The sequence below is a fragment of the bacterium genome (genome assembly GCA_030685015.1).
Classification (GTDB): Bacteria; CAIWAD01; CAIWAD01; order CAIWAD01; family CAIWAD01; genus CAIWAD01.
In genome coordinates this window covers 1-57,671 of record JAUXWS010000028.1, presented here as the reverse complement: position 1 = coordinate 57,671, position 57,671 = coordinate 1, and the positions used below count along the sequence as shown (strand labels likewise).

The 57,671-nt window shown below is 66.7% G+C and carries 40 protein-coding genes (1 of these 40 running past the window's edge); 9 read left to right on the top strand and 31 right to left on the bottom strand.

Annotated features, from left to right (window positions below):
- The 5 genes from Q8O14_03280 to Q8O14_03260 all read right to left on the bottom strand — a co-directional run.
- A protein-coding gene (locus tag Q8O14_03280) for a hypothetical protein (protein MDP2359764.1) crosses the window boundary here: on the bottom strand, window positions 1–734 show its 5' portion. It extends 505 nt beyond the left edge of the window; the window shows 734 of its 1,239 coding nt (coding positions 1–734); the start codon lies at window positions 732–734; its stop codon lies off the left edge, out of view.
- A 31-nt stretch (window positions 735–765) separates the two neighbouring features.
- Entirely contained in the window at window positions 766–1,374 is a 609-nt protein-coding gene (locus Q8O14_03275) for a hypothetical protein (protein ID MDP2359763.1), read from the bottom strand.
- A 25-nt stretch (window positions 1,375–1,399) separates the two neighbouring features.
- Complete coding sequence (locus tag Q8O14_03270) at window positions 1,400–2,521, bottom strand: hypothetical protein (protein ID MDP2359762.1); 1,122 nt, start codon at window positions 2,519–2,521, stop codon at window positions 1,400–1,402.
- 12 nt (window positions 2,522–2,533) lie between these two features.
- Window positions 2,534–3,037, bottom strand: a complete 504-nt coding sequence (locus tag Q8O14_03265; protein MDP2359761.1) for a hypothetical protein — start codon at window positions 3,035–3,037, stop codon at window positions 2,534–2,536.
- A 103-nt stretch (window positions 3,038–3,140) separates the two neighbouring features.
- Entirely contained in the window at window positions 3,141–5,423 is a 2,283-nt protein-coding gene (locus Q8O14_03260; GenBank protein ID MDP2359760.1) for a PEGA domain-containing protein, read from the bottom strand.
- A gap of 63 nt (window positions 5,424–5,486) precedes the next feature.
- On the opposite strand from Q8O14_03260, the gene Q8O14_03255 reads away from it, so the two are divergent.
- The gene (locus Q8O14_03255; protein MDP2359759.1) at window positions 5,487–6,533 is read left to right on the top strand and encodes an IS630 family transposase; all 1,047 of its coding nucleotides are present in this window, start codon (window positions 5,487–5,489) and stop codon (window positions 6,531–6,533) included.
- Window positions 6,534–6,641: 108 nt separating this feature from the next.
- Here Q8O14_03255 and Q8O14_03250 read toward each other — a convergent pair whose 3' ends face one another.
- The 7 genes from Q8O14_03250 to Q8O14_03220 form a co-directional block, all read right to left on the bottom strand.
- Window positions 6,642–8,777, bottom strand: coding sequence for a carboxypeptidase regulatory-like domain-containing protein (locus tag Q8O14_03250; protein MDP2359758.1), 2,136 nt, complete (start codon window positions 8,775–8,777; stop codon window positions 6,642–6,644).
- A gap of 29 nt (window positions 8,778–8,806) precedes the next feature.
- Window positions 8,807–11,131, bottom strand: a complete 2,325-nt coding sequence (locus tag Q8O14_03245) for a PEGA domain-containing protein (GenBank protein ID MDP2359757.1) — start codon at window positions 11,129–11,131, stop codon at window positions 8,807–8,809.
- Window positions 11,128–11,727, bottom strand: coding sequence for a TlpA disulfide reductase family protein (locus Q8O14_03240; GenBank protein ID MDP2359756.1), 600 nt, complete (start codon window positions 11,725–11,727; stop codon window positions 11,128–11,130). The genes Q8O14_03245 and Q8O14_03240 overlap by 4 nt, the downstream gene beginning before the upstream one ends.
- A gap of 156 nt (window positions 11,728–11,883) precedes the next feature.
- Window positions 11,884–13,749 carry an SUMF1/EgtB/PvdO family nonheme iron enzyme gene (locus Q8O14_03235; GenBank protein ID MDP2359755.1) on the bottom strand — a complete coding sequence of 622 codons (1,866 nt, stop codon included), beginning with the start codon at window positions 13,747–13,749 and terminating at the stop codon, window positions 11,884–11,886.
- A 257-nt stretch (window positions 13,750–14,006) separates the two neighbouring features.
- The gene (locus tag Q8O14_03230) at window positions 14,007–16,202 is read right to left on the bottom strand and encodes a TonB-dependent receptor (protein MDP2359754.1); all 2,196 of its coding nucleotides are present in this window, start codon (window positions 16,200–16,202) and stop codon (window positions 14,007–14,009) included.
- A gap of 11 nt (window positions 16,203–16,213) precedes the next feature.
- Entirely contained in the window at window positions 16,214–17,062 is an 849-nt protein-coding gene (locus Q8O14_03225) for a hypothetical protein (GenBank protein MDP2359753.1), read from the bottom strand.
- A 763-nt stretch (window positions 17,063–17,825) separates the two neighbouring features.
- Window positions 17,826–18,851 carry a cold shock domain-containing protein gene (locus Q8O14_03220; GenBank protein MDP2359752.1) on the bottom strand — a complete coding sequence of 342 codons (1,026 nt, stop codon included), beginning with the start codon at window positions 18,849–18,851 and terminating at the stop codon, window positions 17,826–17,828.
- Window positions 18,852–18,997: 146 nt separating this feature from the next.
- Here Q8O14_03220 and Q8O14_03215 point away from each other — a divergent pair, with 146 nt between their 5' ends.
- A complete protein-coding gene (locus tag Q8O14_03215; protein MDP2359751.1) occupies window positions 18,998–19,474 on the top strand; it encodes a DinB family protein in 477 nt (158 codons plus the stop codon).
- Window positions 19,475–19,588: 114 nt separating this feature from the next.
- On the opposite strand, the gene Q8O14_03210 is transcribed toward Q8O14_03215, so the two are convergent.
- The 7 genes from Q8O14_03210 to Q8O14_03180 all read right to left on the bottom strand — a co-directional run bounded on the left by Q8O14_03210 (window position 19,589) and on the right by Q8O14_03180 (window position 27,586).
- Window positions 19,589–22,540 (bottom strand): CapA family protein, encoded by a 2,952-nt coding sequence (locus tag Q8O14_03210; GenBank protein ID MDP2359750.1) that lies wholly within the window; start codon window positions 22,538–22,540, stop codon window positions 19,589–19,591.
- 2 nt (window positions 22,541–22,542) lie between these two features.
- Window positions 22,543–24,324 (bottom strand): phosphoenolpyruvate--protein phosphotransferase, encoded by a 1,782-nt coding sequence (ptsP, locus tag Q8O14_03205; protein MDP2359749.1) that lies wholly within the window; start codon window positions 24,322–24,324, stop codon window positions 22,543–22,545.
- Window positions 24,325–24,472: 148 nt separating this feature from the next.
- Window positions 24,473–24,739 (bottom strand): HPr family phosphocarrier protein, encoded by a 267-nt coding sequence (locus Q8O14_03200; protein ID MDP2359748.1) that lies wholly within the window; start codon window positions 24,737–24,739, stop codon window positions 24,473–24,475.
- A gap of 33 nt (window positions 24,740–24,772) precedes the next feature.
- Window positions 24,773–25,513 carry a PTS system mannose/fructose/sorbose family transporter subunit IID gene (locus Q8O14_03195; GenBank protein ID MDP2359747.1) on the bottom strand — a complete coding sequence of 247 codons (741 nt, stop codon included), beginning with the start codon at window positions 25,511–25,513 and terminating at the stop codon, window positions 24,773–24,775.
- On the bottom strand, window positions 25,510–26,223 hold the full coding sequence (locus tag Q8O14_03190) for a PTS sugar transporter subunit IIC (protein MDP2359746.1): 714 nt from the start codon (window positions 26,221–26,223) through the stop codon (window positions 25,510–25,512). Before Q8O14_03190 ends, Q8O14_03195 begins: the two co-directional genes overlap by 4 nt.
- Before the next feature lie 10 nt (window positions 26,224–26,233).
- Entirely contained in the window at window positions 26,234–27,199 is a 966-nt protein-coding gene (locus tag Q8O14_03185; GenBank protein ID MDP2359745.1) for a polyprenyl synthetase family protein, read from the bottom strand.
- Window positions 27,200–27,205: 6 nt separating this feature from the next.
- On the bottom strand, window positions 27,206–27,586 hold the full coding sequence (locus tag Q8O14_03180) for a response regulator (protein MDP2359744.1): 381 nt from the start codon (window positions 27,584–27,586) through the stop codon (window positions 27,206–27,208).
- A gap of 53 nt (window positions 27,587–27,639) precedes the next feature.
- Here Q8O14_03180 and Q8O14_03175 point away from each other — a divergent pair, with 53 nt between their 5' ends.
- Window positions 27,640–29,355 carry a Mur ligase family protein gene (locus Q8O14_03175; GenBank protein ID MDP2359743.1) on the top strand — a complete coding sequence of 572 codons (1,716 nt, stop codon included), beginning with the start codon at window positions 27,640–27,642 and terminating at the stop codon, window positions 29,353–29,355.
- 14 nt (window positions 29,356–29,369) lie between these two features.
- Here Q8O14_03175 and Q8O14_03170 read toward each other — a convergent pair whose 3' ends face one another.
- From Q8O14_03170 to Q8O14_03145, 6 genes are all read right to left on the bottom strand, one after another.
- Window positions 29,370–32,444 carry a DEAD/DEAH box helicase family protein gene (locus Q8O14_03170; GenBank protein ID MDP2359742.1) on the bottom strand — a complete coding sequence of 1,025 codons (3,075 nt, stop codon included), beginning with the start codon at window positions 32,442–32,444 and terminating at the stop codon, window positions 29,370–29,372.
- Window positions 32,431–33,042: a DUF4276 family protein gene (locus Q8O14_03165; protein ID MDP2359741.1), complete on the bottom strand. Its 612-nt coding sequence runs from the start codon at window positions 33,040–33,042 to the stop codon at window positions 32,431–32,433. The genes Q8O14_03170 and Q8O14_03165 overlap by 14 nt, the downstream gene beginning before the upstream one ends.
- On the bottom strand, window positions 33,039–34,271 hold the full coding sequence (locus Q8O14_03160) for an AAA family ATPase (GenBank protein MDP2359740.1): 1,233 nt from the start codon (window positions 34,269–34,271) through the stop codon (window positions 33,039–33,041). The genes Q8O14_03165 and Q8O14_03160 overlap by 4 nt, the downstream gene beginning before the upstream one ends.
- Complete coding sequence (locus tag Q8O14_03155) at window positions 34,268–37,357, bottom strand: site-specific DNA-methyltransferase (protein ID MDP2359739.1); 3,090 nt, start codon at window positions 37,355–37,357, stop codon at window positions 34,268–34,270. The genes Q8O14_03160 and Q8O14_03155 overlap by 4 nt, the downstream gene beginning before the upstream one ends.
- A gap of 212 nt (window positions 37,358–37,569) precedes the next feature.
- Complete coding sequence (locus Q8O14_03150; protein ID MDP2359738.1) at window positions 37,570–39,441, bottom strand: alpha-amylase family glycosyl hydrolase; 1,872 nt, start codon at window positions 39,439–39,441, stop codon at window positions 37,570–37,572.
- A 137-nt stretch (window positions 39,442–39,578) separates the two neighbouring features.
- Complete coding sequence (locus Q8O14_03145) at window positions 39,579–40,115, bottom strand: hypothetical protein (GenBank protein ID MDP2359737.1); 537 nt, start codon at window positions 40,113–40,115, stop codon at window positions 39,579–39,581.
- A 160-nt stretch (window positions 40,116–40,275) separates the two neighbouring features.
- Here Q8O14_03145 and Q8O14_03140 point away from each other — a divergent pair, with 160 nt between their 5' ends.
- The 3 genes from Q8O14_03140 to Q8O14_03130 all read left to right on the top strand — a co-directional run bounded on the left by Q8O14_03140 (window position 40,276) and on the right by Q8O14_03130 (window position 42,847).
- A complete protein-coding gene (locus Q8O14_03140; protein ID MDP2359736.1) occupies window positions 40,276–40,830 on the top strand; it encodes a sigma-70 family RNA polymerase sigma factor in 555 nt (184 codons plus the stop codon).
- The gene (locus tag Q8O14_03135) at window positions 40,827–41,243 is read left to right on the top strand and encodes a hypothetical protein (protein MDP2359735.1); all 417 of its coding nucleotides are present in this window, start codon (window positions 40,827–40,829) and stop codon (window positions 41,241–41,243) included. Before Q8O14_03140 ends, Q8O14_03135 begins: the two co-directional genes overlap by 4 nt.
- A gap of 221 nt (window positions 41,244–41,464) precedes the next feature.
- Window positions 41,465–42,847 carry an IS1380 family transposase gene (locus Q8O14_03130; protein MDP2359734.1) on the top strand — a complete coding sequence of 461 codons (1,383 nt, stop codon included), beginning with the start codon at window positions 41,465–41,467 and terminating at the stop codon, window positions 42,845–42,847.
- A gap of 121 nt (window positions 42,848–42,968) precedes the next feature.
- Here the strand turns inward: Q8O14_03130 and Q8O14_03125 are convergent, their stop codons facing one another.
- The 3 genes from Q8O14_03125 to Q8O14_03115 all read right to left on the bottom strand — a co-directional run bounded on the left by Q8O14_03125 (window position 42,969) and on the right by Q8O14_03115 (window position 46,206).
- Window positions 42,969–45,242, bottom strand: coding sequence for a TonB-dependent receptor (locus Q8O14_03125; protein ID MDP2359733.1), 2,274 nt, complete (start codon window positions 45,240–45,242; stop codon window positions 42,969–42,971).
- The gene (locus Q8O14_03120; protein MDP2359732.1) at window positions 45,239–45,769 is read right to left on the bottom strand and encodes a hypothetical protein; all 531 of its coding nucleotides are present in this window, start codon (window positions 45,767–45,769) and stop codon (window positions 45,239–45,241) included. The genes Q8O14_03125 and Q8O14_03120 overlap by 4 nt, the downstream gene beginning before the upstream one ends.
- Window positions 45,770–45,849: 80 nt before the next feature.
- On the bottom strand, window positions 45,850–46,206 hold the full coding sequence (locus tag Q8O14_03115) for a hypothetical protein (GenBank protein MDP2359731.1): 357 nt from the start codon (window positions 46,204–46,206) through the stop codon (window positions 45,850–45,852).
- 184 nt (window positions 46,207–46,390) lie between these two features.
- On the opposite strand from Q8O14_03115, the gene Q8O14_03110 reads away from it, so the two are divergent.
- Entirely contained in the window at window positions 46,391–49,024 is a 2,634-nt protein-coding gene (locus Q8O14_03110) for a DUF5916 domain-containing protein (GenBank protein ID MDP2359730.1), read from the top strand.
- Window positions 49,025–49,280: 256 nt separating this feature from the next.
- Here the strand turns inward: Q8O14_03110 and Q8O14_03105 are convergent, their stop codons facing one another.
- Window positions 49,281–53,588: a translocation/assembly module TamB domain-containing protein gene (locus tag Q8O14_03105; GenBank protein ID MDP2359729.1), complete on the bottom strand. Its 4,308-nt coding sequence runs from the start codon at window positions 53,586–53,588 to the stop codon at window positions 49,281–49,283.
- 8 nt (window positions 53,589–53,596) lie between these two features.
- Window positions 53,597–55,384, bottom strand: a complete 1,788-nt coding sequence (locus Q8O14_03100) for a BamA/TamA family outer membrane protein (protein ID MDP2359728.1) — start codon at window positions 55,382–55,384, stop codon at window positions 53,597–53,599.
- 175 nt (window positions 55,385–55,559) lie between these two features.
- Between Q8O14_03100 and Q8O14_03095 the strand changes: the two genes are divergently transcribed.
- The gene (locus tag Q8O14_03095; protein ID MDP2359727.1) at window positions 55,560–56,168 is read left to right on the top strand and encodes a DUF2238 domain-containing protein; all 609 of its coding nucleotides are present in this window, start codon (window positions 55,560–55,562) and stop codon (window positions 56,166–56,168) included.
- Window positions 56,168–56,446, top strand: a complete 279-nt coding sequence (locus Q8O14_03090) for a tyrosine-type recombinase/integrase (GenBank protein MDP2359726.1) — start codon at window positions 56,168–56,170, stop codon at window positions 56,444–56,446. The genes Q8O14_03095 and Q8O14_03090 overlap by 1 nt, the downstream gene beginning before the upstream one ends.
- Window positions 56,447–56,669: 223 nt before the next feature.
- On the opposite strand, the gene Q8O14_03085 is transcribed toward Q8O14_03090, so the two are convergent.
- A complete protein-coding gene (locus Q8O14_03085; protein MDP2359725.1) occupies window positions 56,670–57,344 on the bottom strand; it encodes a hypothetical protein in 675 nt (224 codons plus the stop codon).
- Between the last annotated feature and the right edge of the window lie 327 nt (window positions 57,345–57,671).

Sequence of the window (57,671 nt, the reverse complement as noted above, 5' to 3'; positions counted from 1 at the left end):
AAGAAGCAGGGACCCCAGCCGCCTTCCAGACAGAAGCGGTTGCGGATGCCCGAGCGGCGCTCTTCCCAGCCGGTGGCCGGCGGGACCGGTTTTGGCTCCCGGTCCCGAAGCACGACCCCTTCCGCCTCCCGCGGCGGGCTGGTCGCGGGAGGCTCCGCCGCGACCCCGACCCTGTCCCCCCCTGCTTCGGGGAACTGGCTGTGGCAGAGGTCCCGGATGAGGTGCTGCAGCGCGGGTCGCAGCTCCCGTTCGCTGCCGCACTCCCGGGTCTCGCCGCCCACCATGGCTCCGCTGGAGGTGCGGAAGAGGTTGGCCTGGACGGTCCACTCGCCGCCCAGCCGCACAAGGCGGATGGAGACCAGCCAGTCCGCTTGCAGGGTGCGGGCCACTTGCAGCTCGCATTCGCCCTCGCAGGTGGCCAGGTCGACGCCCATGTCCCGCAGAATGGCGATGGTGTTCTCTTCGGACAGGACGACACATCCACGGTGGGCCAGGGATCTGACCAGCTGGCCGCGCGCCGCCTGGGAGAGGATGGAGCGCTGGTCCTCGTTCAAGCCGCTGCCCGCCTCGCTTGAACGGTCGATGACCGCCACCAGGGTGGCGCCGACAACAGGCGCCTCCATCGCCCAGGCGCCGCCCAGGGCGGAGAACAGGCCCGGCCAGGCGAGGACGGCCATGATCCAGGCGGCGGCCCACGCCTTGGGCGCAGCCCTGGAAGCAACGTGCGCTTTCACCAGGATGACATGTGGAGTCGATGGATGGCGGCTACCAATCCTCACTCTGCATTTCCTGCATCTTTTCCAGGGCGCGGTTGATGTTCTGGCGCACCTGTTCGTCGGCCTCGGCGGCGGCCTTGGCCTTGAGCAGGTTCTCCATGAACTGCTTGGGGGCATCCTTCGGCATCATGAAGAGGGCCTGGACCACGAAGTAGCGGCGCAGGGCGCCGTTCTCAAGCAGCTCCCACTGTTCCACGTGCCACTGTTTGACATCGCCCATGGCCACGCCCTGGCCCTTGAGACGGGTCATCTCGTCCTGCACCACGCCCGGGGTGAGAATGTCCGAGGAGGCGCCGATGAGGCTGGCCACCTGGTCGAACATGCGCTTGCCCTGCAGTCCGGCGGCGTCGATGGCCTGGATGTAGGCGTTCATGCGGGCATCGGTGCGGGCATCGGACTCCATGGCGAACTGGCGGGAGAGGCCGGCGAAGGCCTTCATCTCCTTGGTGCTCTCCTTCTGGGGATTGTCCACCCAACTGGGGCGGTCCCCGCCGCTGATCTGCCGGCGGCTTCCCTCCATCATCTTGCGGCCTCCGGCACATCCCGCCAGCACCAGGGCGGCCAGCAGCAGGGGCAGAATCCGTCGCAGCTGTCTCATGGTCTCCTCCTGTGGAAATGGTGTGTCACATCTGCTCCAAGAGGCGCTGGCGCAAGCCCGTGGCCAGGGATTCGGGCAGGCTCTCCAGCAGCATCTTGCTCTCAAGCAACCGGCGCACGGCCCACTCGGCGTTGCCTCCCGCCTCGCGCAGGTCGGTCAGGCCGCCGCCCGGTTCCACCGCCCGCCAAAGGACCTCCCCGCCCGCCAGCGTTTGCAGCGTGGTCTCCAGCCGGCCCGTGCAGCTCACCAGCCCGCCGGCCACGGTGCGCGTCGTCAGGTCGAGGGTTCCCGTCAACAGGGCTCCGGAGGCCTGCGCCACAGCGGCGCCCTCCAGGATGGTCACGGGCAGCTGGCGGCGCAGGGCGCGGGCCAGGGCCGGTCCGAACCCGCTCACGACCGGCTGCTTGTCCAAGCGGGTCTCCAGGGCCACGTGGATGGTGAATCGGCCCAGCGCCTCTTCCACCCCCTGGCGCAGGTCCTCCCGTCGCTTCAGCTGGGCGGGGGTCCAGCCTTCGTAGCGGTCCAGGGCTTTCAGTTGGCGCCAGGCCCGGCCGGCCAGGCGGAGTCCTTCTCCCACGCGCGAACCGGCCAGGGCCAGGCCGGCGCTGCGGCCGCCCTCCTCGATGGCGGGACCCAGTTCATCCAGCAGCTCCTGCAGCAGGCGCTGGTGATCCGCCCGGTCATAGCGCATGCGGCACCAGGCCTGCACCTCCACCTGCAGACCCCTGTCCGTGGCGCGCTCCCGGGTCTCGATGTACCAGGCCTCGGCCTGCACGCTGACCAGGTTGCGGCTGAGGGCGCGCACCTGGGCCTCCTGTTCCACGGAGGCCTCAAGGATCTGGGCGGGACGCCCATCCAGCGTCACCCGCTGCAGCACGCTGCTCTCAACCTGGCTGTGGAGGGAGGAAATGATGGCCTGGCGGGCCTGCAGCTCGGCGTCCCGGCGCGCCTCGGACTCGTCGGCGCAGGCGTGGGAGACGCCGATGAACAGCCCCGGTCCGGCCTGGGAGCGCAGGCCGGCATCTCCCAGCGCCCGGACCACGCGGCTCTCCCCGGGTTTGAGCGAGCGGGACGCGCCGCAGGCGACCAGGAGCAGGACCAGGCCGAGGAGCGCCCAGCGGGTTCCAGGCGAGAACGATGAGGGCAAGGAAACCTCCCGCTACCAGTCCTCGGCCTTCAGCTCCTTCATCCGATCCAGGGCGCGCTCGACATTGGCCTGGACCTGCGCATCGGGTCCCGCCGCCGCGCGCACCGCCTGGCGGACCGCCTCCGCGGCGTCCGCATGGCTCCAATGAACCAGCACATAGGCCTTGTGATAGTACTCCAGCCCGGACTCGCCCAGCCGCTGCCATCTCTCGATGTGGAACTGGCGGGCCCGGGTCCGCACCTGGCCCTCGGAGACCAGCTTGGTCGTGTTGTCCAGCGCGACGGCGGGATCTAGGATGCCGCCCGCGGGTCCCAGGGAGCTGCTCACCTGCACCAGCACGTGCTCGCCCTGGACGCCGATGGCGTCGATGATCTGTTCCCGGGCGCTGCGCAGGGCGTCGTCCCGGGCCGCCCCTTCGCTGCCCAGGTTGCGGGACACGCCACAGAAGGCCTTGGCCTCCCGCGTGTCCTCCTTGACGGGGGCCAGGACCCAGGCTGGCGGGTCGCCCCCCGACATCTGCCGCTCCTGGCCGGGAAGAAGCCGTGTACTTGCGGTGCATCCCGCCATTAGCAGAGCAAGTACAAGACAGCAATGGTACAGTCGCATCAATTGCTCCATATCAATGCCAGGACCACAGAATCGCCACTCCTGGGACATTTGAGGTGAGTACCAGTCGTGGGTGCCAAAACGTCCCTCGTCGATTTTCGACCTTATGTATATCTGTTTCGCGCGCGGTACCGCCGAACAGCCTAGCGTCTACCACGCCCACTAACCAACTGGTACCAGCTGTCGCCATACCTGCCCAGTATAGGCGGCGAGATTGTCTCTGTTCATCCCTGGCATCCAGCATTTCCTGATAGTGCCGGGCGTGCTCCAGCGGATCAATCGAGTTGCGGTATTGCAGCTCCGCACGATGAAGGTCTTTCAGGGCAGTCTCGTACTTCTGTGAAGACAGAACTGACAGCCAAGCGCCTGCCCCCGCGGCCAGCGAATAGATGGCTCCTCGCTTCTGGCCACTGATGAGTTGTCCTCCGCCTGGAAACAGGACCGCCGCGTAGGTTGCCTTGCGACGCCGTGCAGCGTATTCGAGCCAAGCCTCGTGTGACAGGGTGATTTCCAATCGCGTTTGAGATCCGACGGTCAAATCGATAATTTCCGCATGATCCGCGTAAGACGCCAAGCTAGCCCGAACCTGATAGCGGCCTGTGGGCAGCTCCTTGAGGATCTGCGGACTTTCTCCTAGGCGTCGACCGTCGAGGTAGATTCTGGCTTCAGGCGGACTCACCATGATAAACAAGGCACCAGTCTGGCGGACAAGATTGATCTGTCTTTCCCGCCGGTCTCCCACAGCCAGAACGATAGTCTCATCGAAGGGATTGTATTGATCCCGCTCTACCCTCAACCGATGGCTGCCCGGTCGAAGGCGGAGTTCTATGGGAAGCGTGCCTGAACTCGTTCCGTCCACGAGAACACGCGCGCCCACTGGCGATCCCGATAGCGACAGGGTGCCATAGTTCGCGCTGAGATCCGCCGTCACGATGTGACGGCCCTCGTCCGCAACGTCCACCCAGCTCTCGTAATCGTTGAATAGCTCAAGGCGAACACGGACGGCGTGACGACCACTCCGGACCTTGTCACGCTGCGCAGGCGCGCGTCCCCACGACACTTCGTCCACAAAGACCTCGGCACCATCGGGATGGGATTCGACCATGAGGGAACCGAAGGCCGGTCTCAGGCGCGCATCTATCTGCAGTGGAACACCGGGCTCAACACGGAGGACGCGCTCCTCCTGGTGATACAGGTCTGCCCGCAAGCGCAAACTGTACTGACCAGTGGGAAAGCGTTCAACGCTCCAGGGCGTACGACCGCGCTCCTGGCCGTCCAGCAGCACGACGGCGTCTGGCGGATCAGAGCGCACAGTCAATGGAGCGAAGTCTGGTGCCAAGCTCTCGCTGACCTCCGTGACGGCATCTTCGCTGATCAGCACATTCCTTTCGATGGTCTGGTACAAAGGCTTGCTGAGACGCAAGCGGTGCATGCCGATAGTGATGTCGGCAAGTTGCAGCGTGGTTGTGCCGATTTCCACGTCATCCAGATGGATGGTCGCCCCACCGGGTTGGCTGGCCACGCGGAGGACGCCACTGCCCGAGCCAGACGGTATGGCGGCCGGGTTGCCTTGAAGGAAGCTCACGGAGATTTCTTGCGGGGCACCGGTCATGGCATCAAGCTTCCTGCTCCAATCCAGCTTACCCTCCCGGCTGAAGACAAAGTCGTGGCTGCCCGGTGATGTGTCCAAGCGCAGGCGACCGCTGGCAGGTACCGTTAGTGTGCCGATTGCCTGGTTGTCGCGTTGCACAAACACGGGTCCAGGTTCAAGTATGAAGGTCAGCTGGGCGGTTTCAACGTGGCGCACTCCGCCCAGTTTGTCTATCAATCGCGTGAAGATCTTTTCCGCTGCCGCGTTGGCTTGGTCAGCCAGATCGATCACCGTCAGGGCGCGTGCTTCTTGCGACCCGAGGAAAACGCTGGTGGCCGTCTGGTAGAGCCTCAGCTCAAAGATGAACGGAGCCTTGTCATCAAAACGATAGAGCTTTGTAACGATCAGCCAGTCCGCGCCGATCTTGCGTCCGATGGCCACTTCGCAGTCCTGCTGCACACAATCGGCGGGATTGATGCCCATGTCCTGAAGAAGGGTGAAGGTGTTCTCCTCGGTCATGACTGTCACGCGGCTGCCTAAGCGCTGCTCGGCCCACGGGTAAAGGCGCCCGACGAGATAGTGCAGCTCGTCCGCCTTTAGTCCCGGCAGCGGCAAGGCAGTGCGGTCAACCACAGCGAGTAGGGCCTGAGAATCTTCCTGCGGCGATTGTGCCTGTGATACGAACGCCATCGTAAACAACAACATGAGGGAAAGGATGAGCCTATTAACCCGGCCCAAAAATACGAAGGAATTTCTTAACTTGGGGGCATGGAAAAGATCGATGCCCGCAAACTGACGGCTGAGGGACGAAACCTGCTTCGCACCATGGTGATGCGGCTGCGTGCCCAGACCGACATGACGATTCCGGAGCTGGCTGCTGTAGCTGGTGTGCACACCAATACGGTGGAAGTCTGGATTACCCGTAGCCGCAGGGATGGGGAAGCCGGACTGATTGAGAAGCCGCGTGGTCGTCCGGTTGGCTCGGGTCGAAAGCTGACCTTCGTAGAAGAGGTGTGGATCCGGGAACGCATCATCAGCAAGACTCCGGATCAGCTGCAGTTGCCTTTTGCCCTGTGGACCCGTCCTGCGATCAAGGCGCTGATTCTGGATCGCTTCGGCATCGAGATGCAGGATCGTCTGATTGGGAAGTATTTGAAACGCTGGGGTTTCACACCGCAGCGACCCATGAAGCGAGCGCTGGAACAGGACCCCAAGAAGATCGAGACCTGGCTGAAGGAGACTTTTCCTGCCGTGGCGGCACGGGCCAAGGCAGAGGGTGCCACGATCCTGTGGGGCGATGAGACGGCGGTGAAAGAAGACGCCCACTGGGTGCGTGGGTTTGCCCCGCGCGGCCAAACCCCGGTGCTCAAGGTGCCGGCACGCTGGAAGAAGCTGTCCATGATTTCGGCGATTTCCGCCCGTGGGGAAGTGAGTTTCCGCATCGTGGAGGACACGATCAACGCCGAGCGCTTCATCTCGTTTCTGGCGGGATTGATCCACCATGCTGATCGCAAGATCTACTTGGTGGTGGACAACTTGCGGGTACATCATGCCAAGAAGGTCCAAGCCTGGATGGTGGGTCGCGAGCACCAGATCGAATTGGTGTTCCTGCCGCCCTACGCGCCCGAATCCAATCCGGACGAGTATCTGAATCGGGACTTCAAGACCGCGCTGCGAACGGGCCCTGCCAGCAGAACGACCGAGGCCCTCCTGCACAAGGCAACGGCCTTCATGGATCGGATCTCAGCCCTGCCCGAGCACGTCATGTCCTACTTCAGGCACCCAAGTGCTCAGTATGCGGCCCTGGGAATTTAAGGGCCGGGTTAATAATCGCGTTCATTCTAGCCACCCCGGACCCGATTGTCCTTCCAAGTCCTCCTCGCTATAACGACTAGTTTGTTCCTCTTTCATTACGACACGTCCTCACTCGCTATATCTCAGCACGTTGCCATCGGTATCCACAGCCCACCCCACATTCCCAAAGAACTGGATCTTGACGATCTCTTTATTGGATGGACTCTCAACCCCACGAAAACTAGTTCCATCGTAAAAAGCAAACTCGAATCTATCGAGAATATTATCATCTGTAAAATCAATCATATAACCACCTAACCAGATATTTGATTCAGATCGAATATACACGTCTCGTATTTTCGAAGATGTATTTCTTGATTGCAAGACTAAATTCCACGAAAATCCGTCATATCTATATAATGATTTTTTTGTGTCAATATATATATCATTAACAGATGATGCATAAATTGATTCGCAGTTATCTACACCTATAGGCGGATTTGTTATCAATGCCCATCCAAATCCATCATAATGAAAGATTTTTCCATCAATATCGCAGCAAAATATGTTATCATCAGACAATGCGTGAATATCCATTATTGAAGTAGCGTCGACATTATATGTCGTAATTTGACTGCCTATTTTTCTCTTCAAAAAACCATTAGATCCTACCCATAGGTTACCAGATGGTGTAATCTCTAAAGAGTATATTGACATGTTATCAAGAGCTTGATATTTACTCCATGTTGACCCATTGAACATATATAAACCAGAATTCTGAGATGGGTTTGAATACGGATATTGATAAGATGCGTATACCTCGTTGCTATTTATAAACTCTATATCTGAAATATAGGAGTACGACTCATTTTGATCAACAGCAGGCAGTGTTTCCTCAGTCATTATTGATCCGTCCCAATATAAAATTGTTGGCCTACTGCCTGTATTAAATCCAAAATATCCTACATTTGAACCAATCATACATATAGCACTACCATACCAATTATTGTTAGGCGGACTATAAATTGTACTCCAAGTGCCAACTTGTGACATCGTAGTTCCGCTGATCTCATTGCTCCCCGACTCTGATTGATCCGTCGCAAGTAGATAGACCCTATAGTAGTAGGTTGTTCCCGAACTAAGCCCTGTGTCGGAAAATAGGTTGGATGTTCGGGAACTGGTCTCATAAACAAGGGTGGATAGGTTAGACACGCCCGGCGTGGTGGATCGATAAAGCCTGTACAAGGCGAAGTTTGTGATCTCCGTCCGGGTCCAGGCCAGGGTCATGCCGTGCGTAGTGACGTTAGTTGGCTCATTCAGTGTAACTGGCGGAATTGCGCTGGGAGTTACCTCCATGGACAAGGAGACGGCTGCGTTGCCACCCTGCAGAGCCGTAATGGCCACCTGCCCTTGGTGGATGCCTACGGCCACCACCGTGCGGTCGATAGTAAAGACCAACTGGTCAGTTTCCGTACTGGTTGTGCCAGAGCTTGGGTTTACCGACACCCAGGGATAGGCTTCCACTACCGACCAGGATAGGGTCCCAATACCCGTGTTGGTGACCGAGACGATGGCGGTGCTCTGGTTGCTGCCGAAATCGAGTTCCAATGGGCTCACTGTCAGTTGCGGACCGCTGGTGTCCGGCACGGTCACGAGCACTCCGACCGGCTGAGAGCCGCCCGTGGACACCACCTGCAACTGCCCCTGGTAGTTGCCCGCGCTGAGGCCCGAGCGATCGACACTGACCGTGACCAGATCCGTCTCTAGTGTCGTTGTCCCCGTTAACGGTGAGACCGACAACCAAGGCGAGTCTTCTTCAATTGTCCACTGCAGCTCCCCGTACCCTGTCGAGTTTTGAATTGACAATGTGATGGTGGTGGTGGTGGTGCCGAAGGAGAGATTCGTCGTCGAGACATGCAGTGTTGGTCGCAGGACTTCAAGGCTCATGTACACGGTGGCGGTCTGGTTGGCCAGCACGGAGGTGCTAACCGTGCGTGTGGAGTAACCCGTCTTGGCAGCGGATGTCAGATAGGACCCCACTGCGACATCTGAAACGTTGAACTGCCCATTGGCATCGCTGATGGCGGTGGTCGTGATGGGAACCGTCGACACTACAGCACCAGCCAGTCCGCTGCCCGTGACGGAGTCTGTAATGACACCAGCGATGTTTCCGGTCGGATGCTGTTGTTCTTCGTCCTCAGTCAAACAGGAACAAAACAGCGTCGAGACAACCATCAGTCCAACATGGAAGGACATCTTCTTCATAACTTACCTCCCTTGTCCACATTAATTACTCACCAGCGAACACACAACTCTATGGCAGGTGCGTTCGCAAATCTCGCCAAGCCGAAATGCAAGGTGCAGCCATGTTCTTTTTGGCTTGCCTTTTCCTTGCCCGTGTCCCGGGAACCCCCGCCCAGCAGCCAGCCGTCCGCCACTCCCGCCAGCCAGGCGACACCGGCCAGCCCCACGCCGGCCCAGTGCAGGTCCCGTTGGCGTTTCATCCCGTCCCAGGCCGCTTCCATGTCCGCGTAGTGCCGGTTCAGCTCCGCCTCATCCAGCGAGCTGGCATAGTGGTGGCGCGCCTCCTCGTAGTCCCGCTCCAGCCGGTCATGACGCTGCCAGGAATCCACTGCCAGGGCGATGCCACCCGCGGCGCCCAGCAGGTAGACGAGTCCCCGCGGCTGCCTGGCGGCGAGCTGGCCTCCGCCCGGAACGACCAGGGAACCCAAGGTCGCCTTGAGCCGCCGTTGGCGGTACTCCAGCCAGGCCGCGCGGGAAAGGGTGATGTCCACCTGCTCCTGCACCCCGCGCCGGATGGTCACACTGCGGCTGTGGTCGGCGTGCTCCGCCAGGCTGGCCCGCACCTGGTGGCGACCGGTGGGGAGCTCCTTCACCACCTGGGGGCTGGGACCCAGGCGCAGGCCGTCCAGGTGGATGATGGCATCGGGGGGTTCCACCAGGATGCGCAGCCCACCCGTCTGGCGGACCAGGTCCAGGCGGCGGTCCCGCTCCTCGCCCACGGCCACGGTGATGTCCTCCTCCACGACGTCGTGGTCGACTTCCTCCACGCGCAGGCGGTGCTGGCCGGGAGGCAGGCGCAGATCAATAGGGAGGACTCCCCGGTACGCGCCATCAACCAGGACGCGGGCCCCGGCCGGCGAGCCGGCCAGCCGCAGCGTGCCGTAGTCGGCGCTGAGGTCCGCCCGCACCGTGTGGCGCCCGCCGTCCTGCACCTCCACCCAGCTTTCGTAATCGTTGTAGAGGTCCGCGCGGACCCGCACGGTGTGGCGACCGCTGCGCACCCGGTCCCGCGCGACGGGGGCGGCGCCCCACTCCTCCTCGTCCACGAAGACCTGGGCGCCCGGCGGCTGGGTTTCCACCCGCAGGCTGCCAAAGGCCGGCTGGAGCGACAGGCTGAGGCGCAGGGGCTGGCCCGCCTCCACCGTCAGGACATCCTCGAGGTCATGGTGCAGGTCCAACCGCAGGCGCAGAGCGCTGCGGCCCGCGGGAAAGCGCTCCTCGCGCCACGGCGTCCGACCCCTTTCCTGTCCATCCACCCAGACCGAGGCGCCGGCCGGCTCCGAGAGGATCTCCAGGGGGGCGAAATCCGGCGCCAGAGTCTCGCTCACTTCCGCCACGGCGTCCTCGGCCACCGCCACATCCACTTCCCGTGTCTTGTAGAGCGGCTTGCTGAGGCGCACGCGGTGGGAGCCGGCCGCCACATCGACCAGCTGCAGCGTGGTCGTGCCCACTTCCACGTCATCCAAGTGCACGGTGGCGCCGCGTGGTTCGCTGGCCACGCGCAGCAGCCCCTTGCCCGACCCCTCCACCCGGACCTCCGGCCGTCCCGGCTGGAACTGCACCTCGATCTCGCGGGGTCGGGCCGGATCCGCCTCGAGGGAGCTGCGCACATCCTCCTTGCCCTCGCGGCTGAAGACGAAGTCGTGGCTGCCCGGGGCCGTGTCCAGGCGCAGGCGGCCGCTGGCAGGCACCGTCAGGGTGCCGATCGCCAGCCCGTCGCGCAGCATGAAGACCGGTCCCGGCTCCATCAGGAAGGTCAGCTGGGCCGTCTCGGCACGGGCCACGCCCCCCAGCTTCTCGAGCAGCTTGTCGAAGAGCTTGTCCGCGGCCTCCCGGGCGCGGTCGCTCAACTCGATCGTGCTTTGCCCCCGCGCCTCCTGGGCGCCGTGGAAGGCGCCGGAGCCGGTCTGGTAAAGGCCCAGCTCGAAGATGAAGGGACTGCGCTCGTCGAAGCGGTAGATCTTGGTGACGATCAGCCAGTCCGCGCCGATCTTGCGTCCGATGGCCACCTCGCAGTCCTGCTGCACACAATCGGCGGGATTGATGCCCATGTCCTGGAGCAGGGTGAAGGTGTTCTGCTCCGTCATCACCCGTACGCGGTTGCCCAGGCGCTGTTCGGCCCCGGAATAGATGCGGCCGACCAGGTAGCGGTGCTCGTCCGCCTTCAGGCCCGGAAGCGGCAGGGTGGTGCGATCGATCACAGCCAGGAGGGCGGCGCCTTGCGGGGAGGCGCCCTGTCCACGGCAGGGACCGGGCCAGGCCAGGAGCAGGGTGAAGAGGACCATCACGGCACAGGCGGCGCGGGATCGCTTCATGGGCGCCGCCCGGCATCGGGAGAGGCGCCAGGGGCCGGCGGGTGTTGCCGTTCCTCCTCCTCGGCCATGAGGCGGTCCAGCAGGAGGGGCAGGTCGGGGCCCTCGGACACGATGAGGGCCCGCAGCAGGCCGTCCTGGCCGATGAAGACGGTCAGAGGGAGGCTGGCGCCGTCCTCCTTCAGTCCGTAGCGCTCGCCCACCGCGCCGTAGCGATCCCAGGCCACGGGCAGGCTGAGGCCCAGTTCCCGCCAGAGGGCCAAGCCTCGTTCCCGGTCATCGGCGTAGTTGAGACAGAGGATGCGCGGCAGGGACCGCGCCTGTCCGACGCGGGCGGCCGTCCAGCTCTCGACGCGGCGCAGCCCTGCCTTGCAGGGCTGGCACCAACTGGCCCAGAAACAGAGGAGGAGGGGACCCTGGCGCAGTTCCTCGCGCAGGCTGATGACGCCGCTCTCCGGCCCCGGCAGGGCGAAAGGCGGGGCGGCGGCGCCCACCTGCAAAGGTCCGCGGGCGTCCACCTGCTTCGTCGGCGCCTCGAGGGCGACGGCGGAATGCAGGGCGACCAAGATCGCCACCAGCAGGCCTGGGATGCTCAGCAAAGCTTCCTCCTCACGCCTCCAAACGCCGGCCGCTCCGTGGACCATCTCCTTGCGCACGGTGGGTCTTGGCCCCTTGCCGGGACAATTCTTTCAGGTTTGCCCGCGAGTCCCCCACCCGGAAAACCAGCCAAGAACCAATGGCCTAGCGCCCAAGGATCAGGGAGTCCTGGCACAGCGGAAGCCGATGTCGGTGTAGCGATTCGCGGGGGCGCTGCCGCTCCGGTAGGCACAACGGGCGCGCGAACTGTTGCTGTACCAGCCGCCGCCACGTACCACCCGGTCGGTGCCGCTGACAGCACCAACCGGGTCCACCTGATCGTCGCCCACATAGTTCGAGCTGAAATCATTCGTCCACTCCCATACGTTGCCAGCCATGTCCTGGAAGCCAAGTGCGCTGTCCCCGTCCGGTTTGCTGCCCACGGGGCCTGTTCCGTTTACACAACCTAGGGTGTTGGCAAGGTTGCAGGTCGGCTCCCCGTTGCCCCACGGATAGGTGCGGCCGTCGTTGAAACGTGCCGCGTGTTCCCACTCCGCCTCCGTGGGCAGGCGACAGCCCAGGGCGGCATAGGGACTGCGTGAGCCGGGTATCTGATTCCACAGCCCTTGATAGTAGGGTTCCAATCCAGCCATCATGCTGCGCCAATCGCAGTAAGAGGCGGCCCCAAACCAGGTGACCCCATTAACGGGGTGCTGGTCACCAAGGGATCCCGCATGACTACCCCGTGTGACCGGCTCGATGGAGAAGCGGCCGCCACTGATTCTGAGCAGGCAATCGGCGTCGTTCATGTAGAGCAGGTTGACGCCATAGGCCTGGACAGTCCCGCCACTCAAAGTCACCAGCCCTTGGTTGTAGGCCCATTGCAGGGCGACCCGATACTGTTCATTGGTCACTTCGGTGCGGTCAAGGAGAAAGGATCGGGTCAGGGTCACCTCGTGAGTGGGAACGGCCACCCCCGTCTGCCCCATGGTGAAGGTGCCGGCGGGGACCAGGATCATCCGGCTTGTGACCAAGGGATTCGCAAGCGTGAGAGGGGTGGGGCGATTGCCCGCCCGATCCCACACATGGATCTCGATGGGCTGGCCAGTTTGCCAGAAGTCTTCGTTAATTGAATAGTCTGTCTGGTAGTGGCCATCGCCCCTGTCCGCCAACAACAGGCTGTCGGCCTGGCCGGGCCAGTAGGCCACGACGCGCGCACCGATCTCGGCACCCAGGAAGTCATGCTCCAACTGCACGTGCAGACGAAGAGCGTCGCCCGGCCGCAAGGGCGCTGACGCCCCGGACAAGGGCTCCCACGAAGCCGCGGCAATGGCGCAGGCGGTGTCCAAGGCGAGGGAATCCAGGATGGACTCCACGGCATCATCGGGCAGCCGAAACCAGGCCGAGACCGCATGCCAGCCGTTGAAGGCAGGCAGATCGAGGTCGACGGTGGGGGCATAGGTCTGCCACAGCGCGGTGGCGCTGTCGTTTCCAACGGCCACCTTCATCGTGACGGCATCCGCGCATCGCACCAGGGCGGTCACCCGGGATTGGTTGCAGTAGCGGCTCCCTGTGCTTGCCGCCACCAGCAGAGGCGGTGTCCGCCGGGTTCGAACCTCATCGTTGTCGAGGGACGATTCGGCCCCGCCGGCCAGCGCCGTCAGGGCCAGCGACAGCCAGCGCCCCCGGCGTTCCGCATCCAGTGGGATGCGTAGCGTTGAAACAGGCGGGGGCATATCCTGCACGGCCGTCCAGACCTGGCCGTCAAAGGACTGATAGAGCCGTGCCCCATCCAGGTTGACGCCCGGCGGCCATGCCCAGTTCAGAAACAGGGAATCTCCCGCGAGATGGATATCAAACTGGAAGGGATCCCCTTCCCTGCCCATCAGTGGATCAAAAGGATTGTCCCGCCGCGGCTGCTGGGGCATGTCCCCCGTGCACGAGAGCAACAACGCTGAGGCAATGAGAAGCAACAAGCGCCAACGACATGGTGCAACAGGCATGGCAACTCTCGCATAGCCGGTGGAAGGGTGCCGGCGGCGCATGGGGAGGCCCTGCGACCCGGGTCGCAAATGTGCCATACCATCTCCCTTGTGACAAGGCTAACAATCCCCCTGCCTGAGAAGCCCTGCCCATGCAAGCCCATCCGCCTCGGCTGATCCAGTGCTGGTCAGGTGGTGATTCCACGCCATGTTTGATTGAGCAGCCAGCGGGGCCGGTGCCCAGGGGCACGCTTCACGTCTTCGTGGTCCATCTGGAGAACGCTTTTCTGGTGGGGTGAGGTCCGGCGACGGGAGCCCGCTCAGCCGCCCAGGTGGAAGAGAAGATCCATCCGCCAGGTGCGGCCCGGCATGCGGTAGCGCTCCATCTCCTCGTAAGCCACGCCGCCCAGGTTCTCCACGGCGCCCGCCACCTCCACATCCCCCAGCGTGTAGGCCGCCTTGAGTCCCAGCAGGGTGTAGGCGCCCGGCGCGTCCGATGCGTAGAAGCGCACCTTTTCCGTCTCCGAGACGTGGCGCGCGGTGGCCGACAGGCGCCACTTGCCGGGCATCCAGGCGGCACTGCCCGCCACCGTGTGGCGCGGCTGGTAGGGAAGGGGCTCGCCCGTGTCCTGGTTCAGCGCGTCGACGAGCGTGTAGCCCAGGTTGCCGGCCAGGCGCCGCGAGCGGTAATCGGCGGAGATCTCCATGCCCTGGATGCGCGAGCGGTTGAGGTTGACGATCTCGAACACGCTGGGCTGGCCCGAGTCGCGGTAATGGATCATGTCGCGGTACTGGTAGCGGAAGTGGGTGAAATCGAGCGAGACGCGCCGTCCCCGCCAGAGCAGGCCCGCCTCCCAGCTGCGGCTCTCCTCCGCCTTTAGCTCCGGGTTGGCGATGAAGGAATAGTCGTTCCCCGGGACACTCTTGAGAAACAGGTCGGCGATGGAGGGGTTGCGGAAGGCCGTGCCGGCGGAGGCGCGCAGCGTCCAGTCGGCGAGCGGCCCGTCCCCGGAGAGGCTGACCCCGGCCTTGGGCGAGAGCTGCAGCTCGTCGCGGCCGCCGTGGATGAGATGGTGGTCGGCGCGGGCGCCCAGGGTGAACAGCGGCTCCGCCAGCCAACCGGGCGCCGACCACGGCAGGCGCACCTGGTCCTGGAAGAAAACGGCGCGGGTGGAGGTCTGGTGGCGGCCGTAGAACACATCGGCCGGACGCCCGTCCACCCGGTCGGTGATGAGGTCGGCGCCCAGGATCCACTCCTGGCGGCGCCAGCCCAGCCAGTCCCAGCTGAGGCGCAGCCCCAGCTTGTCGGCGTCGCTGCGCGTGTCGGTGATGCCAGCGTCATGGTAGGCTGTGCGCGAGACCCCCGCCGTGGCCCAGGATCGCGCTTTGAGGATCGAGCGCGGCCCCGCCTGCTCGAAGGAGAGGTCGGCGCTGACCGCCGCCTTCTCCTGGCGGTCATCCAGCCACTCCGGATGGTGGTGGCTGATGTGGAGGGGGCGGCGGCGGCTGTCCCAGCTGTGGGGAAAGCCACGGTTGAGCGTGGCGTAGCCCAGGGTCAGCTCCCAGTGGCGGGGCGCCTGCCGCTCGCCAAGCCGGAAGCGCGTGCTGAGGGCGTGGTGCAGGTAGTCGCTGTTCTGGCGGTGGCCGTTGGACTCGCGCTTGGCGTAGCTGAGGTAGTAGCCCAACCTGTCCAGCTGGTTGGTGTGGGTGATGGAGAGGTGGTTCTCCGTGGCCGGCGTATCGCGGAACCGGGCATCCCCCGCCGGCAACTCGCCCAGGCCGTAGCCCGCCTGCACGGTGGTGCGGTGGCGGGGGAATTCGCGCATGGTGACCAGGTTGATCACGCCGCCCATGGCCGTGGAGCCGTAAAGGGAGCTGTAGGAGCCCTTGGCCACCTCCACACGGTCGACGACGGCCAGCGGCACCATGGACCAGTCGGCGCCGCCCGTGTCCGCCGTGATGGCCGGCTTGCCGTCCACCAGGAGCAGCACGCGATTGCCCACGCCGCCGCCCAGCAGATTGGAGCTGCCGCGGATGCTGAGTGAATTGGTGGTGCTGCCGTCGGAGCGCTTGACCGAGACGCCGGGCACGGTCTCCAGGACACGGGAGAGTTCCTGGGAAGGCGCCCGCTCCAGCTCTTCGCGGGTGAGGATCTCGACGCGGGAGGTGGCGTTGCGCGTGGTCTGCTCCCGGGCGTCGGCGCTGTAGACGAGATCCCCGGCGCGCAGCCACGACGGCTCCAGACGCACCAGCAGCGATTCGGGGCGGGCTGTCGCCGCCAGCTCGCGATCGCGGTAACCCAGGTGGCTGACCAGCACGCGTCCGGCGGCGCGCTCGTCCAGGTCCAGGCGGAAGCGTCCAGCCAGATCCGTGGCGCAGCCGCTGCGGCTCTCCAACAGGCGCAGGTTGGCGCCGGCCAGCGGGGCGCCGGACTCGGCATCCACCACGCGGCCGACCAGGGCCGCGGCGCCGGCCTGGCCCGCCGCCAGCAATAGGATGAGCAGTGCCGGTCGCATGCCCGACGCTCTCACTCCCCGCTGCGACAGGTGAGAATCAGGTTGCCCACGCCGCTCTGGTCCTCCTCCAGCACAATGGGCGTGAGCGCCGGCGTGGCGGCGCTCCAGTCCCAGCCGTGGCCACCGAAGAAGGCGGAGGCAGGGTCGGAGCCGTAGGGATAGCCATAGACGGCCAGATGTGCGTTGAGGGTGCCGGCGAACTGGACGGTGAGCAGGAAGCCCGGATCAGAGGCGCTGATCATCTCCATGGCCAGGGGCATGGAGGGCACCCCGGGATTGGCGCTGGCCATGAGGATGACGAAGACGCTGTTAAAGGCCGTGGGCCAGGCGTCGGTGAATTGCACGGCGCCTTCGATCTGGCCCGGCTGCAGGATCACGGGAGCCGGGATGCGGTCCAGGTATCCGACAAAGTCCAGCTCCAGCTCCTGGCCGGCCGTGAGGACGACCACCTCGGGGAGGGAGTCGCCCACCGCGAAGTCGCCGCCATAGAGCCCGAGCACCGGCTCATCCAGGCCCATTTGTCCGCCGTTGCGCCAGCCCACCACCAGACTGGGGTAGGAGCCCGGATTGATGTCGGGGATCTCGAACGCGACCTGATGCACGGTGGCGGCCGGGTTGGGACTGCCTAGCGCCGCGGTGTGGAAGTCGGGCGGCCCCTGGGGGGCGATGTTGACGGGCAGATTGCTGTGCCAGGTCGAGAAGAGGGAGACCTGGATGTTGCCCTCCGTCGGCCAGTTGCCGTGCAGCGTGACCGTCCCACGCAAGGTGGCCAGGCTGGAGCCGTTCCCTGTGTCGTCCGAATCCGAACAGCCGGCCAACAGGCCGGCGCCCGCCAACACCAAGAGCAAATGCCAGCGCATCAGTCCCTCCTTGTCATGACGGAGACAAGGTTGGGCGCGAGGGTCCGGCGAGTGTCAAACAAGTGTCGATTCCCGTCAAGCGACGCAGACGACGCCCTCTCCCCCATTGCCGGAATGGACTCCTTCCCGCTGCCAGGACAGGCTCTTGCACCCTCTCAGTGAAATGGCCGGAATGGGGCTTCACCACTGCTCTTCGGGCTCCTTCCCCCTGCCAGGGGGAAGGCCGGGATGGGGGTTCACCGCCCGGGCACTTCTGATGCGTCGCCAGCGCCGCGCTCTTGCACCTTTCTTTCACGGGCGAAAGAAAGGTGCCCAAAGAAAGCCCTCTCCAAGGCACTCAGGGCCCTAACTGGGCGGCCTCACGGCCGCCGTCGGACAGAGGGCCCTATCACCTGATGCGGACACCATGGCAGTTGGTTCAGCCTTCGGCTTCTCCATAAAGCAACCCAACCGTCCTGGACGAAGCGACGCTGCGTTGTCTTGTGCCTTGTTTTCGGCCTCGTTGCGCGCGCCACGCCGGGACGTCGCGCGCAGCGCGGCGTCTGAGCGTATGCGCGCGCAGAGGCCGAAGAGATGGTGACCAAGAAGTCCTGACACGCGCGACCCCGCGCGTGTCACACACACCGCCGGTCAGGGTCTGCGAGCCTTTTCTTTGCCCCACTTTCTTTTGGCGAAAAGAAAGTGGGAACCACCGCGCGTCAGCGCGGAAAAGCCCTGCGCCAGCAGTGCTGGCATGGTGGGTGGATGGAGAACACAAGTCGGCTCAGGAGACGACGCGCACCTCGGTGGCTGCGCCCGCCTTCTCATCGGTGGGATCGCGCACGATGTAGAAACTCACGGCCTGGCCGAGCAGCTCATCGCTGAAGTCCACCCCCTGTCCGAGATCCGAGAAGTGGAAAAAGTAGTCGTAGCCGGCGTCGGAGGTGACAAAGCCAAAGCCTTTGTCCAGCTTCAGCGTTTTCACGTGGCCGAAGGTCAGTTCCCCCGCCTCCACGGCGCGATCCCGCTCGTCCACGTAACTGGAGGCCTGGGCTTCGCGCTGTTCCTCGAAGCGGGAGCGGCAGTCGTCGCAGAAGAAGCGCTGGCCTGGACGCGGATAGTAGGTGGTCCAGGTCATGCGATCGCCGGCGTGGTCCGGACCCTGGCACTCCAGCATGTGGGGCTGGCGGACCAGTTGGATGGCGGCCACCATCTCGTCCATCCAGATCGTGTCGAAATCGGCGACCTGGGTGCGGTCCTCCGGGGTGGCGAACTCCGGCGTGCAGGCGTTCTGGATGCTGACGATGGCGGTGCGGCGGCCCATGCGGCGGATGGCGCGGATGGCCGGCTTGTAATCACGGTCCCCGATGAGGAAGATGAAGACGTCGCAGGCGTCCATGTAGCAGTGGTGCAGGGCCGAGGCGGCCAGGCTGATGGCGCCCTGGGACTCCCGCGGATGGAAGGGATCGCCCGGATCACGGTCGCTGCGGCGGATGCGCCTTCCCTTGAAGTTGACCGGGTAGGTCTCCACGTGATAGTAGGACTCCTCCCGCAGGCGCAGGTAGAAATCCCGCTGGCGCAGGGACAGGGTCTCGTCCAGCGGGTCCACCTTGACGGGGTAGGCGCCGAACACGAAGCCGCGCACGAACTCGTAGGAGACGCCGGGGGTCTGCTCCCTCAGCTCCGAGATGATGACGTGGGGCAGCTTGAGGAAATCGACCTGGTAGTTGCGGTCCTCGGTGTAGTTGAGCAGCCGGGACATGTTCTGGTAGAGCCAGGTTCCATCCACAAAAAGCATGACGCGCGCCATAAGATCCTCCTTACCATGCCGTGATGTCGAATGCCCCGGGGGGCCATGTAGTCGCGTGATCGGGTGGTCGTATCGATACCTGACACCGATGCCATGACGGTGGGCGAAGGTACTAAGTTGTCCCGGCCATCACCAGGAGGAGCCTCATGAGTGAACCTGCCACCACCCTGCTGTTCGGCCTGGACAAGCTGGACATGCTGCTGAAGATGTACACGCGGGACTTCAACGAGGCGCACTGGAAGGCGCGTCCGGGCGGGGAATTGCACAGCGGACACTGGATCCTGGCCCACCTGGCGCTCAGCCTGAACCAGGAGACGGGCCGGGAGATCGTCTTTGGGACGGAACTGGACAAGGCCCTGGACTACGGCGCCCCTGTCGAAGAGCGGCCCGAGGACTGGCCCGACCCCGACACCCTGCTCCTGCGCCATGAGGAGGGCTTGGCCGCCCTGCGCGCCCTGTGGATGGGCCGCGGCCAGGAGGAATGGCAGGCTCCCGTGGGGGAGAACCGGCTGGGCATCGCCAACCAGGCCCAGTCCGCCATGTTCGTGCTCGTCCACGCCCTGTATCACGTGGGCCAGCTGGGGGCGATCCGCCGTCTGCTGGGGCTCAAGGGCGTGGTCTGACGGCTCTGTGCAGGGAAGGACCCCCTTCCCGGCCTTCCCCCTGGCAGGGGGAAGGGGACTGCGCCGGTCAGCATGAACCCCCATCCCGGCCTTCCCCCTGGGAGGGGGAAGGGGTCACAGTCCGGCCGGCGGATTGCCGCAGGTCTGGCGCGTCCACTCCAACAGCAACGAGGCGGCGGCGGCGGGCACCCGCAACTGGACCCACTGCAGATCGTTGGGCACACGCAGGGGCAAGTTCACCTGGCTGGCCATCCCCTGCCAGGCATCCCACTCCACCAGCGAGACATCGTCGAACCAGGCGGTGGAGGCCGCGGCGGACGCCGTCAGGCCCAGCCGCAACTGGTAGAAGTTCGCCCCCGTGGGCGGGCTGAGATCCTGCCAGACGCGGGTCCACTCCGCCGTGCCGCTGACGGTGGGCAGGGTGGCCGAGCTCAACAGGTTGGAGCTGCGCGTGTTGTAGTAGCGGATCTGCAGGTCGGCGCTGGAGGCGTTCTGCGTGCGCAGCCAGCCGAGCAGGCTCCACGAGGCGACCAGATCCAGCGGGGCGCGCACCGTGTAGTAGACGTAGTTGCTGGCCCCGCCGCTCTCGGTGATGCGCAGGGAGCGGGCCCCGCGCCGCGCCATGTCCGTGACGAAGCCCTCCTGCGCCGAATTGATGTCCCACAGCCCGGCGCCCTCGTCCTCCATGTTGCCCCACCAGCACTGGTCGCGCCCCAGACGGATCTGGGCGCCCGTGGCCGCGCTGAGCAGGCGCAGCTGGGCCAGCTCGCCCTCGCCGGAGAGGCGCAGGGGCGGACTGGTGTACCAGCCGGAGCGCAGTTCCAGGGGCAGCGTCTCCTCGCCGGTGGCGGTCGTGAACTGCAGGGCCAGGGTGTCGAGGGCGATCCAGGCCTTGCCCGCGCCAGGCTGTTCCAGCACCCAGGTATGGAAGGGCCGCGAGATGCGGGCCACGTGGTCCAGCAGGAGCGTGGCCGTCTCGCCGCGGCAGACGCGCGGCTTGTAGTTCTCGATGAAGACGGGCGTCACCCAGGCCGATTGCAGGGCCTGGCCGTCGTCCGCCACTCCCAGCAGCACGCTGGGCATCGTCTCCTGGTAGCTCAGGTCCATCACGAGGTTGCCCAGGCTGTGGGCGATCAATCCGTCGTGATAGACCTCGAAGCCCTGCACGATGTGGGGATGGTGGGTGATGACGAGGCGGGCCCCCAGATCCACCGCCTCGCGGCGCAGGGCGCGCTCCGTCTGGTCGGGCAGAAGTTCGCGGGCGAAGAGGCCGCGCTCCTCGGGATTGTGGGGCAGGCCCTCCTCGGCCTGGAGGGCGGCCCCGTCCACGGGAGGCAGCGCCGGGCGGTCCTCACCCGTGGCTTCCAGCACCTGCGTCATGCTGCCGCTGGGTTGGGTCGAGTACTCGTTGCCGGAATGGACCTGGAGGACGACGAGATCGAAGGCGTCGGTCAGGGCGGGCAGCACGGCCTGCATGTCGCCGCGGCTCCACAGGGAGAAGCCGGGTCGCGAGAGGCCGGCGTCCAGGTAGGGCTGGGCGTTGTTGTAGTTGCCCGTGCGGTCGCAGAAGGCGGCCACGCCGATGCCCAGTCCGTCGGCGGAGAGCAAGGAAGGCCGCCGGGCGCGGATGGAGTTCAGGCCGGATCCGGTCCAGGGCAGGCCATGGCCGTCAAGGAGGGCCATCGTCTCCAGCATGCCGCCCTCCATGTAGTCGAAGACATGGTTGTTGGCCAGGCTGACCTGGTCCACCCCGGCGTTGATCACGCCGATCAGGTTCTGGGGCTGGCTCTTGAAGGCGATGCTCTTGGTGGGATGGCGGGTTGTGGCCGTGGTATAGGGGCATTCCAGATTGACCAGGGCAAGGTCCACGGCCTGCAGCTCGGCGCGGATGGAGTCGAAGATGGCGTCCACGCCCTGGGTGGGAATGATGCCTCCCGCCGCCTCGTAGGCGCGGGCCGTCATCACGTCGCCACCGAAGGCCAGCGTCACCCGCCGCGGCGACCCGCCCCCCTCCACCACCGCCGAGGCGGCGTCCCAGCGCCCATCGGCGGATTCCACCAGCAGGGAGATGCGATGGTCGCGGGCGGCCAGCAGGTTGACCGTCAGGTCGTCGCCGGCGAGGCGGCGGCCGTCCCCCAGGCTCCAGGTCTGGCTTTGCCCCTCCAGCGCCTGGGCATTCCTCAACCGCACCTGCAGCGAGTCCCCGGTCTGGCCCAGCACATCGGCCAGCGGGGCGGACACGGGCGCGGCGGCGGCGGGGTCCACGCGGCGCAGATTGTCGAACCAGACCTGGCCGGCGGCCGTGTCGCTCTCGTTGGCCCACAGCACGCGGCAAAGGCGCGGCAGGTAGCCGAACTTGCCCTGCCAGTCCTGGCCCAGCGGCAGCAGGGCCTCCACCCACTGGTCCTGCGGGAACCAGCCCTGGTAGCAGCTCACCTCGATCTGCCCGGACTGGCCGGGGGTGTCGCCGTAGCCGCCGCGCTGTCCCCACAGCACGTACCACATCACGTTGACGCTGTCGGCGAAGCCGATCATCTGCCGGTCGGCCACGCCGGAGACGCGCGTCGCCACGCTCCAGGTCTCGCCGAAGTCCAGCCGCGGTCCGCCCAGCCACTGCGCCTTGACCGTGTTGCCGAAGAGGCGCAGGCTGGCCTGCCCTTCCGCCGCTTGCTGGAAATCCTGTTCCCAGTCCTCGGGGGCCAGATCCTCACCCGGCCAGGAGTGAAGGGGTGGCATCCACTCGAAGGTCTCGATGGGCGTCTCCACGGGCAAGGGCGGGCCGTCCACCGCCTGCACCCGGAAGAAGCGGCTCGGCTCGCCGGCCAGCAACTGCCAGTTCCAGGCGGGGGCCAGGGCGGTGCCCAGGTTCGTGGAATCGGTGAAGTCGGCCTGCGTGGCGCTTTGCACGCGCCAGGCCGTCTGGTCCCAGGCCGGCTTCCAGCGAAGCAGGGCCTGGTTCTGGTTGGTGGTGGCCTGCAGGATGATGGGGGCCTGGCAGGCTTCCTGGGCGTGCAGCCCGATGGCAGTCAGCAACCCGACAAGGAGGAGGATGAGCAGGTGCGGCATGATCAGCGATTGTCGCCCTTGGGCGCGGCGGGCCGCCAGAGCGGCAAGTCTCCAAATTGGGCGCGCAAGGCCTCGTCGCAGGCGGCCTGGATCTCGTCGGCGTCGCCCAGGCCCATCACGCGGTCGGTGAAGGTCCGGCAGTCCTCCAGGCGAAGGGAGCGGACCAGCAGCTTGATCTCCGGCAGGATGACCGGGCTGACCGACAACTCGTCCAGCCCCAGTCCCAACAGCAGCATGAGCGCGGCCGGATCCCCGGCCAGCTCGCCGCAGCAGCCCACCCAGATTCCCGCCCGCCGGGCCGCTTCCACGGTCATGCGGATGCCGCGCAGGACGGCCGGGTGCATGCTGCGGTAGAGGTGGGCCACGTTGTGGTTGTTGCGGTCGACCGCCAGAGTATACTGGGTGAGGTCGTTGGTTCCAATGGAAAAGAAGTCGACGAGCGAGGCCAGCTGATCCGCCACCAGCACGGCGGATGGCACCTCGATCATGATTCCCGTCTTCATCTCGCGGTTCCAGGGCAGGCCCTCGGCGTCCAGCTCCGCCTTCACCTGCGCCAGGACGGCCAGGGCCCGGCGCAGCTCCTCCCGGCCGCTGATCATGGGGAACATGAGTTGGACGTTCCCCTCCACCGAGGCCCGCAGGATGGCCCGCAGCTGGGTGCGGAACATGCGCGGGCGGTCCAGGCTGACGCGGATGGCCCGCCACCCCAGGAAGGGGTTGGCCTCGCGGGGGAACTGCATGCCGCCCGGCTGCTTGTCGCCGCCCAGATCGAAGGTGCGGATGATGACGCGCTGGGGGTGGACGGCGCGGGCCGCCTTGCGGTACTCGCGGAACTGGGTCTCCTCGCCGGGCATGGTCTCCGCCGCCAGGAAGAGGTACTCGCTGCGGAACAGGCCGATCCCGTCCCCGCCCACCGCGGCCAGCCCGCCCAGCTCGGTGGGCAGCTCGATGTTGGCCGACAGCTCGATCTCATGGCCGTCGAGGGTGCGGGCCCGCTCCCCGCGCAGCTGGTCCAGGTCGCGCTGGAAGGTGGCGAAAGTGCGGCGGCGCACGGAATAGTCCAGCATGGCGGCCTGCCCGGGCTCCACCAGGACATGGCCGGCATGGCCGTCCAGGATGCAGACGTCGCCGTCTTTCACCTGCTCCAGGGCGCCGCTCACCCCCACGATGGCGGGCACGCCCACGCTGCGGCAGAGGATGGCCGTGTGGCTGGTCTGGCTGCCCTTCTCCGTGATGAGGCCGATCACGCGTTTGGTGTCCAGGCAGGCCGCTTCCGAGGGGCTGAGGTCGTCGGCCACCAGGATGTGCGGTCCCAGCGGCTCCGCGCGGCGGCCGACGCGGGCGTTCTGGATCGTCTCGATCAGGCGCCGTCCCACGTCCTCAAGGTCGCTCAGACGCTGGCGGAAGAACTCGTCCTTGACGTCGCGGAAGGCGGTCTGGATCTCGCTCATGGCGGTGAGGAGGGCGAAGTCCGCGTTGACGCGCTCCTGGGTGATCAACTCGCGGGCCCGCCCCGTGAGCATGGGATCCTCGAGGATGAGCAGGTGGGCCTCGAAGATGTTGGCGGAGTCGGCGCCCAGGCGGTGGCGCACTTGCTTGGAAACCTTCTGGATGCTCTTCCGCGACTTCTCGATGGCCTTCTCAAAGGAGCGCAGCTCCGCCTCGACCTGGTTCTCGGCCAGGGGCCGCGGCCGGACCATCATGCGCCGGCGGGCGTGCAGGCGGGCCTCGCCGATGACGATGCCGGGGCTGACGCCGATCCCCTCGATGCGGTGCTCGCGCATGATGTCCCCTGCTGTTGTGGGCCGGCGGCGCCAGCAGCCTGTCGGACTTGGCCACTTGGCGGTCGTCGCATGGCTTAGGCCATGCTTCCTGCCGAAGCTTCGCTTCGGCCAAGCCCAATCCGCTTGCGGATTGGGCCCAATCAGTCCACTAATCTTCGTGGAAGCGGTCGGCGAAGAGCTGCTCGATCTCGCGCAGAAGATCCTCGGCCCCCTCGCCCTCGGCCTCGAGGCGCACGGTGGAGCCCTGCTCGGCGGCCAGCATGAGCACGCCCATGATCGATTTGGCGTTGATGCGGTGGCCGTCCTTCACCAGGAAGAGCTCGGCCCGGTAGCGCGAGGCGATTTTGACGATGTGCTGGGCCGGCCGGGCATGGATGCCCAGCTCGTTGATGACTTGCAGGTCGCGGGTCAGCATGTCCTCCCCATTCCCATCCCTTCAGGCAACATGTCACAGGGTCCAGGCGGCCAGGAGTGCCACCAGAAGCAGGGGAAGCGTCCAGGACCTGGCCGGCAGCTGCCAGCTGGCCAGGGCAACCACGAAAAAGAGGCCGGTGCCCGCCTGGTCGCCGGCGCCGGCGGCCCAGGGCAAGGCCATGGGCAGGGCCAGACCGGCCGCCAGGGCCAGGGCGGTGGAGCTGCCCGCCACCAGCGGGTGGGAGGCCAGGGCGCGAATGGCGGCCGACACGCCCAGTCCCAGGCGGTGGCCCTCCCGCAGGGCGCGCCAGCGCCAGGCGAGGTGGGCCCAGTTGTAGGCCGCGGTGGCCAGCAGCGCGGCTCCCACCCCCAGCGCGAGCAGGAGGCTTCCACCCGGATGGCGGGCGGCCGGCAGCAGGGCCAGCACGGCCAGCACACCGCTCAACGGCTTCAACCCCGCCCAGAACAAGCGGTCACCCACGGCCCCCAGGGGCGGAATGGCCGCCCGCTTGAGCCGGGCCAGGGCCTCGCCCTGTCCCTCTTCCTCCAGGCGGGCGGCGGCGCCCAGCAAGTAGCCGCAAAGGTAAGGATGGGCATTGTAGAACTCGAAGGCGCGCCCCAAGGCCTGGCGCCGGGCGGCCTCCGCCCGGGGCAGGGCGGGCAACTGGGCCCAAAGGAAGCCCAGGTGCTGCATGCCGCGGTAGTTCCAGGCGCCCTGGATGAGCATGCTGCGCAGGAAGATGCGCAGGATCGGGAAGGGGCCGGGGGCGTTCATGGCAGGATCCCGCCCAGCCAGGCCAAGGCCAGACCGATGGCAGCGCCCGACCAAAGAAATCGGCTGCCCCGGCGTCCGCCGACATGGCGCCAGAGACCTCCCAGGGCCACGGCCAGGAGGGCCCAGGGCAAGGGCAGGAGGCCGGCCAGGCGACCGGCGGCGAGGCGGCCCGCCAGCGGCTCCAGCCAGGCGCCAAGGACGGGAAGCGCCAGCAGCATCAGGGTCGAGGCAAGTCCGGCGAGCAGTACGGTCTGTCCCATCACCGCCCCCATCAAGCGGCCGCAGCGGGGAGCATTCCCGGCGAGCACCGCCCCTTGGAAAAGCGGACGCCAGAGTCTCCCGTTGAGGCGGCGCTGCGCCTCCGTCAACCAGGGTGCGATCCAGCACAGGGGGAGGGCGAGGAGGAGGGCGAGGAGCATCCCCTCCTCCGCCGGCAGGCGGGCGAGGAAGGGCTGCGGTCCCAGACCCAGGGACAAGAGGCTCCAGGCTCCGGCCAGCCCCGGTTCGGGCGGCAGGGAGCTGCCCATGGGCAGGCTGCGCACGGCCAGCAGCTCCAGCACGAGACCGAGCCAGAGGCCGGCAAGGGGGAAGCCGCAGGCCAGCCCGAGGAGGGGCAGCAGCAGGACAGGCCGGCCGAGCAGGAATTGCCCCACAGGCCAGGAATCCAAATAGAGCAGGATGCAGATGAGGAGGGCGAGGGAGAGGGTCATGAGGCTCCCCTCAATGGGTCCGGTGCAGGATCCATTGGGCGTAGCGCTCCAGCTCGATCCGGTGCTCGGGGGGGAGGACTTCGGCCAGGGCCGCGCGGGCCTGGGCGGCCAGCTGCTCCACATCCCGGCGTCCCGCCTCCGGCACGCCGCCGGCCAGCAGCAGGGGGCGGATCTCGCCCACCCCCGCGGCGCCGCCTTGCAGCACTTCCTCCAGGCGCCGGGCGGCCGGCCCGGTCAGCAGTTCGCGGCCCTTGAGGGTGGAATAGGTCACCTTGCGCATGGCCAGATCCGAGCCCACGGCTTTGCCCAGCTCCTCCGTCGACGAGAAGTAGTCGAGCAGGTCGTCCTGGATCTGGAAGGCCTTGCCCAGGCAGGCGCCGAAGTGTTCGAGCGCCGCCACCTGCCCCTCGTCGCCATCACCGGCCAGCGCCCCGATGCGGGCGGACATGCTGATGAGGCGGCCCGTCTTGCGGGCGATCATGTCCTCGTAGTCGCCCAGCGTCACGTCCAGGCGACCCTCGAACTCCTTGTCCAGGGCCTGTCCCTCGCAGACCTCCACCACGGCGTCGGTGAAGGTGCGGATCATCTCGCCCATGCGCTGGCCATCCTGGCGGCTGAGGCAGCGGTAGGCGAGGCCGATGAGGGCGTCGCCGGCGAGGATGGCCGTCCCTTCGTCCCAGCGGGCATGGATGGTGGGGTGCCCGCGCCGCATGTCGTCCCGGTCCATGATGTCGTCATGCACCAGGGTGAAGGTGTGGAGCAGCTCCACCGCCGCGGCCAGGTCCAGGATGGACCCTTCGGCCGCGCCCAGGCTGCGCGCCGAGAGCAGCACGAGCAGGGGCCGCACGCGTTTGCCGCCGACCCGCATGACATAGCGGATGGGATCGTAGAGGGAGGCCGGGTAGGGACAGGAATCGACCACCGCCTCGATGTGCCGGTCGATGGCTTCGCGCAGGTCTTGGAAAGGCGCGCTCACACGGGCTCAGCCTTCGATGGGGTCGCTGAACGCCTTCTCGATGAGCGTGGCCATGGACTTGAGCTTGACGGGCTTGACCAGGTAGGTGTAGCCGTCGTTCTCGATGGTGCGCAGGATGGTCTCGGACGAGGGGAAACCGGTGATGACGATGACGCGGACGGCCGGATCCAGCTGGCGGATGCGCTCCAGCAGGGTCATGCCGTCCATCCGGGGCATCTTGATGTCGGTGATCACCAAGTCGATGGATCGCTCCTGAAACACCTGGAGGGCCATCTGACCATCGGTCGCCGTATAGGCCTTGTGGCCGATCTCCGCCACCAGGTTGGCCAGGATGTCGCACTGGTCCGCGTTGTCATCGACGATCAGGATATTCCGGCTGTCGCTCACGATCACCTCCACTGGCCACATGCCGTGCTGAATAAGCTGAAGAGGACGCGATTATGCAACAACAGGATGGCGCCCGCAAGGCCGGGCCGAAGGCCCGGCAGAACGGGCCAAGGGCCCGGAACAGCGGGGGCGCGACCTGGATCATCGGCGTGGGCGGCGTGGCGATGGGGGCGCTGGCCATCTGCCTCCGGCGGATGGGCCAGACCGTGGGCGGCTCGGACCAGGGAATCTATCCGCCCATGTCCGACATGCTGCGCGAGGCGGGCGTGACGTGGGAGGAGGGCTATGCCCGGGGTCGCGTCCGGGCTTGGCGGGAGCGGCATCCGGAGCTGCGCGTGGTGGTGGGCAACGCCATACCGCGGGGCAATCCGGAGTTGGAGGAGGCCCTGGCCCTGGGCTGTCCCCTCACCTCGCTGCCGGAGGTGCTTCGCCACGAGTTCCTGCCCGGCGCCAGATCCGTCGTGATCAGCGGCACCCACGGCAAGACGACCACGGCCAACCTGGCGGCCTGGCTGCTGGAGCAGCTGGGGCTGCAGCCCGGCTGGTTCATCGGGGGACGGCCGGGGGGGCTGGGGGAGAGCCTGCGCCCCATCGGGGCGGAAGGAGCACCCTTTGTCAGCGAGGGCGACGAGTACGACAGCGTCTTCTACGACAAGCGCAGCAAGTTTTTCCACTATTGGCCGCGCGTGCTGGTGATCAATCATGTGGAATTCGACCACGCCGACATCTTCAGCGACCTGGAAGCCATCCGCACCGCCTTCCGCCGCCTGGTCAACCAAGTGCCGGAGAACGGGCTGGTCTTGCTGAACGCGGAGAGCGACGAGGCCGTCGCGGCGGCGGCCCGCGGTCTGGCCCCTTTGGTGGGTTTCGGCGCGTCAGCGGACAGCGCCTACCGCCTTCTCGGCGAGGAAGCGCTGCCCACCGGCAGTCTCTTCCGCTTCGCCCTGCCCGAAGATCCCGCCTGGGTGCGAGATCTGGCCAAGTCAAATGCGGCCACAAGCGAGCCGATGGACAACTTGGCCACTCGCTGCGCAACACTGTTTCCGGGGAGTGACGCGGCGCGTCTGTCCCGGGGACAGGCGGCGGCGCTTGGCCGGGCGAGCCTGCGACAGCCCGATCGCATGATGGAGGTGTCGGTCAGATCCCCACTGGGCGGCGCCTACAATGGCCGCAACATTCTGGCGGCCCTGGCCGTGGTGGACAGCTGCGGCGGCGACCGGCGGCGGGCGCTGGAGCTGCTGCAGGACTTCAAAGGCCCGGCCCGACGGATGGACGGCTACACCTGCAAGGATGGCTTGTTGCTCTATGACGATTTCGGGCACCATCCCACGGCGGTGCGGGAGGCGCTCGCCGCCTTGCGGCACAAGCACCCGGACCGGATGATCACGGCGCTGGTCGAGCCCCGCTCCAACACCAGCGTGCGCAATGTGATGCAGGAGGCCTGGATGGATAGCCTTTCGGGAGCCGACGCCGTGGTGATGGGCGGCCTGCATCGACCCTGGAAGTATGAGCGGACCGAACTTTTCGATTTCGCCGCCACGCGGCGAAACCTGGGTGAGCGGGGCGTTGCCTTCCTCCAGGAGGACGACCCGGCCCGCATCGCCGACATGCTGCGAACCCTGCTTTCGGGTCAATGCCCCGAGAGCGGCTGGGAGCGCCTGGCCGCCCTCCCGCCGGAGCGCCATTTATGGGTCATTTTCAGCAACGGATCCTTCGGCGGGCTGCGGCAGCGGCTGCTGGAGGATTGGAAAGGCATGCCTGCGGCCTGATCTGGCGACCGGCCCTACCAGGATGAGATCAGCTGCTGAAGTTCCGCCCGAAGCTGTTGTGGATCCCAGCAGACATGGAACTGCCACATCCCCAACTGGCCGAAGTGGTTGACTGCTGACACCCATCTTTGGGCTGCTTGGTGCTTCGCCTCCGTCTCTTCATGTGGCAGGCCCTTGATCTCTAAGATGAACATCCTGCCATCAGGCAGTCGAACCAGAAAATCCGGTTCGTAACTGCGTGGATGTCCATACCAGTCGTAGGGGATCTGGAACTCCAAGTGGTCATTCCGCGCATAGCACTGGATCCACCCGCCAATTGCCAAGGCCTCCAACTGGGCCGTTGCCGCCTGCTCCCAGGTCCTGGTGTCACAGGCGACGAAATTGATGTGGCTGGCGACCGTTGCCACCACGGGCTTGACGGTCTTGAAATGGACCTGCGCGGTGCTGCCCAATGGCCGGTACCGGTTCAAACGGGGAAGAAGAGGTGTCTCGCCAGCGGATTCATCAGGTTCGATGGCAGCCACCAGCAAGGAGGTGATCCCCAAGACATACTCTTCCAGGCCGACTTCGCAAGGATGCATGCCGTTGTATCGAACCCGGCGGGCCAGATACTGTTCGACAATGTTCAGCACTTGTGGAAAGAGGGCAGCACGCCCAATGCGGCTGCAGGCCTTTGATCCATCGGAGGACGAGGTCGTCAGTTGATACACGATCCCCCTGGCAATCTCGAATGCGATGGTCTGGGGATGCATGGAGCCATAGTAGGCGTGACGATCCCGGCCTTCGAACCCGAAGCCGCCGTACTGCCCAGGATAGCCAACCTGATATCCCACTTGCGGCCGTACGAAAGCCTCCTTGACCATGCGATTGGGATCCAATGTTGTGGTCTCGACCCGATCCACGTCGCAGCGAATGACGTGTCGCCGCAAGTCGACGACGTATCCCTCCACATTCGGGAAGCGGATCTCAAAGGTTGCCCGCTCCGGTAGGGCCAATACTTCGTGCCGTGGCCGGTCCTCCTGGGGCGCCCCCGTTCCTGGCTGGCGGCCCTTGAAGGGGATCAGGGAAAAGGGCACGCCAAAGATGTCCACGTACTCGGGTGTCAGAAGACCCGTGGCAGGATCCGGCTCATAGTCCATCCGCCGCAGGCCACGCCCCACCACCTGCTCGCACAGAAGCTGGCTGCGGAAGGCACGCAAGCCCAGGATGTGCGTCACATTGTTGGCGTCCCAACCTTCGCTGAGCATGTTCACGCTGATCACGCAGCGGACCTTCTCCCCCGGTTCGCCGAGGCGACCCACGGTGGAGACGACACGCCGCAGCGCTTCGGCCGCTTCTTTGCGCGTGGCATCCACCTTGTCGCTCTCGGCCTGGGACAACAGCTCCGTGTCAATCCGGATCGTCACATCCACGCCTGGACGGTTCCAGAACTCCGCGAAGCCTTTCAGTCCCGCACTGTACGCCTTGATGTGCTTTGACCGCTTCTTCCGGCGGGCCTTACCATGATCCTCCTCATCTTCCAGATCATCTTCATCCGCCTCATTCTTCCGCTTCACCAGACTCTCCCCGGAAATGACGCGGAAGAACTCCTGTGCGATCTGGGTGTTGTCGCAGACGATGATCAGCACGGGTGGCGTGCGATCCTGGCCGGGAGCGGCTCCCAGGATCTGCTCGTGCCGCTCCCGCCACTCGCCCGCCAAGGTCAGCAAGGCGTCCTCCGCCTTGCGATAGACCACCTCGGGTTTGGGTTTGCCGCCCGTGAAGCGCTCGCCGGCCTTCAGGTCGCGGGTGATGTGGTCCCACAGATGGAAGTACTTGGGATCGGGCCGACCGGTGTTGTCCATCGCCGGCAAGCGGGGGATCTTGGTGATGCCGCTCTCGATGGCATCCACCAGGCTGAAATCGCTGACGATCCAGGGGAAGGGTGAACCCTCCGGATAACCACTGCCTTTGATGTAGAAGGGTGTGGCGGAGAGATCCACACAGAAGGCGATGCCGCAGGCGGCCTGGATGCGATCCAACCCCGCCACCCAGACCGTGGCCTCCTCGCGGTCGGCCCGCTCGTCCGCAGTCAGATCCGCATCATCCGGAACAGGCGCCGGGCGGTAGGCATGATGGCCTTCGTCGTTGAGCACCAGCAAGGGCTCGTCGTCCCACAGGTCGCCCAAGCGGTTGCGGGCGAAGGCCTCGGGAGTCTCCTGGCCCAGGCGCTTGATCGCCACACCGCCGACTTTCTGCTCCTCCGGTGTTTCGTTGAACAGGTGCCAGTTGGTCACCAGCACCTGCCCCTTGGCGAGATCCTCGCGTAGGTTGGCCGGCACCAGATCGAACTTCTCGTAGTAGTTGCCCGGGTCCGACCAGGACAGCACGGCCAGACGCTCGCGGATGGTCAGGTTGGGGCAGACCACCAGCACGCGACGGGGATAGCGAGGATCACCGGGTTTCGCTCCCCGATTGCAGAAGGCCCAGGCGATCACCATGGCCATCACGACGGTCTTGCCGCTGCCCGTGGCCATCTTGCAAGCGTGGCGGACCAGGTCCTTGGCGCTGGCTTCGTGGGGGCGGTCGATCAATTTGGGGTGCTGGGCCACACGGGCACGCCAATTGTCAGGGCGCGGATTCACTCCTCGGCACAGTTTCTCGTAGTCGGCCTGGGTGATCCGCGTGTTCCAACGGGGCTTGCGCCCTTGATCGAGGATCTCCCGCAGGTAGATGACCGTCTCCACCGCCTCCACCTGGCAGAAGAAGAGCCGACGGCCGCGGTCCTCGCGCCACCAGTGCCGCAGCAGTTTCTTGGTGGTCTCGGAGGCGCCCTCCCAGCCCGACTGCCTCCAACGGCGCACGTCGTCACGCAAGGCGTTCACCAAAGGAAGATCGTCCCGCTCCTCCTCGGCCAGCAGATCCATCTGGGCGGAGCCCGTGCGCTCCGTCTTGAACCAATAGCTCGCCGGTCGGCGTCCCGGACGCTGGGAGGGAATGCCCGTGGCCGTGTCGTAGAACCAGTGCTGGTCCGGCTCCCGGTAGGGCGAGCAGAGGATGGGCTGGGCGACGGGCTGGATGGGCAGGGGCAGTTCGTCAGCCTTGGCCATGGGATACCTCGCCGAGGAAAGAGATGGGCTGGCGGCCGCATCGGCGGAGCAGCCGCTCCACCTCCATCACCAGCTTGCGGAAGGAGCGGGAGCGTTGCGCCGCCACTCGCAAATCGATGAGGTTGGTAAGTCTCACCTGGTCGAATGGCTCGTGGTAGCGGATGCCCAAGCCACGCGCAACCCGACCCTTGGCATCACGTGGAACATCCGGATCATTCATCAGGCGAGCCCGGTCGCCCGTTTCGGTCATGGTCTCCCAGGATGCCAGAAACCAGGCTTCGTACTCACGATTGGCCATCACCAGGCCGCTTCTGACATCCGGCGCCACATCCCGCAGCCATTCGGTGATGCGGGGTCCTTCTACCGCAGGGCAGTCATCATCGGCATCCAGCAGCAACAAGACGCCCTCGACATCCTTGATCCTGCGCGCCAGATCCATCGTCGCCCGCAAGCCATCCCTGCCGGCCAATCGATCCCTCGTGCGACGCACGGCGGTGCCGATCTGGACATCGAAAACCTGCATCTCCCACACCAGGCGACGCAGTAACAGCGGCACGGCTAGTGCCTCGCCTTCCCCTTCGACAAAGGCCAGGATCATGGCCTGACCTCCGTGAAGAGGTCGAAGGGCGGCGGCGGCCCTTCATGGACCGCTGCCGGCCGTACTTCCGGGCGCAGCGCATAGGACCGGAAAAGCTCACCAGCGCCCATGATGTGGTCGCGCATCACGCTTCGTGCGGCCTCGCCCACTTCCAGCACTACGGACCTGCCACCTTCGGACACCACCAGGCGCAGGTTTTCGGGTTCCAGCCACTTGATGTCCAGCAGGTCGGGACTGTGGGTGGTCACCACCACCTGGGTGTCCGTGGTGAAGGAGCGCGCCAAATCAAGGATCGAGTGCAGCGCGCTTGGATGCAGCGTGGTCTCCGGCTCCTCGAGCGCCAGCAGGGTTGGCCGAGGTTTCTGCAGGAAGGCCACCAGGATGCCCAGGGCGCGCAGGGTGCCGTCGGACATGGCCGAAGCCGGATGTGTCACGGAGCGGTCGCCCGATGCCGCGTCCGCGCCGCTTGTCGACTTCTGCCGGAACTCCAGGCTGATTCGGTCGCCCCACCGTCTCGCGTCCACCCGGGTCACTTCCGGGATCACGGTGCGGAGCAGATCGAGCAGGCGTCCTTTACCGCCCTCCTTCGAGGAAAGATGGCCCAGCATCGTCGCCACGTTTCCGCCATCCGGCCTCAGAACCTGTCCGGAGTCCACCTGTTGTGACTTCTGGATCTCCGCCGGAAGAATGGAATAGACACGGAGGCCTTTGAGCAGGGCCGCCACGGGAGCCAACTGCGGCGTGCCGGAAAGCAACGGCATCAGCAGGTCGCGCGGCTCCACGGTCGGGGCGATGCCCGGCAGGTTGGTGCTGAACCGGGCCTTTCCGCGGTCAAAGTGGACGGAGGCCGAAGGATGGACAAGGCGACAGCTCTCCCGCGTCACTTCGAAATCACGTCCCTTCAAGGCCCGCAACTCGAACGCATACCAGCCCCTGGTCAACGGATCCTGGCCGATCTGGAAATCCAGACGCAACCCCGTGGAGGCAGGTCGAAGGCTTGTGTTCGAGCGGAAGCACACCACATTCAAGCCGCCCTGGTTCTCGATGACGCTTTCCAGGGGCTGCGACATGCAGTCGCTGATAAAACGCAGGGCCTTGAGGATGTTGCTCTTGCCCGCGCCGTTCTTGCCAACGAGAAAAAGCGGATTGTGGAAGTCGATCTCCGCCTGCTCCAGGCTGCGGAAGCGCAGCAGGGAGAGGCGGCGGATGGGCAGATAGTCCGAGATCATGGCCGCGCTCCTTCGTCCGGCATCTCCACCACGCGCAGGCCCTCGTTGCCGCGCGGATCGATGACCTTCACCGCCACGCGCCAACGTTCGCCGGGCTTGTGGCGCGCCGGGCGCGGTACGGGCAGGCTTCGGAAGCCGCGCAAGGCCGCAAAGGCGCTTTGCTCCACGGCGCCCACGTCGCCCAGGGCTTTGGCCAGCCGGTCCCACTTGGTGTGGTCGGGAAAAAAGGCCTGGCTGATGCAGAAGGTGCGGCCGTCGTAGTCGCCGTCCAGGAACCAGGCGGCGATGCGCTCCCGGCTGGTGGGATGGAGCGTGTTCCCCACCGGGTCGTAGACATCCATGCCTTCCACCTCAAGCACGAACTGACCGTCGCCCTGTCGTTCGGGCGCCTTCACCCGCGGCGCGCTGAAGACGGTGAAGATCTGGCTGCCGGGTTGGGTCTTAAGCAGGTCGTCCATGGCCACGTCGGGTCGGATGAGCGCCATGTGCAGACGCAGGTGGGGATGCTGGGCCTGCTCGATGGCGTCCTGGGCGGCGGCATCGAAGCCGAAGGCGGCGAAGACCAGCTCGTCGTGGCCGCGCCGGCTGGCCTGGCGCACCACCTCCTCCACCTGCCAGGCGCTGAGGTTGCCCATCGCGGGGCCGATGCTGACAGCCACTCGACGGGTGCCGCCGTCCGTGCTCCACTCGCCCTCGGCGTGCAGCAGGCCGGCCTCGCTGAGCGGCTCCAGGCCCAGGAAGCGCTGGTTGTGGTTGCCGGGGAAGTCCACGCCGCTGGCCTTGAGCAGGCGCAGCATCTTGTGCAGGTGGGCCTCCGCGTTGACGGCCGCGCCCAGGCCGGCTGCGCCGGCGAAAGTCTCCAGCTCCCCGTCCGGCGCGCCGCCGATGGGGCTGTCCGGTCCTTCCTCGCGGGCGATGACGCCCTCCACCGTGAAGGGGCCGGCCACCCGCACCACGCCGCCGACGGGATCCGGCTTGTCCACCAGTTCCTCCAGCGGGGCATTGGCCTCGATGCAGCGGTTCACCTCGTCCATCTTGGCGCGCCAGGCGGCGCGGTAGGCGGCCAGCGCCCGGGCCAGCGGCGCGGGCCAGTCCGGGTCGGTGTCATAGGGGACCTCCCACTCCCGCCAGGCGCTGTCCGGTAGTTGCCAGCGGCGGCGGTCAGCCTCGCTGATGGCGCGCTTGCCCTCCTTCTTCTGCTTCTCCAGCAGCTTGGTGGCCAGGGTGCGGCGCAGCTCGGGCGTCACCTTCGCCAAGGCGGCGTTCAACTCCGCAAGATGCGCCGCCAGGATGGGCTCGTGGCGGGCGAAGATGGGGTCCAGGGAGCTGTTGCGGGCGATGCTCTTCAGGGTGATGTGGGAGACGGTCTTGCACTGGAAGGTGAAGCGTGAAGTCGGTGGTGAACCCCCATCCCGGCCTTCCCCCTGGGAGGGGGAAGGAGCCGGAAGCCAGGCACCCTTGGGGTTGCGCTCCAGGTCCTCCGCGCTGAGGGGGCGTAGCTTGTACATGGCGTACTTGGCGGTGAGCAGGCGCTGGCGGGCCAGGGCCAGGGCCACGCGGCTGGTGTCGCAGGTGATCCAGCGCCGCCCCCACTGCTCCGCCACGAAGGCCGTGGTGCCGCTGCCGCAGGTGGGATCCAACACCAGATCACCAGGGTCGGTGGTCATGAGCAGGCAACGCTCGATGACTCGATTGTTGGTCTGCACGATGTAGACTCGATCTGGCGCGCCACCCACATCCGTCCAAAGCGAATGTTGAGCATAGGCCGAGAAATCTGAGAGTCGCCTCAAGTAGCGATGCGTGTTTTCCTGAGCCATGACACGCTCCGCTCCGATCAGACGGCGCATGCCCTCCTCGTTGGTCTTCCAGCGGTTCTTCTCATTCGGCGTGAACTCCTTTCCGTCAACCGAGACAGGAAACCAACACGCCGCCCCTTCTCCTTTATCACGACCAATGCTGGCTGAAGTAAGATTGTCTGCTGTGAAGAGATCTGCGCCCTTGGGCAGTCGCTCTCCGTTCTCGTACTGTCGTCTTTCTCCGGAAGGCAGGAACACGTTGCGGTAGTGATCCGCACCTTCACCACTTGGCTGCTTCTCGTTGTATACAGGGCGGTACTTGGTCTTCGTCGCATCCTTCGCGTACCACAGCAACGTGTCCGAGACGATCGGTATGTAGGTGTTGGTCGCCGATGTGGTTTTCTGGAATTGGATCGAGGCGACATAGTTCTCAGTGCGGAACACCTCATCCATCACCAGCCGCACCCGGTGCAGGTTCTCGTCGCTGATTTGGACAAAGATGCTGCCCGTCTCCGCCAGCAGCTCCCGCGCCAGGATCAGGCGGTCGCGCAGGTAGGCCAGGTAGCTGTGGATGCCCAGGGTCCAGGTGTCGCGGTAGGCCTTGACCATCTCCGGCTCGCGGGTCAGGTCCTGCACGCGGTCCTTCACGTCGCGCTGGCCCAGGCTGGGCTGGAAGTTGCTCTTGAAGGAGATGCCGTAGGGCGGGTCCAGGTAGATCATCTGCACCTTGCCGGCCAGGTTCTCCCGCCTGGCCAAGCTGGCCATCACCTGCAGGCTGTCCCCCAGGATCAGGCGGTTGGCCCAGTCCACCTCGTGCTGGTAGAACTGCACGGCCTGGGCGTAGCTCTGCTGCGGGTCGGCGAAGAGGTCGCGCTGCACGTCCTCCCGCGCCAGCACCTTGAGGATGGCCTGGGTGGAGACCCGTTCGTGGATGTGCAGGGCCACGGGGTCGGTCACGAACCAGGGCGCCTCGCGCTTGCCGCTCCACTCCAGCCAGGGCTCGTGACGGCGCAGGGCCTCCGCCAGCAGCCGCGCCTCCTCTTCCGTCAGGGCGCGCTGGCAGGCAGTCTCCAGCAGCTCGGGCAGGCGGTCGGTCTTCAGCGGATCATCGCTGGTGCGCAGTGCGGGTGACAAGTGCGGATTGTACTCATGGCGCAGCGGCGGCAGCGGCGCGATGGAGCCCGCCCCTTCCAGCCCGGCCGGCGGATTGTTGGCCCGGGTGGCCGTGTGCCGCAGGGCGTCGACGCGCCCCTTCGCTTCGCTCCCTGGAGAGGCTTTCTTGCGGGGCATGGGTGGTTCTCGCGCCTAGTGTGAGTGGCGCCTTGAAGGTAGAAATGGACAGCGATTGGGCGAAGGTCCTGGCGGACTGAAGGACGTGCAATTCGCCATCGCCAGCGAAGCGGGATCCCGCCACGCCGCCCACAGCAGCCGCCAGCAGGAGGGCCGCGGCCTTGATCAACAGCCGGCGCAGCTTGCGCCAGCGCACGCGCAAGAGGACTTGCTCAGGGGCGCTCCGGCTGCCGCAGCCACACCTGCGCCGTCAGCGCCTCCAAGCGGAACTCCGCCGGCCCCTCCAGCTCCCGGCTCCAGACCGCCCCTTCCAGCGCGTTGCGCCAACTGCCCGGCGCCAGGTCAAGCGTGACGACCGCCTCCCCCGCTCCCCGGTTGAACAACACGACGGCTCGTCGCCCGTCCAGCGTCCGCTCATAGCCCAGCAGGCCCCGCGGGTCATCGAGCAGGATCCAGCGCCGCTCCCCCGCGGAGAACAGGTCCGGATCCGACGCGCGGAGGGCGGCGAGGCGGGCCAGGAAATCACGATGCGCCGTGTCCGCCACCACGGGCGTGGGCGTCACCAGACCTTGGGAAAGACCGTCCCCGAAGGGTCGGACGGACTCCGCCTCGTAGGCGTAGTCCGGCCACACAATGGGCTTGCGGTTGTCCGGGTCGTCGGCCCCCCACATGAGGAACTCGTCGCCATTCCAGATGTGCGGCGCTCCATGCCACGTGTATTGCAGCACGCGGATGAGGCGGATGACCGCCACATCCTCCCCGCTGGGTGGCCCCAGCCGGGTGGCGCTGTTCTCGCGCGGATTGACCTGGTGCTTGTAGCGGCCGCGGTTGGCCACGCAGCTGGCCAGGCGGGGCGTGTCGTGGCTGGCGCAGAGGTTCATCATGGCCCGTCGGCGGTCGTCGGCCATGCCCGCGTAGAGCGAGTCCAGGTGGGCGGCCAGTCCCGTCGCCGTCAGCCAGGGGGGCGTCTGGGCGAAGAAGCTGCGCACGGGCATGTACCAGTGGTAATGCATGACGGCGTCGAAGGCCTCGAGCCAGGGTTTGGGGTCCATCATGTCGAGGGGCCAGCGCTCCCACCAGATCTCCCCCACCAGCAGGGCCTGTGGATTGATGCGCTTCACCTCGTCGCGATAGCGCAACCAGAAGCCCAAGGGCACCTGCTCGGCCACGTCCAGGCGGATGCCGTCCACGCCATCGGCGGGGTCGCCATCCCCGTCGGGATCCAGCCAGCGGCGGGTGACGGCCAGCACGTGCGCCGCCACCCCCTCGTCGAGGGTGCAGTCCCGGCACAGGCCGCCGCGCCTTCCCCCGGGCTGCTCCGTTTGCCGCACGACGGGCAGCTCGCGGATGCCCGCCCAGCCCTCCCAGTCGAACTCGTCGGCCGCGGTGGCGGGGTCGTCCCAGCTCCGCACCTGGTACCACGAGGCGAAGGGTGAGGCCGCGCCGCGCGTCCGCAGATCCTGGAAGGCCCAGAACTCCGTCCCGGTGTGGTTCCAGGAGAAGTCCAGGATGAGGCGCATGCCCCGGCCATGCAGCTCCCGGATGAGCTTGAGCAGGAGTTTGTCGGCGGCCGTCCACTTCCAGGTGGCAGGGTCGGCCGGATCCTCCAGGACAGCGAGGATCTCGTCCCCGCCGGGATCGGGTCCGAAACAGCGGTCCACGTGATGCCAGGCGCGGGCGTCATACTTGTGCAGGCTGGGGGCGTCGTTGACGGGATTCAGGTAGAGGGCGGTCACCCCCAGGGCCTGCAGGTCGTCCAGGCGGTCCAGCACGCCCTGGAGGTCACCCCCATAGCGCCGGTGATGGACCCAGGTGTAGAAATCGCCATCCTCGGGCCTCACCCAGGGATCGGGCCGGTACCAGTCCCAGCCCCAGGGCGTGGTGCTCCAGGCGGGCGGCTTGCCGTGCGGCCAGGCTCCCTGGGCGTCACGGATGACGGGATCGTTGCCCGGATCGCCGTTCCAGAAGCGTTCGACAAAGACCTGGTACCAGACGGCATCGTGGGACCAGGCGGGAGCGGGCGGATCGGCCGCCGACAGGATGGCGGGAAAACAGATCAGGCAAAGGCACAGGGAGCGCGTCATGGGAATCTCCTGCTGCTGCAGGCGGTCTTCCGCGCACCGCCCGGACCCAGCATGGCAAAGACCGGCCGCAGGCTCAAACAGAAAAGCGGGCGGTTCCGCCAGACCGCCCGCAAAATGCAGCTCGACGGCGCGTCGACTCAAAGAACCGGCGGCACGGGCGGCTGGGGCGGCGCTGGCGGATGGACGGCACGCTCCATGGCGGCCACGTAAGCCTGGGTTTCCAATTCCGCCAGGCGCTCCTGCCGCTCCCGCGCCCCGCTGTTGAACCAGATCGCGGCCAGCCAGGCCAGGCCCGCGAACAGGCCGATGGTGCTGAAGCCCAGCGCCACCACGCGGTCGTCGCCCTGGAGGTTGGCCCAGAGGACCAGCAAGCCCAGCCCGCATCCGATGAGCAGCATGGGCATGATGTAGGGATTGCCCCTGGCCCGCTGGGGCTCCGGCGGAATGGGGATGTGCAGCTCCATGGCCCGCAGGCGCTCCTCCTGGTTCAGGCGGCGGGTGCGGAACCTGAAGTACATGGAGAGCACCGCGGCGCCGAAGACCACCAGGAAGAATGTGACGGGCACGAGGATCTCCGCCGGTGGCGCGCTGTCCTTGATGTAGACGGGTTCGACGCGGGCGGACGGCTGGATGGTGGTGACGGCCGTGTCGGCATGGGCGATCTGGCTGCTCATGGTGTGGTCCTCTCTTGAAAGCTCTGTTGTCCGCTACATGGGAGGAGTCCGCGCCGCGGAATGTTACATCCCTGCCGAAAAAGTTCCGCTGTAACATCCGGTCCCTCCGCCTCCTCTTATCCCATGCACGGCGGAACAGGGAAGGAAGGGCGCGTCAGGCGTGGATGAACTTCATACTCAGGACTTCGCAAGCCTGCTGGCCGCCCACGAGGACATGGTCTGGACCCTCTGCCTGCGCATGACCGGGAGCCGGGAGCTGGCCCAGGACGCCCACCAGGAGTGTTTCATTCGTGTCTGGCGGGCCTTGCCCTCCTTTCGCGGCGAAGCCAAGCCCTCCACCTGGATCTGGCGCATCGCCGTGCGCTGCTGCCGGGAGATCCTGGCGCGGGAGCGTCGCCTGCCGGCGGACGAGAGCGAGGCCCTCGACACGCTGGCCGCCCCCGACCGCGGCGCGGGGGCCGACCTGGAGCGGCGCGACGCCGTGGCCTACTTGCTGGGGCTGCTCAAGCCGCGCGAGCGGACCATCGTCCACCTCTTCTACACGCAGGAACTGTCCTGCGAGGAGGTGGCCGAGGCGATGGGCATGCGGCCAGGCGCCGTGCGGGTGGCCCTGCATCGGGCCCGCGAGACGATGAGGGCCGGCTGGGAGGCATCGCACCACGAGTCCGGACAAAGGGTGGCCGACCTGGCGCCGGCCCGGGAGTATCGATCATGAACACGACGAAGCAGCGCTCTGGCGCTGATCCCTTCGAGGACTTCCTCCGGCGGCGCCTCGGTCCCGCTTCCAGGGAGACACCGCCATCCCACCTGCGCCAAGCCATTCTGGCCCAGGTGGCGGCCCTGCCCGTCCCCGAGCCGCGTTTCCGTCTTCGTCCGGCCGTGGTGGCCAGCGCCTTGGCCGTCGCTTTCCTGGCGCTGGCCATGGGGTGGCTGCTCACGGGGCCGGTGGACCTGCTGGCGCAGGTGGGCGGGCACCTTCACCCGGCCCTGCCGGAGGTCTCGTGGCGCAGCGGCCTGGGTCTGCTCGCCGGGGGAGGCTGGCTGGGTCTGTTGCGCAGCCCTGTGGCCCTGGCGGTCTTGCCTTTCCTGCTCCTGCCCCTGCTCTACTTCCTCCAGGACGAGCACTAGCAGCCTGTCGGGTTTGGGCCTTGGATGGGATTCGCGCCCAAATCGAGGCCGGTTTTTCGGAAGTTTCGCAGGGCATACTGGTGGTCTGTTCAACCCGGATTCTGCAATTGCCCAGCCAGTGAAGAGGAAAGCACCGTCTGATCTTGTTGATTACCTGGGTGTTCGAAGCCAACAGGTAACATCAACGGAGGGACCAGACGGTGCAGACGAAACTTAGGGCAATGGGTGGTCAAGAGCTCGTGCTTGGACTGAGTTCGAAGCCTCTAACCGCCTGGGGAGGGCTAGCAGTGTTCGCGTCGTTTTGCGAAGCGATCGGGTTTCGGCGGGTGGTCGAGCACGCCCTGGGCGGGTTCCAGCGGACCAGCCCCAATGCCCTGCCCGTCGCGGATCACCTAGTCGGCTTCCTGGCCGGGGTATTGACGGGGGCCAGCCGCTTTCTTCACCTGGAGCGGCTGCGGACGGACCAGCCCCTGCGGGCGATGTTCGGGGTCAAGCGCTTCTGCGCCCCGACGACCTATGCCCGATTTTTCCAGAGTTTCACTCGCCAGCAGGGCGAGGATGTCTTCGGCACGCTGACCCGGTGGGGTCTGGGCCTGCTGCCCGCACGTGAGGAGGGCTACACGCTGGACCTTGATAGCACGGTGCTGGAGCGCTGGGGCACTCAGGAGGGCGTGGCGCGGGGCTACAACCCACGTCGCCCAGGGCGGGGATCGCACCATCCGCTGTTGGCAGGCCTGGCAGAATGCCGCTGGCTGCTGCATGGATGGCTGCGGGCGGGCAACGCCGCCGCGGGCAATCATGCTGTGGGCTTTGTCACGGAGTGCCTGGCCTTGGCAGAGGGGCGCGCGACCATTGCCCGGGTGCGGGCGGACAGCGGCTTTTTCGCCGACGTGCTCCTGACGTTCCTGGAGACGCTCCTCCTGCCCTATCTGATCAAGGCGCGGATGACCAAGCAAGTGAAACGGGCAGCGATCAACATCGAAACCTGGCAGCAGGTGGCGCCGGGGATCGAGGTGGCCGAAACACAGGTCACGTTGCTGGGATGGAAGCAGGCGCGGCGGTTGGTGGTGATCCGCCAGGAGGAGGCCAAGAAGGCAACGCCGGCGCATGGACGGCGCTTGTTCGAACTGAAGGGCTACCTGTTCCAGGCCATCGTGACGAGTCTGTCCGAGGACCAGATGGATGCGGTGACGGTCTACCGCACCTACAATGCCCGTGGGGAGTTCGAGAATCGCATCAAGGAACTCAAGCGCGGCTGTGGCCTGGAAGGCTTTTGCCTGGAGTCCTTTCGCGCCACGGAGTGCGTGCTGCGCACGCTGATGCTGTTGCACAACCTTATCCAGCACTTCCAGGACCGGATTGGCTTGCGTCCGGCATCGCGGCCCACGGAGGAAGGAAAGCGCCATGTGCTTGAGACACTTCGCTTTCGCTTCTTCGTCTGCGCCACCTCGCTCGGACGCTCGGGACGAAAGAGGTTGCTGCGCTATTCCGCAACCGACACTTGGTGGACAGGCTTTCAAGCCGCTCTGGCACGGCTTTCACAGCAAGTCCCAATTGCAGAGCAGTTGCCCATCCCCCTGCTGGAGCCAACTGCAGCATGCTGATGTGTCACACCTGACCGCCAACTGCAGAATCCGGGTTCAAGAAACTTGCGGAAAATCCGGACCGAGTGGGGCGATGAAGACCGCCAAGTGGCCACGTCCGACAGGCTGCTGGCCCGGCTGATCAGAACCACATGCGCCACACCAGCCTGGCGCTGCGCCCCGCCTCGGGCATGATGCCGCGTAGTCTGCTCAAGTGGTTGCGGTACTCCTGGTCCAGGGCATTGTCCACTCTCACATCCATTTGATGCAGGCGTCCACCCAGCACGCCTCGCCAACCCGTCAACAAGTCCAGGCGCAGCCATCCCGCCGTGCGGGCCTCCGGCAGCGCCTCCGGATCCTCCGCCCGGTAGACCTGGTCCTGCGCCAGGGCGCCGCTCAGCTGGACGCCCGCCTCCCAGGCCCGCCAGATGCGGACGGCCTGCAGCCGCGCGGTGGCGGGGGGCACGGCGGGCAGGGGTCCGCCTTTGGCCAGCCGGGCCCTCACCAGGGAGGCACCCAGCTGGGCGCGCCACCGCGGGTCGTGCCAGGCGGCATCCAGTTCCAGGCCCGAATGCCGGGCGTCGCGGCCCACCGTGCGATACTCGAAGAGGTCGGCGCGCCGCGGGCTCAGGCGGCCGGTGAAGCTGGGAAAGACGTAGTCCTGGAACTCCTGGTGGAAGCCACGCAGGTGGAGGGTGAGGCCGGACCACCGCGCCTTCGCGCCGGCCTCCAGCAGCCAGCCCCGCTCCGCGCCCAGCTCCGGGTTGCCGATCTCGTAGGAATAGGCGGCCAGATGGGGGCCGCCACTGAACAGCTCCTCGACGGTGGGCGGCCGCCAGGTGCGCAGCAGGCTGCCGCCGGGTTGCAGACGCCAGGTCCCCCAGGACAGCTCCGGAGCGTCCACCTGCAGGGCGGCGCTCAAGCCGTGGAAGCTGCGCTCGCGAATGTGCCCGACGACCAGGCTCATCCGCTCCCGGTCCGGAGCCAGGCGGCGGCTTTCCCCGCGCAGAGCGCCCTGCAGGTGCCAGCCTCCGGGCAGCAGCGCGTGCTCCAGCCAGGCCAGGGAAAGCTGTCGCTCGTCCGTGTCCGGGGCATGGCTCAAGCCGCCCGTGGCGAAGTTGCGCCAATGGGCGGCCAGGCGGAGCTGCCCCTGGCGGAAGCTTCCCCAGGCGGGGAGGCCAAGCTCCAGGCCTGTCTCCGCCGACAGCACGTCGAAGGAGACGCCCAGCAGGCCGCTGCTCTCGAACTCCGCGTGCTCGTAGTGGGAGAAGGTGCCCGCCAGCTTCACGTGCCGGAGGCCCCGGGCGGGTCGCAGGTCCGCCTCCACATGAAGGTTGCGCCGGGCCAGCTCGATGTCCACGCCCTCGGGATGCCCGCCCACGAAGCCGCCGGGAATGCCGTAGGCGCTCTCATAGAGAGTGGCGCCCACCCCCACCCGCCGCCGGTCGCCCACATGGGCGATCCCCGTGCTGAGACTGCCGGTCCCCAGCCCCGAGTTGCCCAGGCGCCCGGCCGGCGTGCGCAGGTCTCCTGCCTGGCGCCAGGACCCCCCCGCCATCCAGCCCATCTGGTGCCAGGATCCGTCCAGGCGGGCGGAGGATCCCAGGGAACCGGAGGCTGTCTCCGCCACCAGGGCGACCGTGCCCTCCGGCTTGACGGGCAGTTCGCCGGGAAGCAAGCCGCGCTCCACATCCAGCACGCCGCCCGCCGCGCCGGAGCTGAACAGCAGGGTCTCGGCGCCACGGATCCACACCACTTGCCTGGCCACCAGCGGTTCCATGGCCACGGCATGATCCGCGCTGGTGGCGGACAAGTCCCCGGTGCCGGCGCCATCCTCCAGCAACAGCAGCCGATCCCCGGAGTGGCCGCGCAGGACGGGCCGGGCCGGGGCGGGACCCATGCTGCGCGTGGCGATGCCGGTCTGCTCGTCCAGGGTCTCGGCCAGGGTCGAGCCCAACTCCCGTTGAAGCTCCGCCGTGCGCAGCATCAGGGCGGGGTCGTGGAGTTGCTCCAGCCGCTCCGCCTCGCCCGACACCCGGATCTCCGCCAGGGCGAGGGCGCGCGGCTCCAGCCGGATGGTCAGGCGAAGGGAATCGCAGCCTTCCAGCCGCAGGTCCTGCACGTGGTCGCGGTGCCCCAGGTGGGTCACGCGCACGCGATGCCCGCCGTAAGGCACATGGCGGAACGTGAAGGTGCCCTGGGCATCGGTTGCGGTTCCGCGCCCCAGTTCCAGCAGGAAGACATGGCTGAGGGGCAGGGGCTGGCCGTCGCGGGCATCCAGCACCCGGCCCTGGAGGACGGCGCAGTCCGGCCCGGCCAGGGCGCGGAGCGCCGTGGCCAGGGTCAGGAAGGCCAAGCCCAGGCCCTGGCGGAACCCCCGGAGGGATCCCGCCTGGACGCTGTGGAACAAGCTCATGGCTGGGTCACCGTCAAGGAAATCTGGGAGGAGGCGCCATGGTGCTGGTGGCCAAGGCTCCCGGCCGCGGGCTCCACGTGAACCGGCAGGTTGGGCGAGACGTAGTCCGCGTGGCCCTCGTGCAGGATGCGCACCACGATCTCCGCCCCCCCGGCGGAGACGCCCGTCAGGATGAAGGACCACTGCGCCTGGTCCACGGTCACTTCCAGGATCGACGGGTTGTGCAGGATCTCCAGGCTGTGATCGCCCTCCGGATCGGCCTCGGGCCTGAACCAATGCCCTGACTCGTCCAGGAAATGCACGAGGATCGGACCCAGACTCTCTCCTTCATGGACTTGCAGTTCCCCCTCCACGTCCAGGGGATCCGCCGAGGCGGCCATTACCAGGGTGTCCGCGCCCATCACCAGGGCCACACCCACCGCCTCCAGGTGGCGCGCGTGCCCGTCATTGTCGTTGTCATGGTCGCAGGCCGAGAAGGCCAGGGCCAAGCCCAGCGCTAGGGCGCCGGATAGCAGATATCGTGACATGGTGATCCCTCCATCGGATGAAGCCTGCCGGGGTGGGCAGGCGGACGACTTGCCGTGGCCGGGCCACGGAGATCAGGTTGTCAGACGGGAAGGAATCGGGGTGGACCGCGCACGGCCACGCCGCGGCGGGACGGCAGCCAGGGGGCGGACCAGGTCGTGGCGGCAGGCGCCCCCTGACTGGCCAGCATCGGCATCAAGGGTGGGGTGACGTGTTCGTCGCCGTGGGCCAGCTGGAACAGCGTGACAGGGCAGGGATCCATGCAGGCGGGGAGTGCTCTCAGCTCCGCGTGATCCGGCGGCAGCTCGATCCCATGGTTGTGGTGCAAGTCCAGGGTGGCGACCAGGGGCAGATAGAGCGCCAGCAGTCCCAGCCGCAATAGAGCGTTGCGCGTGGGCCGAAGCAACCAGGAAAGGGGCCGGAACGCGACGGTCATCATGGCCCCAACTTAGCAAGGAAATGGGTCCAAGCTTTGACAGGTGTCCGAGCCTTCATCGGACACCTCGGCATAAATTGCCGTGCAACCAAATGGAACTGCGTTGGTCTGGACGCCTTTCCTTTTCTGCCGCGGCCGCGGACCGTTTGCATTGATCCCTTGGAGTTCGCCCCGATCCGGAGGAATGATGGCACGCACCCAAGCGGCCCGTACCCTGCTGGTTGTCGCCCTGACCCACACCCTGCCTTTCGCCGTCGAGGCGGCCGGCCCCCAGCGCACGGCCCAGGCCTGGCCATTGGGGGAGGCCAGCCTCCATCTGGACGGAATATTGGACGAGGAGGCGTGGTGCAGCGCATCCTGGGTGAGCGGCCTGACCCAGAAGGATCCGGTGGAAGGTGAGCCCGGAGCCGAACTGTCCGAGGTCGCCTTCTGCTATGACGAGCGCAATCTCTACATCGGCGCCCGTCTGTGGACCCCGCTCACCGGACGCCTGCGCACCCGCCTGGGTCCTCGTGACGACATGGCGCAGACCCAGGCCCTCTTCATCTCCCTGGACACCTATCACGACCGTCGCACGGCCTGGACCTTCGGCACGACGGCGGCCGGGGTACGCGTGGACTTCCTTCACCCGGAAGACTCGGAGATGAATCAGGTGTTGTCCTGGGATCCGGTCTGGGACGTGCGCACCACCGTGCACGACGACCATTGGGTGGTGGAGGCGCGCATCCCCTTCACCCAACTGCGCTTCAATCCCGGCGAGGAGCAGGTGTGGGGGCTCCAGATCGACCGGTGGACGCCGGAGCGCAACGCCGAGGACTACTGGTGCATGGTGCCACGCTCCGAGACGGGCTGGGCCAGCCGCTTCGGCGAATTGCACGGCATCCGCGGCATCCGTCCTTCGCGTCGACTGGAGTTGCTGCCCTACGTGGCGGGAGAGCTGAGTCTGCCGCACCGGCCCGACCCTGACGACCCCTTCCTGGACGAACATGAGCTGGACGGCCGCCTGGGCGGAGATCTCAAGATGGGCGTGGGTCCCAACCTCACCCTGGACGCCACCTTCAACCCGGACTTCGGGCAGGTGGAGGCGGACCCGGCCGACATCAACCTCACGGCCTTCGAGACCTTCTTCGAGGAGAGACGGCCCTTCTTCATCGAGGGGGACCGCCTGCTGCGGGGCCTGGGTCCCCGCTACTTCTACTCTCGACGCATCGGCGCCCCGCCCCGTCCGCAGGCCCTGCCGGACACCCTTACCCATGTCGACCTGCCCACGGCCAGCCGCATCCTGGGCGCCGCCAAGCTGACCGGGCGGCTGACGGGCGGCACCTCGGTGGGCGCGCTGGCGGCGGTGACCGGTGTGGAGCGGGCCGGCATCCACAATCAGGCCAGCGGCGGGACAGGATCGCTGCGCCTGGCCCCGCGCACATCCAGCGGCGTCCTTCGTGTGCAGCAGGACTTCCCCGGCCGGGGCGCCGTGGCCGGCCTCACGCTCACGGGTCTGCACCGTGACTTCGAAGGCGACGCCCGGCTGGCCGCCCGCCAGCCTCGGCAAGCCTTGAGCGGGGGTCTGGACTGGGATCTGCGCGACGAGGCGGGTCTCCACTCCCTGGTCGGCAACGTGGGCTTCAGCCGGGTGGAGGGAGACAGCGCCGCCATGCTGGCCCTGCAGCGCTCCCCCGTCCACTATCTCCAGCGTCCGGATGCCGGGCACGTTCATCTCGATCCAGGGCGCCGCGCCCTGACCGGCTGGACGGGCGCCCTCGAGCTGAAGCGTATCGGCGGCCGCCATTGGCGCTGGTCGGCCGGCGCCGCCGCCGAATCGCCCGGCCTGGAGTTGAACGACCTGGGACAGCTTTCCAGCGCTGACGACATCTCCACCTGGGGCAGTCTCACCTGGCAGGAAAACCAGGGCAAGGGTCCCTTCCGCCGCTGGTCGGCCTGGCAGAATCTGGAGGGTGAGTGGAACTTCGGAGGGCTGCCCACCGGGGCGGAGTTGCGCAGCGGCGTCTGGGGCCAGCTGACCAACTACTGGTCCATCAATCTCGAGGCGGCCCACGGCCGGGCGACCTACAGCGACGACAAGAGCCGGGGCGGCGTGGTCCTGGGCGTGCCGGGCTGGAATTCGGTCAACCTGAACGCCAACAGCCCCGATCTGCAACGCCCCAACGCCGTATCCGGCGGCGGCTCCTGCACCTGGGGCGAGGATCGGCGCCTGGCGGTGGACGCCTGGGCCTTCGGCCGTTTCCGGCCTCTTCCCGCCGTGGAGATCCGCGTCAACCCCTCCGCCACGCGTTCCTGGAACCCAGCGCAGTACATCGACACTCTGATTCCCACCGACACTGGCCTGGATAATGATCTGGCCATTTTCTCTCGCCTGGACTACCGGGAGGCGCGGTTGTCCACCCGCCTGCGATACACCTTCAGTCCCAGGCTGCGCGTGGAGATCTATGCCGAGCCCTTCATGGCCAGTCTTCGCTTCAACGACCCCGGCCGCCCGGCCGGCGCGCGCAGCCAGCACATCGAGCGCTACAAGGCGCACGGCCTGCTGGATCCGGTCAGCAACGGCGCGTGGTTGATCAACGAGGAAGGCGGCCAGCTGGCGGTGCCGCAGCCCGATGCTGAGTTCATCTCCTGGCGCAGCACCTGTGTCCTGCGCTGGGACTGGAGTCTGGGAAGCAGCCTGCACCTGGTCTGGCAGCAGGACCGCGTCCGCTTCATCCCGCGCGACGACCCGGCCCGCACACCGGATCCCTTGCACGCTCTCTCCATCGGCGGGGACAATCTGATCGCGGTGAAGATCACCAGCTGGTTGCCTTTGGGATGAGCAGGTGAGCCGGAGTACCGTGCCGGAGGTGGGACTTCTATTCAGTTTTGATCGAGGCCCTCCCACCTCCCCCCACCCGCCCTTCGAAGGGGCGTCATGGGGAGCGCGGGGCCAAACCTGAAATCCGTGTTGCGGGTTCCCGCCGATCGGCCTCCTGCCGCGACAAGAATGCGTGACATGCCTGCGGCGCCTGACACACCCGCCACCCTTCCGGGCGAATCCGGCCCTGCCGTCACGCAGTGCGGTCGGACCTCGTCTACCACATGCGGCTCCAGTTGAGCGCCATGCCGCTTTGCCCCCGGCTGCCGGTGGAAGTATCCAGGCGCAGATGGCGAGAGAGGATGTAGTCCACGTTGAGACGGAAGAGATCCTGTTGGCTGAGGGATTGCTCGTAGCGCAGCAGGACGCGGGGCCCCAGGTACTTGCCGACCATGAGGGTGCCCAGGCCTTCCTCGCCGCCGGTTTCCACGCGCAGCAGGTCGATGTGCAGGGTGCGGGAGAGGCGCGCCTGGAGGGCGGCCATGCCGTAGTCCGCCGCCAGCTGGGTGGCCTGCCGTTGAAGCATGTCCTGCTGCTGGTTGTCCAGCTCCTCCGTGGAGCGGCGGAAGAGCAGCAGCGCCATGATCTCGCCCTCGTCCAGGGGCGGCTCCGAACTCAACTCGAGCAGCGGCTGCTCCATTGTGCCGGTCAGGCGGACGGTGATGAGCGTGTTGCCCACACTGGCCGACAGCTCCAGGTCGAGGCGCGGGGTGAGAACCTCGTCGCCAAACCAGGAGAGGGTGCCTGACTGCACGGCGAACTGGCGGCCGAGCAGGCTGAACTGCCCCGACAGCACCTCCATGTCGCCCACCAAGGCGGTCCGGCCCTCGGTCATGCGCAGCGTGAGACGTCCCCGACTCTCCAGGTCAAGCTCGCCGCCACGCAGCCGCACGCGGTTGGGAATGCGCAGCTCCAGTTCCAGCTCGAGGGAATCCTGCCAGACGGTGGTCCCCCCCGCCACCTTGTCGCTCCCCTGCTCCCCGCCCATGGACAATCCCCAAAGGATCGCCTCGCCGCTCATGTCATGCAGGTCGCGGGGCAGCTCGGGAATGCGCGCCTCGCCGTTGGCCAGCTCCAGCCAGCCCTTCCCCTCGGGATGGCGCACGCGGCCGCCCAGCGCCAGCCGGGCCCGACCGAAGAGGTGGGTGCCGTCCGTGCGCCGCAGGTCCAGGTTCTCCATGCGGAGCTGGCCGTCCAGACGCGGATCGGCAAAGGGCCCGAAAGCGTGCAGCTCCAGGTCGCCCCGTCCGGACATCCACAGGTCATAGGGCAACAAGGGATTGATGTCCTCCAAGGCGAGGGCGGAGGCGGTCAACCGCACCTCCAGATCGCCCGGCCGCCGCTCCCACGAGTCGTCCACCGCCGCGAGCGGCAGCGGCAGGTCCAGGGTGCCCGCCAGCACTTGGCGCTCGCCGCGCAACACTCCCAGGGTCGAGTGCAGCACGGTGTCCGTCTCCCGGCCGTCCATCCGCAAACTGGCCGTGGCGCGATAATCCGTCAGGCGCGGTTCGCCATGCACGGCCGCCGCCAATTCCCCCTCCAGGCGAGGGTGGCGGGCCGACCCGGCGAGACGGGCCTGCCCGTCCACCACCAGAACGGGCGCGTCGGACGGATCCATCGAGGCGGTGGGCAGGAGCAGGGGGAAGTGCCTGAGCTGGACGGCCAGATCCAGCTCCTCGAAGCCCGGCCGGGCCGCCAGCGGCCAGAGGGTGAGACGGGCCGGCAAGCGGCCCAGGGCCGCCAGTAGCGAATCCCCGTCCTGCATGATGGACAAGGTCAGGGCAGGACCGTCGAGGGGGCCCGCCACGACCAGGGCGAGATCAAGTCGGCCGGCGCTGCCGGCCTGCAGACTGTTCAGCTCCAGTCGACCGCTAAGTCCAATGGATGAGGCGGTCAAGTCCAGGTGCAGCGGGCCGGGCCGCGGCACGGCGGGATGAAGATCCGGCCAGGGGAGGCGACGCAGGTCGAGATCGGCGACCAACTCCACCCGGTTGAGGAGGGAGTCCGGGCCAAGGAGTGCCTGCGCGGCGAGGTGGCCCATGCTGCCCGCCATTGCCAGATCCTCCAGCCCGACGCCGCCAGTGGCAGGCAAGGCAAGCGTAAAGGGTCGCTCGGTGGACAAGGTGCCGTCGCCCACGGCCAGTGTCAGGCCGCCCGTCATCCGCCAGCCTTCCTCCTGTCGGATGAGCAGGTCCGCCTCGATGGAATGCCGGGCACCGGATTCACGCAGCCAGAGGCGGCCCGGCCAGGGCAGGGCGTCGGGTCCGGCGGGTCCGGCATAGCGCGCCGCCAGGGTGTCCACGTGCAGGGCGCCCGCCTCCATCCCGCCTGGCGCCCAGCAGATCGCCCTCAGCCCCAGGCTGTCCCGGCGCAGGGCCAGGCGCAGGTCGGGCAGCATGAGTCCGGCGCGGTGCAGGTAGCCGGCGGCCTGCAGATCCAACCTAAGTTGGTCCGTGGGGCCGCGGGCGGCCAGGCTGCCCTCCAGGCCTGCCTCCGTCCCAGCCAAGTTGGGCAGCAGACGGGAGGCAAGGGCCAGACCCTGCAGATCCCAGCGTGCATCAAGCTCAAGCTCGCGCCCCAGCAGGGCACCGCGGGACCACAGAGCCATTTGGGGAAGCCAGAACCACAAGGTGTCCGCCACGATGGTGCCGCCGCTGCCGCTCAGCTCCGTGGCGAGGGAATCCAGCCAGCCGCTCCCCCGGGCCTCCAGCGCGGCACTCCAGCGCAGGGGCGCCCTGGCCGGCTGATCCAGTCCGGCCCGCCAGTCCGCCTCCAGGTCGCCCAGCCCATCCAAGCGCGCCGTCGCCGGCAGCAGGGCGCCCAGCCGTTCGGGTCCCGGGGCGGCCAAGGTGCCGGCCCCTTCCAGCGACAGGCCGCCCTTCGAGCGCAGAAAGCGCCCCTGACCCGTCAGGTGCAGGGGGTCTCCCGACCGCAGCGCCAGATCGATCACATGGCCAAGGCTGTCCGACAATCCCAGCAAGCGGCTCAGCGGCGGAGCCAGGGCCGGCAGGCTCCAGGCGAAGCGGATGGAACCCTGCTCGCCCAGGCTTCCCGCCGCCTCCAGCTCTCCCAGCACGCCCGCCAGGCGCAGGGAGGAGGTGGTCCAGCCACCCGTCGCCGTGCGGGTCAGCCGTCCGCCGCCGCGTCCAGCGGGCGGCGTGGCGGACTGGACATCCTCAATGACCAACTCGCCGATCTGCCACTGGGAATCCCCGCCGTTGGCCAGCGCCGTGCGCAGGCGCAAGCCCCTGCTTGACGCTTGCAGCCTTGCGCGCAGCTCCGGATGGCGGCGCGCGCCCGTCGCCTGCAGGTTCGCGTCCACCTGCAGATCCGCGGGCAGGGCCTCCAGGCCGAAGAGGGTTCGCAGCGGGGCCGCCTGCCGCAGATGGAGGGCGATGGCCGCCTCCACCTCATCCTGGCCAAGACGGGCGTGGCCGGCCAGTTCCATCCCTGATCCGCGCACGACCAGGCTGTCGAGCAGGAGATCCTCCCCATGCCGCCCCAGCTGCAGCAGGATCTCCTCGAGCCAGGCATCATGGGCGCCCCGCCAGCCCAGATCCAAGGCAAGGGCGGGTTCCCAGGCCACCGAGCCTCTGAGCAGTCCCTTCAGCGCCGGCAGGTCGGGCGCCGATGGCGCGGCGGGAAGATGGACCGCCAGCTGGCGGACGGCCGCCACCTGAAGCTGCCCGGAGAACTCAGCGCCCCTCCAGGCATGGCCATGGCGTTGGACGGCGGCGGTCAGCCCAAGGTCCGCCAGGGTGTGGAGGGAATCCCCCAGCGCCGCCGTCACGCGCAGCAGATCGGCGCCGGGACTGCGGGCGAGGATGTGCATCCACCGACCCGCCATGCGCGCCGCCAGCCGCCCTTCCAACTGGCCCTGCGCGGGCAGCCAGGAGAGGGAGTCCCCTTCCAGGGTGGCCGCCGGGTCGACCAGGGCGAGTCGCAGGCGGTCCAGGCGCAGCGCCGGTTCCCGCGTGGCGCCCAGCTCCACTGATCCGGCCAGCTCCAGGCCTCGGATGACATGGAGGGAATCCAGGCGAAGCTGATCGCCCCCGATCGCCAGACGATCGCACGCCAGGGAAGAAAGGGGCGGCAGGCTGCCGGTGCGCGGAAAGCGCCGGCCGCCGCCGGCCGCCTCTCTGGAGGGAAAAGCACGGTGCAGGGCGGGAAGATCCAGACGCAGTCCCTCCACCGTCAATTCATGCAGACGCAGGTCGCCACGCCCCAGGGACGCCAGCTCCAGATCCACCCGCAGGAGGGCGGCGGCCAGCAGCGTGTCCCCGCTCAGCACCCAGGACAGGCCGCGCAGTTCCAGGTGCCCCAGCCGCGGCCAGGCGATGGCCTCCCAGCGCGGCCCCCCACCAGGCAGACCGGCGAGCAGGCCGGGGAGGAGGGAACGGACCAGCGGCTCCCGGACGGTACTCAAGAGCAGCACACTGGTCCCGAGCAAGGGCAGGACCGCCATGGCCGCCACCAGGAGGAGGATCCGGCGCCGCCACGATGAACCGCGCCTCACGTGTCTCACGCCGCCCATCAGAAGGGGTGTCCGATGGAGACATGCACCGCCCAGTTGGGCAGGTCGTCATCGCTGGATCCCAGACGCAAGCCCAGGTCGGCGCGCAGCGGTCCCACCGGGGTGTTGAGCAGCAGAGCCGGTCCGGCGGCGTACTCCAGGTCGCGCGGCGCCGCCCCGCCCAGGTCGCTCCAGACCTGGCCGGCGTCCACGAAGAACGCGAGACCCAGTTTCCAGACCAGGGGGAGGCGGACTTCCACGCCGCCCAGGGCAAGGACCTCGCCGCCAAGCGGGGCGCCTGCCGCATCGCGCGGTCCCAGCTGGTGGCGCCCGAAGCCGCGGTGCTCCATGCCTCCGGCGAAGAATCGCCGGTTGGGCAGCAGGTCGGGCGTGGAGGCGAGGGGCCAGGCCATGCCCACGCGCAACCGGGCCGCCGTGGTGACCAGGCCCAGACTATGGTAGCTGACGCGCTCGGCGTCGGTCCGCAGGTAATCGGCCTGGCTGAAGAAACCGGGGATGGTCCATTCCAGCTGCAGGCTGTACTGGGCGCCCTGGCGGGGGTCGAGGGGGTTGTCCGTCGTGTTGCGCAGCGCCGCCGCCGTGAACATGGTCTGGCGGCCGGCGCGGGCGCGGAAAGCCGTGCTGTCCGCCGTGCGGCCTTCCACCTGCACGTCGGCCAGGGCGACGCCGCCACTCAGGGTCAGGAGCAGGGTGGGCTGCTGGCGCAGTCCCAGGCGGAGTTCACGGTTGAGCACGTTGTAGCTCTCCTCGCGCAGACGATCGAGCAGGAGGGCAATCTCGCCGCGCAAGGTGGGCGAGCCCATGGCCGGCCACCAGCTCTCCAGGCGGCTGCTTTGCCGCACCTTGGAGGCGCTGGCCGTGAGCTGCAGCCCCCGTCCGCCCGTGAAGAGGTTGGCATGGGACCAGCGGCCCCCCAGGCGGCCGCCTTCCGCTGTCCACCAGCCGGCGCCCGCCTCCAGCAATCGGGGCGGGCGGGGAGCCAGCTCGGCCCGCAGGGCCACAGGCACCTCGCGGACATCCGGCAGCGAGTCCAGGTCCATGGCGAAGCGGATCTGGCGGAACACGCCCAGCAGGCGCAGCCGATCCTGGGCCCCGACCAGCAGGCGCGGCGTGACAGGTTGATCGTGGAGCGGCCGCAGGGAGCGCTCGGCCAGGCGGGCGAGATCGGGTGCCACGCCGGAGACCTCCACGCTCGCCACCCGGCAGACCGGACCCGGGAGCACCTGACAAGCAAGGATCAGATTGAGGCTGTCCCGGACAGCGACATCGGTCAGGCATCGGGCGCGGGCGTGCCCCTCGCCGCGCAGCAGGTCCTCCACCTTGCGGACCGCCAGGCGAAGACTCTCATCGGTGAAGATGTCGCCGGCTGCCGGGAGCAAGTCGCGCAACTCGGCCTCGCGGGCCTCGACCTCCGGTGGTCCCTGCAGCTCCAGTTCCGCCACGTGCACGGCGGGACCAGGCAGCACGGACAGCAGCAGATCAAGCCGCCGGCGCGGGCGGGGATCGGCCCGGGCCATGACCACGGCCCACGGATAGCCATGCCGGGCCATGAAGAGGCGGATGCGATCGGCGTCCTGTCCAAGCAGGGCCGGCGTCAAGGCCGGCCGCTTGCGCCCCAGCAGTCCGCCCAGCCGGGCCTTGCCCGTCAAGGCCAGCCCTTCCCGCAGGGGCCCTTCCAGATCGGCCGGCACTCCCTCCAGGCGCAGGGAGGACAAGCGCCAGCCCTTGTAGGGAGTCGCCGCCTGAAGCAGATTGACCGTCGCCTGCTCCTGGGCAAGTGCCGGCATGGTCATCAGCAACAGGAGTGCCGGCGCCACCAGCCATGGAATGCGAAAAGCAGGCATGTGAATCGGGAGAACCATGGCACAAGGTACCAACCAGGACCGGCGGCGGTTGTGGACCTGCCTCGACTTGCCTATATCAAGCCGTCCCGCAGACAGCATTCCCAGCGACGAGGTTGCCATGACCCGCCTTCTGCCCCTGGTCCTGCTGCTCGGCTATCTCCTGCTTTTCATCCTGCTCGCCATCAATCCCCATGACCGCACTGTCTGGTGGGCGGAGAACCTGCCCATCCTGATCATCGTGGGCGTGGTGGCGGCCCTGCACCTGCGCTGGCGCTTCTCGGCCACGGCCTGCGCGTTGATGGCCGTGCTGGTCTACATGCACACCGTCGGCGGGCACTACACCTTCTCCCGCGTGCCCTTCGACTGGGTCACCGACACCTTCGGATTCCAGCGCAACCACTACGACCGCGTCGCCCACTTCAGCGTGGGCTTCTACGCATTCGCCATCGCCGAAGTGCTGCTGCGGAGGCGGCTGGTCCGCTCCCGCTTCCTCCTCTACAGCTACCCGCTGACCTTCATCCTGGCCATCGCCGCCGGCTACGAGATTTTCGAGTGGATCTTCGCGGTGGGCGCCGATCCAACCGCCGGCCATGAGGTGCTGGGCTCCCAGGGCGATGTGTGGGACGCCCAGCGCGACATGCTGGCGGACATGCTGGGGGCGGTGGCGGCGTTAGGTTTGTTCTTCGCCCTGAGGGGAAGGGGCGGGCATCCGGCCCGACCCAACTGATGCATGCCTCGCATCCTACCACCGCGAAACGGTGGCTGCGGTTCAACCCGCGCCACATCCGCCGGCTCCTGGACGCCAGGGCCCTGCGGGCCGGGATCGAACGCCCGATTCATCCACACGCCCTGCGGCACACCTTCGCCACCAGCCTCTTGAAGAAGACGGGCAACCTGCGCCTGGTGCAGCTGGCCCTGGACCACGAGAGCCCGAAGACGACGGCCATCTACGCCCATGTGGCCGACGAGGAGCTGCGGTCGGCCATCGAGGGCAGGCGAGGCTGAACGTGGGGCGGCAGATCGAAGGGAAAACGGATGTGTTAAGGTAGTCTATGGATCAACTAAAGTCTGTTCAATTAAATCGCTTTCTTGCAGAATCCATGTGTATTCGACACTTTACATCAATCAAACAGAAAGATGCCGGATGATCTCCGATCCTCAGCTGGCGACCGAGCCCAGCTTCAGCCAAACTGAGTCGCCACGTCCCGGCGCTCCTGGACACACTCCCTCAAGACGAGGTCGAACTGTCGTGCTTTTGTCCAAGAGCAAGCGCGGCAGAGTTCACCCTGTCCTCAAGTTCCTGGACGCGACGCTCGATTCCTGCAAGCCCTTCGCCCATTGGGAGCTCCGCTGTGTCGGTGACAGAAGCGGTCGGACCTCGTGTGTCGCCTCGTCGTGTGAAGCGGACGTATCCCAGCCCGATTGTGATCGCAAACGCCAAAGCCATGACCATGAACCTGGCAGTGGAAGCTCCCGTGAAGGCGATCCAGCCCACGCCATAGAGCATCGTGAAGACTCCCCCCAACAACAGGCCATTGCTGATTACTGGCAGTTGTTCGGCCCGCACGAGTGAAGCGACCAGAGCGAGCGTGGAAAAGACGATGAGAATAATGCTAGTGCTTAAGCCCCATGGCTTTCGCATCTCCTCTGCGGCATCGATCAGTTCGCTTCGCTGTTGATTGATCTCCTGGAGTTGCTCTCGATCTGCCAATGTCAGCTCGATGGATGGCCGCGAGCCCCTGATCCCCTGTTCACGGTGGTTGAGGTCTTTGATCTGACTATCGTACTGCGTGGGTGGCGGATGGAAAGTGTAGACTCCTACTCCCACGAACGTGGTCAACATCAAGCCCAGGAAGAAGGAGAATATCGTCCGGAGCCCAGTGTTTCGTCTTGTTTCACTCATGATGCCTCTCCTGTCTGAGTTCGTTCGACGCCCATTGGGCTGCCCCGATAGGAGCTGGGCGGTCCAGGAAATCCTGCGAGTTCTCTGGCAAATCTGTCATGCTGTCTCAAAGTGGATGAGCTTAGGCCGACCTTCCTCCCAACAGGTCATCAGACTAGATCTAGCAGTCTGTCGGACTTGGCCACATGGCGGTCTTCATCGCCCCAATCGGTCCGGATTTTCCGCAATTTTCTTGAACAGACCACCAGTATGCCCTGCGAAAATTCCGAAAACCCGGCCTCGATTTGGACGCGAATCCCATCCAAGGCCCAAGCCCGACAGGCTGCT

Coding starts and splice junctions, on each gene's coding strand:
- Q8O14_03275 (MDP2359763.1), bottom strand. CDS start 1,374: ATGAGACAGCTGCGACGGATTCTGCCCCTGCTGCTGGCCGCCCTGGTG.
- Q8O14_03265 (MDP2359761.1), bottom strand. CDS start 3,037: ATGTCGGGGGGCGACCCGCCAGCCTGGGTCCTGGCCCCCGTCAAGGAG.
- Q8O14_03260 (MDP2359760.1), bottom strand. CDS start 5,423: ATGTTGTTGTTTACGATGGCGTTCGTATCACAGGCACAATCGCCGCAG.
- Q8O14_03255 (MDP2359759.1), top strand. CDS start 5,487: ATGGAAAAGATCGATGCCCGCAAACTGACGGCTGAGGGACGAAACCTG.
- Q8O14_03250 (MDP2359758.1), bottom strand. CDS start 8,777: ATGAAGAAGATGTCCTTCCATGTTGGACTGATGGTTGTCTCGACGCTG.
- Q8O14_03245 (MDP2359757.1), bottom strand. CDS start 11,131: ATGAAGCGATCCCGCGCCGCCTGTGCCGTGATGGTCCTCTTCACCCTG.
- Q8O14_03235 (MDP2359755.1), bottom strand. CDS start 13,749: ATGCGCCGCCGGCACCCTTCCACCGGCTATGCGAGAGTTGCCATGCCT.
- Q8O14_03230 (MDP2359754.1), bottom strand. CDS start 16,202: ATGCGACCGGCACTGCTCATCCTATTGCTGGCGGCGGGCCAGGCCGGC.
- Q8O14_03225 (MDP2359753.1), bottom strand. CDS start 17,062: ATGCGCTGGCATTTGCTCTTGGTGTTGGCGGGCGCCGGCCTGTTGGCC.
- Q8O14_03220 (MDP2359752.1), bottom strand. CDS start 18,851: ATGGCGCGCGTCATGCTTTTTGTGGATGGAACCTGGCTCTACCAGAAC.
- Q8O14_03215 (MDP2359751.1), top strand. CDS start 18,998: ATGAGTGAACCTGCCACCACCCTGCTGTTCGGCCTGGACAAGCTGGAC.
- Q8O14_03210 (MDP2359750.1), bottom strand. CDS start 22,540: ATGCCGCACCTGCTCATCCTCCTCCTTGTCGGGTTGCTGACTGCCATC.
- ptsP (MDP2359749.1), bottom strand. CDS start 24,324: ATGCGCGAGCACCGCATCGAGGGGATCGGCGTCAGCCCCGGCATCGTC.
- Q8O14_03200 (MDP2359748.1), bottom strand. CDS start 24,739: ATGCTGACCCGCGACCTGCAAGTCATCAACGAGCTGGGCATCCATGCC.
- Q8O14_03195 (MDP2359747.1), bottom strand. CDS start 25,513: ATGAACGCCCCCGGCCCCTTCCCGATCCTGCGCATCTTCCTGCGCAGC.
- Q8O14_03190 (MDP2359746.1), bottom strand. CDS start 26,223: ATGACCCTCTCCCTCGCCCTCCTCATCTGCATCCTGCTCTATTTGGAT.
- Q8O14_03175 (MDP2359743.1), top strand. CDS start 27,640: ATGCAACAACAGGATGGCGCCCGCAAGGCCGGGCCGAAGGCCCGGCAG.
- Q8O14_03170 (MDP2359742.1), bottom strand. CDS start 32,444: ATGGCCAAGGCTGACGAACTGCCCCTGCCCATCCAGCCCGTCGCCCAG.
- Q8O14_03165 (MDP2359741.1), bottom strand. CDS start 33,042: ATGATCCTGGCCTTTGTCGAAGGGGAAGGCGAGGCACTAGCCGTGCCG.
- Q8O14_03160 (MDP2359740.1), bottom strand. CDS start 34,271: ATGATCTCGGACTATCTGCCCATCCGCCGCCTCTCCCTGCTGCGCTTC.
- Q8O14_03155 (MDP2359739.1), bottom strand. CDS start 37,357: ATGCCCCGCAAGAAAGCCTCTCCAGGGAGCGAAGCGAAGGGGCGCGTC.
- Q8O14_03150 (MDP2359738.1), bottom strand. CDS start 39,441: ATGACGCGCTCCCTGTGCCTTTGCCTGATCTGTTTTCCCGCCATCCTG.
- Q8O14_03145 (MDP2359737.1), bottom strand. CDS start 40,115: ATGAGCAGCCAGATCGCCCATGCCGACACGGCCGTCACCACCATCCAG.
- Q8O14_03135 (MDP2359735.1), top strand. CDS start 40,827: ATGAACACGACGAAGCAGCGCTCTGGCGCTGATCCCTTCGAGGACTTC.
- Q8O14_03130 (MDP2359734.1), top strand. CDS start 41,465: ATGGGTGGTCAAGAGCTCGTGCTTGGACTGAGTTCGAAGCCTCTAACC.
- Q8O14_03125 (MDP2359733.1), bottom strand. CDS start 45,242: ATGAGCTTGTTCCACAGCGTCCAGGCGGGATCCCTCCGGGGGTTCCGC.
- Q8O14_03120 (MDP2359732.1), bottom strand. CDS start 45,769: ATGTCACGATATCTGCTATCCGGCGCCCTAGCGCTGGGCTTGGCCCTG.
- Q8O14_03115 (MDP2359731.1), bottom strand. CDS start 46,206: ATGATGACCGTCGCGTTCCGGCCCCTTTCCTGGTTGCTTCGGCCCACG.
- Q8O14_03110 (MDP2359730.1), top strand. CDS start 46,391: ATGGCACGCACCCAAGCGGCCCGTACCCTGCTGGTTGTCGCCCTGACC.
- Q8O14_03100 (MDP2359728.1), bottom strand. CDS start 55,384: ATGCCGGCACTTGCCCAGGAGCAGGCGACGGTCAATCTGCTTCAGGCG.
- Q8O14_03095 (MDP2359727.1), top strand. CDS start 55,560: ATGACCCGCCTTCTGCCCCTGGTCCTGCTGCTCGGCTATCTCCTGCTT.
- Q8O14_03090 (MDP2359726.1), top strand. CDS start 56,168: ATGCATGCCTCGCATCCTACCACCGCGAAACGGTGGCTGCGGTTCAAC.
- Q8O14_03085 (MDP2359725.1), bottom strand. CDS start 57,344: ATGAGTGAAACAAGACGAAACACTGGGCTCCGGACGATATTCTCCTTC.